The sequence below is a fragment of the Mycoplana sp. 10N416 genome (genome assembly GCF_056394765.1).
Genome location: NZ_JBFTIM010000005.1, coordinates 110464 through 168134 on the forward strand (window position 1 = coordinate 110464; position 57671 = coordinate 168134).

The window sequence follows — 57671 nt, forward strand, 5'->3', positions numbered from 1 at the left end:
AGGCTCGGCTGGTCGACGGAGAAACTGCAGGTCACGTTCCAGTCGCGCTTCGGCCCGGAGGAATGGCTGCAGCCCTACACCGACAAGACGGTCGAAAAGCTGGCGCAGGACGGCGTCAAGCGCATCGCTGTGATCAACCCGGGCTTCGTCTCGGACTGCCTGGAAACGCTCGAGGAAATCGCCGGCGAGGCGGGAGAGATTTTCCTTCACAACGGCGGCGAGAAATTCACGCACATCCCCTGCCTCAACGACGGCCCCGAGGGGATGGCGGTGCTGGAGACCGTCGTCCGCCGCGAGCTTGCCGGCTGGTTCTGACGAAGGCCACGGGGCGCAAGCCCCTTCGGCTCGACGGCTCCAAACACCTCGCAAAATGCGCTGGCCTTGTCGCACGGATTGCGTAGAGTGACGCGGAACCGAGCTTTAGGGGCGTCGCATGTCGTTGGATGGGTTGGATATTTTCGTCATTGCCGTGGTGGTTCTGGTCCTTTGGCTGCTGTTTGCCGGGATCAAGACCGTACCGCAGGGCTATCAATACACGGTAGAGCGCTTCGGCCGTTACACGCGAACGCTCCAGCCGGGGCTCAACATCATCATCCCGTTCTTCGACAAGATCGGCGCGCGGATGAACGTGATGGAACAGGTGCTGGAGGTGCCAACGCAGGAAGTCATCACCCGCGACAACGCCAGCGTTGCCTCCGATGCCATCGCCTTCTACCAGGTGCTGAACGCCGCGGAGGCCGCCTATCAGGTCGCCCATCTCGAGCACGCGATCTTGAACCTGACGATGACCAACATCCGTTCCGTCATGGGCTCGATGGATCTCGACGAACTGCTCTCCAATCGCGACAAGATCAACGACCGGCTGCTGCACGTCGTCGACGAAGCGGCCAAGCCCTGGGGCGTGAAGATCACCCGCGTCGAGATCAAGGACATCGCCCCGCCGAAGGATCTGGTCGAATCCATGGCGCGCCAGATGAAGGCGGAGCGGGACAAGCGCGCGCAGGTGCTGGAAGCGGAAGGTTCGCGCAATGCCCAGATCCTCAGGGCCGAGGGCGCCAAGCAGTCGGCGATCCTGCAGGCGGAAGGCCAGCGCGAAGCCGCCTTCCGCAATGCCGAGGCGCGCGAGCGACTGGCCGAAGCCGAGGCCAAGGCGACGAAGATGGTCTCCGAGGCGATCGCCGCCGGCAATGTGCAGGCGGTCAACTACTTCGTCGCGCAGAAATATACGGAGGCACTGGCGACCGTCGGCAGCGCACCGAACTCCAAGGTCGTGCTGATGCCGATGGAGGCGTCGTCGTTGATCGGTTCGCTCGGCGGCATCGGTGCGATCGCGAAAGAGGTTTTCGGCGACGGCCCGGCGACGGCGCCCAGCCGGCCGCGCCAGTCGACGCCCACCACAGGCGGGACCGCCCGCAATCCGTTCGACACCACGAGGGAAAGCTGAGCCATGATCGCCCGCATCGTTGCAGAACTGGGACCCTGGGCCTGGTGGGTGCTCGGCATCGTGCTGCTGATCCTCGAGGTGCTGATGCCGGGCGTGTTCCTCGTCTGGATCGGCGTTGCGGCGATCATCACCGGCGCGCTCTCGCTGCTCCTTTGGAAGGTCGGCTGGTGGATCTGGCAGGTGCAGTGGCTGCTTTTTGCGGCTCTGTCGATCGCGGCCGTCCTCGTCGGGCGACGCCTCGTGCTGTCGAATGCAAAACGCACCGACGAACCTTTCCTCAACCAGCGCGCCCAGAGCCTCGTCGGCCGCACCGCCACGCTCGAGCAGCCGATCCTGGAAGGCCGCGGGCGCATTCGCCTCGATGATACGATGTGGAGCGTGCAGGGACCGGACCTGCCGGCAGGCACGCGCGTGCGCGTGGTGGCGAGTTCGGGTCGCGACCTGACCGTCGAGCCGGCATAGGCCGAAAAACAAAAAGCCCGCCCCGGCAGATGCCATGGGCGGGCTTTTTCAAAGCAGTGTTGTTAAAGCGATCAGGCGACGCCGATCCGCAGCAGATCGTGGAAGTGGACGATCCCCACCGGTGTCGCCGCCTCGTCAGTGACGATCAGCGCCGAGATGTTGTGCTGGTTCAGAAGACCGAGCGCAGCGGTCGCGAGCGTCGTCGGGCGCACCGTCTTGGGCGTCCGCGTCATGATGTCGTCGACATCCAGCTCGGCGAGATTGCGCGACAGGTTGCGGGCGATGTCGCCATCGGTGACGATACCGATGAGCTTGCCGTTGTCATCGATCACACCGACGCAACCGTAGTGCTTCTGCGACAGCAACAGGACGGCGGCCGGCATTGATGTGCCGAGCGGCACGAGCGGCATGTTCTCGCCGCTGTGCATGATGTCGCCGACATGGGTCAGGCTGGCCCCCAGCTTGCCGCCCGGATGGAAGGTCTTGAAATCGGTGGCCGTGAAGCCACGTGCTTCCAGGAGCGCCACCGCCAGCGCATCGCCGACAGCAAGCTGCATCAGGGTCGAGGTGGTGGGAGCGAGCCCGTGCGGACAGGCTTCCTGTTCCTTGGGGAGCAACAGGACAATGTCGGACTCGCGCGCAAGGGCGGATCTTTCACCGGCCGTGATCGCGATGAGCGGGATCGAGAAGCGGCGGGTATAGGAGATGATCCCCTGCAACTCCGCGCTTTCGCCGCTCCAGGACATCGCAAGCACCACGTCGTCCGAGGAAATCATGCCGAGATCGCCGTGGTTGGCTTCGACCGGATGGACGAAGAACGCCGGCGTTCCGGTGGACGCAAAGGTTGCGGCCAGCTTCGATCCGATATGGCCGGACTTGCCGACGCCGGTGACAATCACACGTCCCTTGATGCCCGCGACCACGCGCACGGCATCGCAGAATGGCTCGTGCAACGGGCCGGAAAGTGCGCGCGACAACGCATCCAGGCCGGCGCGCTCGGTTTCGACGGTGCGGATCGCAGAAGCGATTGCGCCGCTGCTTTCTACCAGTGCTAGTTTCCTGATCATGCGTCTCGTTAGCGTTTTTGTTTTTCGATGTCCATGCATCCACGCGCATCCTCCCGGTAAAATAGCTGCCGGGTCGGAAACCAAACGTTAACTACAAGCCTTTACGTTCGGTTAGGAATTCGATGAATCCGCGAAAGCCATGCCTTATCCGCACAGCAAATCTCTACGGGCGCAACCAGCCCTGTTGCCGCGCCGCGTAGCCGGGTTGCTGCTTGCCGCCACGATTCTGGCCGCATGGCCGGCTCTGGCCCAGGAGGCCGCGACGATCGTCCCCGGTACGGACGCGGCGGCAACGACTGCGCGCCAGGACCCGCTTGGCGCGGAACCGGCCACGCTGGCAACGTCGCAGGACAGCCCCGCCGCGACCACCAGGACAACGCCGGCTACCCCGCTGGCCTTGGTCGATGGGGAGGACGTCGCCGGCTCCGCAACCGAAATTGGTCGGCAGAACCTGCCGGTCCCCTCGATCGATGGACTTCGAACCGCCACGGCTCCGTGGAGCGACGAGCCGCCCGGCATGCGCTTGGGCACGTTCATCCTCCGGCCCACGATTGCCCAGGGTATCGGCTATGAGCGCACCAAGACCGGCGACGACGTCCAGACGCGATCCTTTTCGACGACGACCTTGCGAGGCATTCTGGTTTCCGACTGGTCCCTGCACCAGTTGACGATCGGCGGGGCTGGAACCTTCGAGAAGAACTTCTCCGGCGGCAACAACACCGAGCCGGAGGCGAATATCGACGCCGACCTGAGACTCGACCTATCGGCCGACACCACGGCCAACCTCACCGCCGGCTACAGTCTCGAGCGGGAGGATGCGGCCGACCCCAATGCGATCGCGAATGCCGAGGAGCAGTCAGCCGTGCAGACTTTCCGGGGCGGGGCTAGCATCCAGCGCGATTTCGGGCTGATCCGCGGCACGCTGGGAGCAGACATCGAACGCACGACCTATGGCGACGTCGAGCTGTCCAACGGCTCGGAGCTGTCGCAGAGCGACCGCAACAACACCGAGGGAGTCTTGACCGGTCGAATCGGCTACGAGGTCTCGCCGGCCCTCATTCCCTTCATCGAAGCCGCCATCGGCCGTGTTCGCTATGACGACGCGCGTGATTCCGCAGGCTACGCACGCTCCGGCGACGTCTACGCCGCCCGCACCGGGGTGGAGCTCGACCTTGGCGAGAAGCTGCGTGGCGAGTTCGCGCTCGGCTACGACCGCGAGACCTATGACGACGAGAGGCTGAAGACCATCAACGCCTTCAGCGTCGACGGATCGATGGACTGGTCGCCCCAGCGCGGCACGAACGTCAACCTCGGCCTCAGAACATCGATCGAACCGTCTACGACACCGGGCGAAAGTGGATACATTTCCTACCTCGCGAGCGCCGACATCACGCACGAAATGCGCAGCAATGTCGTCGCGCGCCTCGCGGGTTCCTATGAGTGGCGCGACTTCCCGACCTCTTCTGCATCAAACCAGAACGTCTACATCATCGGCACGGGGTTGACCTGGGGCCTGAACCGCTATCTGGCGCTGAGTGGGGACGTATCGTACGAATTGACGGCGCCGGAGACGGGCGCGAACACCGGAGTGACCCGCGCCGGCCTTGGATTGGTGCTGCGTCGCTAGCAAGTCCGCGCCGCCAACCGCCACGCAGGCTTTTGCCAAGAACGCGCACCCCAAAGCCTATTTGAGACTTTGGGGTGCGCGGTCGAATTACCTCAGGCTCTTCAGCAAGGTCATCAACGGCTCTTCCACCGCGGGGCGAATGTCGGCGCGTGCAAGAGCGAAGGCGACGTTGGCGAGGATGAACCCATCCTTGGCACCGCAGTCATAGGTCTCGCCGCGGAAATGGTAGGCGGCGAACGGCTGCTCTTTCAGGAGTTTCACCATCGCATCCGTCAGCTGGATCTCATTGCCGGCGCCGCGTTCCTGCGTTGCGAGGATGGAGAAGATCTCCGGCTGGAGGATGTAGCGGCCGTTGATGAAGAAGTTGGAAGGTGCAGTTCCGGGCGCCGGCTTTTCCACCATCTGCGTGATCCGGTGGCCGTTGCCGACCTCGCTGCCGATGCCGATGATGCCGTACTTGTGCGTCTGGTCCGGCGCACACTCTTCCACGCCAACGACGTTACCGCCGTCATGCTCGTAGAGTTCGACCATGCTTGCCAGGCAACCCTTCGGCGCCTTCATGATCATGTCCGGCAGCAGCAGTGCGAACGGCTCGTTGCCGACGAGATCGCGCGCGCACCAGACCGCATGGCCAAGGCCGAGCGGTTCTTGTTGGCGGGTGAAGCTGGTGGAACCTGCCACCGGCAGGATACGCTCGAGCAGCGTCAGTTCGGCGGTCTTGTTGCGCTGGCGCAGCGTCTGTTCCAGCTCGACCTGGATGTCGAAATAGTCCTCGATGACGGCCTTGCTGCGCCCCGTGACGAAGATCAGGTGCTCGATTCCCGCCTCCAGTGCCTCATCGACCACATACTGGATCACCGGCTTGTCGACGACGGTCAGCATTTCCTTGGGCACGGCCTTGGTTGCAGGCAGGAACCGTGTCCCGAGCCCCGCGACCGGGAACACCGCTTTGCGCACCTTGCGTTTTTCAGCCATCATAAACCTCTTGATTGGCCTCCGTTCATCGGAGGCGCGTTTCCCGCATTAGTTTCAATTTGCTATCAATTTGCAAAGAGAGACGTAGGTGGAATTCCATGGTAAAGAATTTGTTGACTTCATGTCTGTAGGCTGAGCTTTCCACCGGAAGCTTAACGCTCCGCCCGATCGATAGTTCGAAAGACGGAACCAACGACCGATGTATCAGCTTAGCAAGTCCAGGCTCCGTCGCTCCACCCTCGCCCTGTTCGTCTCCGCGACACTTCTGGCCTCGCCGACCGCCGCCCGGGCCGACTCGGGCTTCCAGCAGTGGATCGCCGATTTCTACGCTACAGCGGCAAAGAGCGGCATAAGCAAGGCAACCTATCAGCAAGTCTTTTCCGGCGTCAGGACACCGGATCCCGAGGTGCTGGAAAAGGCAGCCTACCAGCCGGAATTCAAGCACAAGATCTGGGACTACCTCGATTCCCGCGTGAATCCGTACACCGTGAAAGTCGGCCAGGAAATGGCCCGGAAACATGCGCGCACGCTGGCCGCGGTCGAGCGGCACTATGGCGTCGACCGCAACATCCTGCTCGCCATCTGGTCGATGGAGACGAACTACGGCGCGGTCCTGTCCAAGGACGACAAGTTGCACTACGTGCCCCGGGCGTTGGCGACGCTCGCCTATGCCGATCCGAAGCGGGCGAAATTCGCGCGCACGCAGTTGATCGCCGCGCTGAAGATCGTCCAGAACGGCGACATCCCCGCCCGCGAGATGACCGGTTCCTGGGCCGGTGCCATGGGCCATACCCAGTTCATCCCGTCGAGCTACCTGCTCTATGCGGTCGATGCCGACGGCAACGGCCATCGCGACATATGGAACTCGGTGCCGGACGCGCTGGCGACGGCGGCGAACCTGTTGCACAAGAACGGCTGGCAACCGGGCAAGACCTGGGGCTACGAGACCGTCGTTCCGAACGGCGGCGGCGCCTACGAAGGTCAGACCAAAACGCTCGCGCAGTGGCAGAAGCTCGGCTTCCTCCGCCCCGGCGGCAAGGGCTTCAAGAATGGCGGCGACCGCGCGGAACTGTTGATGCCGGGCGGCGCCAATGGGCCCGCCTTCCTGATGACGCGCAACTTCTTCGTCATCAAGCGCTACAACGCCTCGAACTCCTATGCCATGGGCGTGGGCATGCTGGCCGATCAGCTTGCCGGCTACGGCGGCGTGAAACAACGCTGGCCGCGGCCTGAGGGCACGCTCGACATTGCCGAGAAGTTCGAGTTGCAATCCCGCCTCAAGGAGCTCGGCTACTATGACGGCGAAGTCGACGGCAATCTCGGATCCGGCTCGAAGGCCGCCATCCAGGCCGTCCAGAGTCGGCTTGGCCTGACGACGGACGGCCAGCCGAGCACGGCCCTGCTGAATGCCCTGCGAAAATAACCTTACCGACATCGCCAATCGGAATTCGGGCGCCCTTGTGGCGCCCGAATCATATCGCGGGCTTTCGCGAACGCGATCTATTTGCCATCATCATGCCATGACGGCGTCTGAGCATCATGCCGACCGAACAGGATCCTGACCGCGAATGCGACGATTACGCCGATTGCTATTGTTGCTGACTTGTCTGGCGATCGCCGTGCCGCCGGTGGCCGTTTATTCGGATGCCGTTGCGCAGGAGCGGGTCCAGCGCCGCACGGTGCTCGATCTTCTGTTCGGCGGATTCGGATTCGGGCGCCGGGCCCAGCAGCAGCCGAACTACCAGCAACGCCAGCAGCAGCGTCGGACACAGACGAGAACTGAGAAGCCCAAAACAAAGAAGAAGGTGCCGCCGGCCATTGCTGTTCCCGAGCCGGTCGTGGTGGAGAAACTGCCGGACGCACGCAAGGTGCTCGTCGTCGGTGATTTCATCGCCAGCGGAATCGGCGACGGCCTGACGGAGGCGTTTACGGAGATGCCCGGTGTCGCGATCGAGGCGCGCACCAACGGCTCGTCCGGCCTTGTGCGGCAGGACTACTACAACTGGCAGACCGAACTGCCGGCGTTGATCGATGAAATCAAGCCGGCCGTCGTGGTGCTGAGCCTCGGCGCTAATGACCGACAAATGATGACGATCGGCGGCAGCAAGGAGAAGTTCCGCAGCGAAGCGTGGTCCAAGGAGTACGAACAGCGCGTAGCGGCCCTCTCATCCTTCGTGCTGGAAAAGAAAGTCCCGCTAATGTGGGTTGGCATGCCGGCTTTCCAGACAACCTCGATGACAGCTGACATGTCGGCCTTCAACACGATCTATCGCGGCACCGTCGAAAAGACCGGAGGAACCTTCGTTGACATCTGGGACGGCTTCGTTGACGAGAGCGGCAAGTTCGTTGTCACCGGGTCGGACATCAACGGCCAGCAGGTGCGTTTGCGCGGCTCCGACGGCGTGTCGATGACAAAGGCCGGCAAGCGCAAGATGGCGTTCTATGTCGAAAAGGAAATCCGCCGCATCCTCGGCGACGCGATGACCATTGGTCAGCCACAGGGCGGTGAAGCCGTGTCGAACCTGGTCGTGACCACCCCGACCGATGCCGCCGACATCGTCCGCACGCAGCCGATCAGCTTGACCGATCCGGCGCTCGACGGCGGCACGGTGCTCCTCGGCGGCTCCGCACTCGACAAGGGCAGCGGCCGCAGCCCGCGCGACAAGATGATACAGAAGGGCGAGTTCGCCGCCGCTCCCGAAGGCCGGGTGGACGACTTCCGGCTGGACAAGCGGCCCCAGCCGATCGGCCCGCAAAAGGCCACCAACTGACCAGGACAGGATTTGCATGTCGAACGAAGATAACGAGCCCGCGACCGAGCGCCGGCCGATTTTCATGGCGGTCGAGCCACAGCTCTTCGTCGCGAATGTCGAGGCGTCCTGCGACTACTACGCCGACAAACTTGGCTTCACCGTCGCCTTTCTCTATGGCGACCCACCCTACTACGGCCAGATCTATCGGGACGGCGTGCAGTTGAACCTGCGGCAAGTCGACCGGCTGCCGTTCGACCGGACATTCCGGTCCGCGGAAGAGGACGCGCTGTCCGCGACCATCCTCGTCGAGGACGTCGCAGCACTGGCGGCCGAGTACGAAGCCTCGGGGGCGATCTTTCACCAGCAGCTTCGCACGGAGGAATGGGGCACCAGCACCATCATCGTCAGCGATCCGGACGGCAACCTCATCGCCTTTGCGGGTTGAGTGCGGTCACAGCGCCGACTGTAGGACAAAGAAAGAACCGTGGCGGTGCCGCCGACGAGGCCGCCATCCAGGGTGCTGGCAACACACCCTTCATCTCCTTGAGCGCCCCCCAATCTGCACCGTCATGCCGGACTCGCATCCAGCGTGCTCAAGTCCTTGAGCGCATAAACTCTTTTCGCGCCGCAGACGCGGCGCTGCCGGATCCCGGCTCAAGGCAGGGATGACGGCAGCAGTGGGTCGTCTCAGCGCGGCAGCGTCGTCGTGCCCATCAGCGCCTCGTCGATGGCGCGCGCCGCCTGGCGGCCCTCGCGGATCGCCCAGACCACCAGCGACTGGCCGCGACGGATGTCGCCGGCGGTCCACAGCTTGTCGACCGAGGTCTTGTAGTCGCGATCATTGGCGACCACGTTGGAGGAGCCGCGCCGGTCGGTGTTGATTGCCAGCTTCTCGCCAAGATCCTTCAGGACGCTGTCAGTGAAGGGGCCGCGGAAGCCGATGGCGATGAAGGCGAGATCGGCCTTGATGATGAACTCGGTGCCGGCGACCGGCTTTCGGCGCTCGTCGACCTGGCAGCACTTCACCCCCGTCAGCACGCCGTCCTCGCCGACGAATTCGAGCGTGCCGACCTGGAACTCGCGGATCGCGCCCTCGGCCTGCGAGGACGAGGTGCGCATCTTCGTCGCCCAGAACGGCCAGACGGCGAGCTTGTCTTCCTTTTCCGGCGGCTGCGGGCGGATGTCGAGCTGGGTGACCTTCACCGCACCCTGGCGGAAGGCGGTGCCGACGCAGTCGGACGCCGTATCACCGCCGCCGACGACGACGATGTGCTTGCCGCCGGCGAGGATCGGGTCGGACGGCCAGCCGACGCTGTCCATGTTCTCGCGGCCGATACGGCGGTTCTGCTGGACGAGATAGGGCATGGCATCGTGCACACCCTGAAGGTCGACGCCGGGGATGCCGGCGTCGCGCGGCGTTTCGGAGCCGCCGGCGTAGAGCACGGCGTCGAACGCGGCGAGGAGTTCGTCCATCGTCTTGTCGACGCCGACATTGACGCCGCAATGGAAGGCGACGCCCTCGCCGCGCATCTGCTCGACGCGGCGGTCGATGAAGTTCTTCTCCATCTTGAAGTCCGGAATGCCGTAACGCAGCAGGCCACCGGGCTTCGATTCGCGCTCGAAGACGTGAACTTCATGGCCGGCGCGGGCGAGTTGCTGGGCCGCCGCCATGCCGGCCGGGCCGGAGCCGATGACCGCGACCTTCTTGCCGGTGTGGACGGTCGCCGGCTGCGGCACGATATAGCCCATCTCATAGGCCTTGTCGGCGATCGCCTGCTCGACGGTCTTGATGGCGACCGGCGTGTCCTCGAGGTTCAGCGTGCAGGCCTCCTCGCACGGTGCGGGGCAGACGCGGCCGGTGAACTCCGGGAAGTTGTTGGTCGAATGCAGGTTGCGGATCGCCAGTTCCCAGTTGCCGGTGTAGACGAGATCGTTCCAGTCCGGGATCTGGTTGTGCACCGGGCATCCCGTTGGACCGTGGCAATAGGGAATGCCGCAATCCATGCAGCGCGCCGCCTGCTTCTGGACTTCCTGATCCGACATGGGAATCGTGAATTCGCGGAAGTGGCGAATGCGATCCGACGCCGGCTGGTACTTCGCGACCTGCCGATCGATTTCCATGAACCCTGTAACCTTACCCACGAGTGTATTCCTCACTTCATAGCGGGGGAACCGAAGGTCCCCAGTACCAGTAGGCAAATCCTGTTGCCGCACCCAGTACGATGAATTCCAAACCGATTTCGCCGTTCATCCAGTAGACGGCCGCCGGAACGGCGGCCGCGATGCCGACTGAAATCACCCGATGAATGATGGCCAGTCGGCCATTCACTCCGCTGCCTCGGCCATATTCATGCGCTCCATCTCCTCGAGCGCGCGCCGGTATTCGACCGGCATGACCTTGCGGAACTTCGGACGGTAGTCCGCCCAATGGTCCAGAATGTCCTTGGCGCGTTTCGAGCCGGTGTAGTGCAGGTGGTTGGAAATGAGCTGGTACAGGCGCTCCTCGTCGTGCCGCGTCATGTCGCCTGAGACGTCCACCATGCCCTTGTGCATGATGTCGCCGCCGTGATGATGCAGCTTCTCGAGCATGTCGTCCTCTTCCGGCACCGGCTGCAGCTCGACCATCGCCATGTTGCAGCGGCGGGCGAAATCGCCCTCCTCGTCAAGCACGTAGGCGACACCGCCAGACATGCCGGCCGCGAAGTTGCGGCCGGTCTGGCCGATGACGACGACGACGCCGCCGGTCATGTACTCGCAGCCGTGGTCGCCCACGCCCTCGACGACGGCGACCGCACCGGAGTTGCGCACGGCGAAGCGCTCGCCGGCTACCCCGTTGAAGTAGCACTCGCCCGCGATCGCCCCGTAGAGCACGGTGTTGCCGACGATGATCGACTCATGCGCCACGGTCTTCGAGTTCTCCGGCGGACGGACGACGACGCGGCCACCCGAAAGCCCCTTGGCGACATAGTCGTTGCCGGCACCGACAAGATCAAAGGTGATGCCGCGCGCCAGGAAGGCCGCGAACGACTGGCCGGCGGTGCCGTCGAGACGCACGGTGATCGTGTCGTCCTTCAGGCCCTTGTGGCCGTAGCGCTTGGCGACTTCGCCCGACAGCATGGCGCCGGTCGAGCGGTCGACGTTCTTGATGTCGACCTCGATTGACGTCGGCGTCTTGGCTTCCAGAGCCGGCTTCGCCTTCTCGATCAGCGTGCGGTCGAGAACGTCCTCGATCGGGTGGTTCTGCCGCTCGGTCCAGTAGGTCGCCTGCTTCGGTGCATCGACCTTGTGGAAGATGCGGCTGAAATCGAGGCCCTGTGACTTCCAGTGGCTGATCAGCCGCTCCTTTTCGAGCAGTTCGGAGGCACCGATGATCTCGTCGAGCTTGCGCACGCCGAGCGAGGCCAGGATTTCGCGCACTTCTTCGGCGACGAAGAAGAAGTAGTTGACCACATGCTCCGGCGCACCCTTGAAGCGCTTGCGCAGCACCGGATCCTGCGTCGCAACGCCGACCGGACAGGTGTTCAGGTGGCACTTGCGCATCATGATGCAGCCGGCCGCAATCAGCGGCGCGGTGGCAAAGCCGAACTCGTCGGCCCCGAGTAGCGCCCCGATGATGACGTCGCGGCCAGTTTTCAGGCCGCCGTCGACCTGCAGCGCGACGCGCGAGCGCAGGCCGTTGAGCACCAGCGTCTGGTGCGTCTCGGCCAGGCCGATTTCCCAGGGCGAGCCGGCATGCTTCAGCGACGTCAGCGGCGAGGCGCCGGTGCCGCCGTCGAAACCGGCGACGGTGATGTGGTCGGCGCGCGCCTTGGCAACGCCCGCCGCAACCGTGCCGACGCCCACTTCGGAGACCAGCTTGACCGAGATGTCGGCTTCCGGGTTGACGTTCTTCAGGTCGTAGATCAGCTGCGCCAGATCTTCGATCGAGTAGATATCATGGTGCGGCGGCGGCGAGATCAGGCCGACGCCCGGCGTCGAATGGCGGGTCTTGGCGATGGTCGCGTCGACCTTGTGGCCGGGCAACTGGCCGCCCTCGCCGGGCTTGGCGCCCTGCGCCACCTTGATCTGCAGCATGTCGGCATTGACCAGGTACTCGGTGGTGACGCCGAAGCGACCGGAGGCCACCTGCTTGATCGCCGAGCGTTCCGGATTGGCAGAGCCGTCGGCGAGCGGCATGTAGCGATCGGCTTCCTCGCCGCCCTCGCCGGTGTTCGACTTGCCGCCGATCCGGTTCATGGCGATGGCCAGCGTCGTATGCGCCTCTCTGGAGATCGAGCCGAAGGACATCGCGCCAGTGGAGAAGCGCTTGACGATCTCGGAGGCCGGCTCGACCTGATCGATCGAAATCGGCTTCTTGCCCCAGGCGCTGGCGTCCTTGACCGAGAACAGGCCGCGGATCGTGTTCATGCGCAGCGACGAGGTGTTCACCAGCTGGGAGAACTCCTTGTAGCGGTCCTGCGCATTGCCGCGCACGGCATGCTGGAGTGAGGCGACGACATCCGGCGTCCAGGCATGGTCCTCGCCGCGCATGCGGAAGGCGTACTCGCCGCCAATGTCGAGCGTGTTGGCCAGCACCGGATCGCGGCCGAAGGCGGCCTTGTGGCGGGCGACCGTTTCCTGGGCAATCTCCTCAAGACCGATTCCCTCGATCGTCGTCGCCGTGCCGAAGAAGTACTTGTCGACCAGTTCCGAGGACAGCCCGATCGCGTCAAAAATCTGCGCGCCGCAATAGGACTGGTAGGTCGAGATGCCCATCTTGGACATGACCTTCAGGATGCCCTTTCCGACCGCCTTGATGTAGCGATAGACGACTTCGCTCTCGTCGACCTCCTTCGGGAACTCGCCACGCTTGTGCATGTCGGTGAGGGTGTCGAAGGCGAGGTAGGGATTGATCGCCTCTGCGCCGTAACCGGCAAGCAGGCAGAACTGGTGGACCTCGCGCGGCTCGCCCGATTCCAGCACGAGGCCGACCGAGGTGCGCAGCCCCTTGCGGATCAGGTGATGGTGCACGGCAGCGGTCGCCAGCAGCGCCGGGATCGCGACGCGGTCCGGGCCGATCTGGCGGTCAGAGAGCACGATGATGTTGTAGCCGCCCTTGACCGCCGCTTCCGCCCGCTCGCACAGGCGGTCGAGCATTTCCAGCATGGCCTCGGCGCCGCGCGTGACGTCATAGGTGAAGTCGAGCGTCTTGGTGTCGAAGCGGTCCTCGGTGTGGCCAATCGAGCGGATCTTCTCCAGGTCGCCGTTGGTCAGGATCGGCTGGCGGACCTCCATGCGCTTGGCATGTGCCGCCCCCAGGTGATCGAGGATGTTCGGACGCGGGCCGATGAACGAGACGAGGCTCATCACCAGCTCCTCGCGGATCGGGTCGATCGGCGGGTTGGTGACCTGGGCGAAGTTCTGCTTGAAATAGGTGTAGAGCAGCTTCGTCTTGTCCGACATCGCCGAGATCGGCGTGTCGGTGCCCATCGAGCCGATCGCCTCCTGGCCTGTCGTCGCCATTGGCGACATCAGCAGCCTGGTGTCCTCCAGCGTGTAGCCGAAGGCCTGCTGGCGATCGAGCAGCGAGACGTCGCGGCGCAGCGCGCGCGGCTCGACCGGGCGCAGCTCCTCGAGGATGAGCTGGGTGTGATCCAGCCACTCGCGATAGGGATGCCTGGACGACAGTTCGTGCTTCACCTCCTCGTCGGAGATGATGCGGCCCTTCTCCATGTCGATCAAAAGCATCTTGCCCGGCTGCAAACGCCATTTCCGGACGATGCTCTCTTCCTTCACCGGCAGCGTTCCGGCTTCGGAAGCGAGGATGACGCGGTCGTCGTCGGTGACGATGTAGCGGGCCGGACGCAGGCCGTTGCGGTCGAGGGTGGCGCCGATCTGCTTGCCGTCGGTGAAGGCGACGGCGGCCGGCCCGTCCCACGGCTCCATCAGGGCGGCGTGGTATTCGTAGAAGGCCTTGCGCTCCGGCGCCATCAGCTGGTTGCCGGCCCAGGCTTCCGGGATCAGCATCATCACCGCATGCGCCATCGAGTAGCCGCCGCGGATCAAAAATTCGAGCGCATTGTCGAAGCAGGCGGTGTCCGACTGGCCCTCATAGGAGATCGGCCAGAGCTTGGAAATGTCGTCGCCGAACAGCGGCGAGGAGACCGAGGCCTGGCGGGCCGCCATCCAGTTGACGTTGCCGCGCAGCGTGTTGATCTCGCCGTTGTGGGCGACCATGCGGTAGGGATGCGCCAGCTTCCAGGACGGGAAGGTGTTGGTCGAAAAGCGCTGGTGCACGAGGGCGACGGCCGATTCGAAGCGCGGATCGGCGAGGTCCTTGTAATAGGCGCCGACCTGGTAGGCCAGGAACATGCCCTTGTAGACGATCGTCGAGGACGACAGCGAGACGGGATAGAAGCCACTCTCCTCGCCCTTGTACTCGTCATAGATGCGGTTGGAGATCACCTTGCGCAGGGTGAACAGGCGACGCTCGAATTCCGGCGTCGTCGCAGCGTTCCGTCCTGCACCGATGAACACCTGCACATGGCGCGGTTCGGTGGCGACGATGTCCGGCGCCTTCGACAGCGAGGAATTGTCGACCGGCACGTCGCGGTAGCCGAGCAGGTGCTGCCCTTCCTCGGCGACGACCTCTTTGATGACGTTCTTGAAGTGGGCGATCAACGCCTCGTCCTGCGGCATGAAGATATGACCGACGGCATATTCGCCGGCTTTGGGCAGGGTGATGCCCTGCCTGGCCATTTCCTCGCGGAAGAAGCGGTCGGGAATCTGCACGAGGATGCCCGCGCCGTCGCCCATCAGCGGGTCGGCGCCGACCGCACCGCGATGCGTCAGGTTTTCCAGCATGAACAGACCGTCCTTGACGATCTGGTGCGACTTCTTGCCCTTCAGGTGCGCGACGAAGCCGACGCCGCAGGCGTCATGCTCGTTTTTCGGATCGTAGAGGCCCTGTTTTATTGGATGACCGGCTCGTCGCGTCGTCGTCGTCGTTTTGGCGTCCGTCGCAGTCGTCTGCGCCCGGTTCAAACCAAAACTATTCGACGCGAAATCCCTCATCGTCATCCCTCCTGTGGCCCGAGCTGCGCGGGCAGGGTCTCACCCGCGCGCCAGCCGGAAGCGTCCTCGCATCCGGCCCCACGGGCGTCATCGTTGCATGAACCGGATCGGGCGGCAAATAGATGGTCCGGCCGACCAGGCATGCGTCAGCGACCGTTGCAAAGTGCAAAGCGCGTCCGTTCATTCGGTGAACGGCGATACTTGCGCCATCAGCCAGACACCTCCGAAAAGAGGTGTGGGCGTTGTTTCGGTCTCCTGACCGAAATAGGACAGCAAGACTGTCCTATTTCGGTGGATCTATGCCAGAAACGAATTTGGACCGCAAGGCCATGTTGCTAAAATAATAGCACTCCGGGACGAATAATTACCAACCAATAAGAGCTTTTGAATTTTTATTACGTGACTGCGACCAAAAATTTCCCTTCATTTCAAAACCCCCATTTTCCCGTCCGACGCTGCGAAAGCCGATTGATCAAATGGATTGCTGCATTATGGTCCGACTGACCCACGGCAATGGAGCCGGAGAACCGGGAAATCTGCATGTATTTTGCCTCTGACAACTGGGCAGGCGCCCACCCCGACATCGCCCGCAGCCTTACCGAAGCTGCCGACGGCTACGCCAAGGCCTACGGCACCAGCGACCTCGACAAGAGGGTCGAGCACACCTTCAACGAGATTTTCGAGCGCGACGTGGCCGTGTTCTTCGTCGGCACCGGCACGGCCGCCAATTCACTGGCGCTGGCCAGCTACAATCGCCCCGGCGGCCAGGTGCTCTGCCATGCCGAAGCGCACGTGAACGTCGACGAGTGCAACGCGCCGGAGTTCTTTGCCGCCGGCTCGAAGCTCGTGCCCATCGAAGGGGCGCGCGGGAAAATGCCGGCCGCGGCGCTGTCGGCGGCAATCGCACGCTTTTCGCCCGACAACGTCCACGGCGGCCAGCCGGTCGCCGTCACCCTCACCCAGGCCACGGAGGCCGGCACGGTCTACGAACTGGACGAAATTGCCGCGATCGCCGAAGTCGCCCGCCAGAGAAGGCTGCCGCTTCACATGGACGGTGCCCGCTTCGCCAACGCGCTTGTCACCCTCGGGGCAACGCCGGCGGAAATGACCTGGAAGCGCGGCGTCGACATCCTGTCGTTTGGCGGAACCAAGAACGGCTGCTGGTGCGCCGAGGCGCTGGTGCTGTTCGACCCCGGTCGTGCGCACGAGATGCACTTCCTGCGCAAGCGCTCGGCGCAGCTGTTCTCGAAGTCGCGCTTCATCGCCGCCCAGTTCGATGCCTATTTGCGGGGCGGCCTGTGGCTGGAACTTGCGCGACATTCCAATGCCATGGCCGCGAGTCTTGCCGCCGGTATCGCGCAGGCGAAATCGGCACGCCTTGCCTGGCCGACCGGTTCGAACGAGGTTTTCGCCATCCTTCGCAACGCGACGCTCAAGGCGCTGCGCGACAAGGGGGCCGCCCTCTACGACTGGCCGGCGCCGGCCGAAATCAAGGCGACGATGGCGCAGGACGAGACGATGGTTCGGCTCGTCACATCCTTCGCCACCAAGCCCGAGGACGTTGAACGCTTCCTGTCGCTCTGCGACTGAACGCAAAACGGCGCCCCAAGGGGCGCCGTTCGCAGTCCATTCAGCTAAGAATCGTCAGGCGGTCTGCGCCTCGATCTGCTTGGCCTCGCGGCCGACCGAGGCGATCTCGATCTTGCGCGGCTTGGCGGCCTCCGGGATCTCGCGGACGAGATCGATGTGGAGCAGACCGTTCTTCAACTGCGCGCCGCGGATTTCCACGTGATCGGCGAGCTGGAAGCGGCGCTCGAAGGCGCGCTTGGCGATGCCACGGTGCAGGAACTGCGCCTGATCGCCGGCTTCATCGGCCTTTTCGCCCTTGATGGTCAGCGTGTGCTCGCGGGCCTCAATGGAGAGCTCGCTTTCATCGAAACCGGCCACGGCCATGGTGATGCGATAGGCGTTCTCGCCGGTGCGCTCAATGTTGTAGGGCGGATAGGTCGGGCTCTGGTCCGGCTGGCCGAGGCTGTCGAGCATCGTGAAAAGACGATCGAAACCGACGGTGGAACGATAGAGGGGGGAGAAATCGACGTGACGCATGGTTGTCCTCCTGTGAGCGACGAATTGCTGTCTCGAGCCAAAGCCTGATTTCAAAGGCAGTTGGCCGGGCTGATCTCGGATGCGCACCCCGTTTGGCGATGCGAACCCTTCCGCGGACCCGTTTGGCGCCCGCAGACCGGAGATGGTGACGCCGTCTGACGACTTCAAGACCCAACCATCCCGAACCGCTCCATCTGACGATGAACCCGCCATGAACGCTCTCTTCGGGCTTCGTTCAGCTGCCCTCAACCATAACGCGATGGTCGGAAGCCTGGCTTCCGGGACCGGAGCGCTACGTCCCTTCCGCTCTGGTCAAATTTGGCCGGCACGCGCTGCGGCGTTCCCGCGTCCCGCGCGGCCGGCTTTTTCCTTTGACGTCCTTGGGAGGAGCACCTAGGCTTCCTATTCCCAACGCATGCTGAGCCGGCCGGATATGGACGACATCCTCTACGCAACACCCGACAATCCGGTGCCCGGCAACCATATCGCCGGCTACTTCGAGGGCAAGGGCGGAGTGAAGATCCGCTATGCCGTCTTCCGTTCGGCGATGCCGGTGGCAAAGGGCACCGTGGTGCTGCTGCAGGGACGCAACGAATCGATCGAGAAATATTTCGAGACAATCGCCGACCTGACGGCGCACGGACTGTGGGTCGCCACCTTTGACTGGCGCGGACAGGGCGGGTCTGGCCGCATGCTGAGCGATCCCCGGCGCGGTCACGTGACACGGTTCTCCGACTACGAGGCCGACCTGAAGCAATTCCTGGAACAGGTAGTGCTGCCCGACACCCGGCTTCCCTTCTTTCTCGTCGCCCACTCGATGGGGGCGCTGGTGGCGCTGTCGCAGGCACCGGAGCTCGAGAGCCGCATCGACCGCATAGTGCTCGCAGCACCGTTCCTGGCGCTTTCTGGCCAGGCGTTGAGCCAACGCTCAATTTCCGTCATCGCCAACACCGCGAGCTTCTTCCAACTCGGCGGCCGCACCTTTCGCAAGGATGGGACGCGCCCCTCGTTCGAGGGAAACGTTCTGACCAGTGACCGGCGCCGGTTCGCGCGCAACCAGGCGATCTGTGACGCCCAGCCGCAGCTGGCGATCGGCTCGCCGACTGCGCGGTGGCTGAAGGAAATGCTCGCCGCGATCACCCGCGTCTCGCGCCAGGAGCACCTGACGCGCATCCGAATTCCGACGCTCGTGCTCTGCCCGACGCTGGACCCGATCGTCCCCCGTACCGTGCTCAATGGCCTGGCGCGAAAGTTCCGGGCCGGTCGGCTGATCGAGATCGATGGCGCCCGTCACGAACTCTTCCACGAGGCCGATCGCTACCGAGCCCAGGCGATGGCGGCAATAGACGCGTTCATTCCGGGCAGCCAGGCCGAGCGCACCGCGCTGGGAGCCTGACGCCCAAGACCGGAAAGCCGAGAGCGCACAGCCTCCCCCGGCCGAGGGCGGTCTCACCCGTCAGGCCGGTTAACCCTGCAGGATCGCGATTGCCTGTTCGTAGACAGCGCGGCTGCCCGCGGCGATGATGCTTCCACCCATCTCGGCCGGACCGCCGTCCCAGGCGGTGATGATGCCGCCAGCCTGCTCGATGACGGGAATGAGCCCGCCGACGTCATAGGGCTTCAGGCCGGATTCGATCACGAGATCGACGTGACCGGCAGCCAGCAACGCGTAGGCGTAGCAATCGACGCCGTAACGGAACAGCTGCACCTTGTCCTGCACGGCCTCGTAGCGCGCCCGCCCTTCTCCGACGAACATGTGTGGCGAGGTGGTGAAGAGGGTCGCGTCGGCGAGAGTTTCACAGGCTCGCGTGGCAAGCACCCGGGAGCCCTCCGGCCCCTTGTAGTTCGACTGCCTGCCGTCGGCGAAGTAGCGCTCGCCGGTAAAGGGCTGGTCGATCAGACCCATCACCGCCTCGCCCTTGTGATAGAGGCCGATCAGCGTGCCCCAGACCGGGACGCCGGAAATGAAGGCGCGGGTGCCATCGATCGGATCGATGACCCAGACATACTCCCGATCGAGGCCGACCGAGCCATGCTCCTCGCCAAGGATCCCATGCTCGGGAAAACGCTCCGTGATCAATGCGCGAATCGCGGCCTCGGCCGCGCGATCGCCTTCAGTCACGGGATCGAACCCCTTCGTCTCCTTGTTCACCACGTCAGCGCCGACGCGAAAGCGCGGCAGCGTTTCCGCCTTGGCGGCGTCGGCAAGCTGATCGAAAAAGGCGCGGTCGGGAAGCATGGCGATCTCACAAATCAGGGAAGGTGTGGTGTCAATAAAGCAATGCGCAGGAAAACGGAACCGGATTACACCGCCTGCGGCTTTCGGCAGCTGCCGCCCGATGGATCGATCGAAAATTGCATATGCGCAATTTTTCGCACGCTCGCTTGACAATTGTGCAGTGCAATATTACCGTTTCCTCACAGTCATTTCTGACTGCGAAGACCCTTCCCGGGTGTTTCCTCCCTAGACTTGCCGCGCGCTAAGCGCGGTTTTTTTTGAGTGACGTCAGGGCAGCAGCCACGTCATTCGGCAGCAAGCGCGGTGTCGGATGCGTACTTCTCGACATAGCTTGCATATTCCGAAAGCGCCCATGAGATCCCGGCCTGCACGGTCTCGAAATCCGGCTTCTTGGCCAGTGTGGTCTCGTCCACGTAGAGCGCGCGGTTCACCTCGATCTGCAAGGCATGCAGCCCCTTTGCGGGCCGCCCGTAGTGCTCAGTGATGAAGCCGCCGGCATAGGGTTTGTTGCGCGCCACGACGAAGCCCATGTCCTCGAACAACCGCACCAGCGTGCGCGAAAGGTCGCCGGCCGCGCTCGTGCCGTAGCGATCGCCGATGATGAAGTCCGGCCGCACCCCGCCGGCGACACGAATATTGCCGGGCATGGAGTGGCAATCGATCAGGACGGAGAACCCGAATTGCAGGTGGGTCTGCACGATGAGGCTGCGCAGGCGGGCATGATAGGGTTTGTAGATGTTCTCGATTCGCGCCAGCGCCTCACCGACCGGCAAGCGCCGCTGGTAGATCTCCATGTTCTCCGCCACAACGCGCGGGATCGTGCCGAGTCCGCCGGCGACCCGCATCGAACTCACGTTTGCATAGGGCGGAAGCGATCCGTCGAACATGCGCGGGTCGAGTTCGTAGGGCTCACGGTTGACGTCGAGGAACGCTCGCGGAAAGTGCGCGAGCAACATCGGCGCGCCCAGGCCGGGCGCCGCATGGAAAAGCTCGTCGACATAGTGATCTTCGGACCGGCGCAGGGAATGGGCATCGAGCCGCGAATCAAGGACGAATCCCTGTGGATAGGCGCGACCGCTATGCGGGGAGTTAAACACCAGCGGAATGGTCTGCGAAGCCGGCTCCAGAACCTCAAAGAGGCCGTTTTCGCTGTATTCCGGAGCCATTGCGGTCCTTTACCATGTGACAAAATCGCGAGTTCTTGTATGTTGCCAGCGGCGGGCTCACGTGTCCATAGTCGTCACAACGACCAGCGAGTCGGCAGATGCCTCCATTCACGGGATATTTACCGAAATCGTTTTTCGTATCAGAACCGCCGCACAGGCAAGACAACCAGCAGTAACGGCTTCCGAGTACCATGAGTTTCAAGATCCTTCTCGCCGAAGATGACAATGATATGCGCCGCTTCCTCGTGAAGGCGCTGGAGAAGGCGGGCTATAAGGTCATGTCCTATGACAACGGCGCGAGCGCCTACGATCGGCTGCGCGAGGAGCCGTTCTCGCTGCTTTTGACCGACATCGTCATGCCGGAAATGGATGGGATCGAGCTTGCGCGCCGCGCCACCGAACTCGACCCGGACCTGAAGGTCATGTTCATCACCGGCTTTGCCGCCGTTGCGCTGAACCCGGATTCCAAGGCCCCCAAGGACGCCAAGGTTCTGTCCAAGCCGTTTCACCTCCGCGACCTCGTCGACGAGGTCAACAAGATGCTTGCCGCCTGAGCGCAGCGCCAAGCACCAGCGATACTACCGCCACGGTCACCCGTCCTGCGCGCTCTGACGCGCAGTCGACCTCTTCTGTTCTGTCGTCGTTCGACCGCCCTTTCCCGGGCAGCACCTCAAGCAATGCGCTGGAGCCGAAAGGCCAACGCCGCCTTAACGCGCTTCAACCGCGCGTGAGCAGCAGTACGACGTAGGCGACAACAGTCGTCAGCAGTCCGCGGAACGCGAAACGAACCATCCGGTACTTGTTGATCGCAAGCTGCGCCATCGCGTCCGCATTTTCCATATACTGCCTGAATAGATAGGCCATATCGCCCGTTTCGTTTGCATCGACGAGGCGAGCGCGCTGGGCTGACCACGCACCCCAGAACAGGGACGTACCGCTGTTCACCCGTCGCGGCAGAACGACGAGAATGGCACAGATGATGGTAAAAACGATCGAAACCGCGAGAAAAGCCGACAATAGACCAAACAGTGGGTTGGCGCCCGTGTAGCGGCTTGCGTTGAATACTCCCTGCCCCTCCGCCGACCACATGAGAAAGGCAAGCATGAAGGTAAAAATGTAGGCTGCCTTCTGATCCGCTGACTTTACCTGGTCGTAGAATACGTCATTCACCTTCTTCACATGGTTGAAATGCTCAAAAGAAATATTCTGTTCTCCAGAAGCTTTCTCGATGATCACTTTATCCAAGGTAGCTCCAGCGTCTGTCATGAAATGACCACCCCTCCATTGTGTTTCCGTGTTAATACAGCCGCTGCCAAAAGCAACAGCGTTTTCCGGACCTGCTTGACATTTGCGCGATGGCTGTCAGTTCTTGCGCCGATGGGGATGCAATCCGGTCTGAGGACAATCGCGACACTGCCGCTCGTTGCCGCCTGGGGTTTGACGGCCGCCCATGGCGAGCCAATCCCGCGCGCGGGGCCCGCCGCCGGGTCCGTCATCGCCCGCAAGTCCGGCGAGGAAGTCCGCTTCCATGACGTTTCCAGCTGGCACGGTGTCGACCTCAACCAGGATCTGCTGACCGGCGATGCGTTGCGCACCAATGCCATCGGCCAGCTTGCCGTGCTTTTCGCCGACAACACCCAGGTGCGCCTCGGTCGCAACTCATCGATGCTGGTCCGGCAGATGGGCGCTTCCGGCGATACCGTGCTGGATCTTCAAGCCGGCACCCTTTGGGCCCGCGCCCAGCGCGGCGGCCAGGCCCTCAAGGTGGAGACGCCGGCGGCTGCGGCCGCGATCCGCGGCACGGACTGGTCACTGACCGTCGACGGCGACAAGACCTCGCTGGTCGTGCTCGAGGGCAGCGTCGAACTGGTGAACGAGCATGGCAGCGTGCAGGTTGGCCAGGGAGAGGCGGCCGTTGCCCGCATCGGCCAGGCACCGCAGAAGGTTATCGTCGTCAGTTCCGACGATCGCGAGCAGATGCTGTTCTATCTGTCCCTGCGCGACGCCTTCACCTTCATGCCCGCTTCGCCGCTGAAGGTTCCGCAGATGCGGCAGGCGATCGACCGCATCGATGCGAAACCCGAGGCGGAGCGCAGCGCCGAGGACTGGCTGACGCTGGCCGAAACCCAGCTCTCATTGGAAGGCCGGCAGAAGGCGATCGCTTCGCTCGACCACGCACGTGCAATGAAGCTCTCGGCCGCCCAGCGCGCGCGGGTCGATTTCCTTGATGCGCTCGTCGCCGGAGCGGAACTCCGCTTTGATGACGCGGCCCGCCTCTTCGCCCGCGCGCGGCCCGGACTCGATGCGAAACGCGGTAGCGTTGCCGACTATGGCGGCTTTTTCGCCCGCGCGCTGGTTAACCCTGATCGACTGGAGAAAGCTCCGCGGCGGGTGACCGGCCCATATGGCGCCTTCACCAAGGCCTATGCCGCCGGTTTCATGGAGAATATCCGGGCGGCGCTGGACATCATCAAAGACGCGGAACGGAACTACCCCGACGACCCGACGCTCCCGGCCTACCGGGCATTCTTCGCTCTGCTCCTGAACGATCGCGAGCAGATGAAGGAGGCGATGGACCGGTCCCTATCGCTTGATCCGACGCATCCGGTCGCGCTCCAGGCCCGCGCCCGCTACCGCGCCGATATCGAGGGTAACATCGACACCGCCATCGAAGATATCGACGCCGCCCTGAAGATCGCCCCCGGCTCGACGAACCTCTGGAACGATCTCGGGTTGGTCCAGTCGGCACGGGGCGACATGCAGTCGGCCGAGGCGGCGTTGTTGCGGGCAATCGAGCTGGACCCCGAAGACGTCGCCGCCCACACCAACCTCGCCATTCTCTACCTCGACCAGGACCGCGTGCGCGAAGCCAAGCGCGAGATCGACCGGGTGATGGAGCTCGACCCCGGCTTCGACCTCGCCCTGATCGCGCGCGGCCGCTACCACCTGCAGACCGGTGACCTGGAGAAAGCGACCGAGGACCTCCTCAAGGGCACCGTCGCAAACCCCGCCTACTCGCAAGGCCAACTCCTGCTTGCCGTCGCCCATCAGGAGCAGCGCAATCGCGACGCCGCCCGGCAGGCGTTGGACAATGCCGATCGTCTGGACCCGAACGATCCGGTCATCCCATCGTTCAGGGCAAGCGTCGCAATCGACGAATACGATTCGGACGGCGCCATTGCCGCCGCTCAGGAATATCTGCGTCGGCTGCGCGCAACCGGAGGCGAGCACGCGGCCATCAGCTTCAACCATGACGCCGGTTCGACCCTCAACAACGCGTTTCGCCTGCAGGGCCTGAACGCCTGGGGACAGTTCTACGGCGACATCACCTTCGACCCGTTCACCGGGACGTCCTATATCGACCAGACGCTCCACGGCAGCGTCAACCCGTTCCTGAACGCCCACCTGTATGGCAGCGACGGAATCGAGCCGACCCAGAATAAGGCGACCTTCTCGTCCTTCATGCAGGGATTGCTGTACGACCCGCATATGCTGGCAGGACCATCGGCCCGGCCGTACTACATCCGCTATCCCTTCGCCGAAGTGGAGCTTGGCTACGGCTTTTCGAGCTTTAACGGCGACTCCCGCCCCATCTACGAAGGCAGTTGGCAGAGCTTCAGCAACCTGCCATTCCCGGTCAGCACGCTGGCCAGCCTCCAATGGGTCAATACGCCGTTTTCCGGTAGCAGCACCATTCCGCCAAGCGACTATGAGGGCGAGACGAGACTGGTCAGCGGCGTCGGCTATCTCACCGCAACTCCGACGCCGGACGACCGCTTCGTGGCCTATGGTCAGCATTTCGACAGCCGGTTCGATCTCAGCACGTTCTATCCCGCCTTCACGATCGACCGCGACGAAAGTCTGAAGACGACCGCGGCAGGGATCGGCTGGAGCCACACGTTCAGTTTCGAGAACGTGCTGAACGCCGCCTTCTTCTACGGCGACACCGAAAGCCGCGAAGATTTCACTTTGACGGGCCTGGCACCAATCGGCACGATCGACTCACGCCAGACAAGTTATGTTGGCGCCCTGAACCACACAGTCGCCGCCGGGGACCTGACCTGGCGATACGGTGTCGAGGGAGGCATCGTCGATCTGGGCTACGGCGGAACGCTCATTTCGGAGCCGATCGATACCAGGGTCGACTATGGGCGCCTTTACGTGGACGTCCTCCACGAGATCAACCCTGCGCTGAAGGCAGAGTACGGCCTGTTTGGCACGTATGCCGACAGCGATATCGTCGAAACACGCCGGGTCGATCCGCGCGCCGGCATTGCCTTTGCTCCGACGGACGGACAATGGCTGCGCGCCGCCTACATTGGCCAGAGCTACGACTTCGACGTCAACACGCTATCCCCGGTCAGCACCGTCGGCCTTCAGCCGAACCAGGCAGGACTTGCCATCGACGGAAACGTCGACACGATAGCGGCTCGCTGGGATTCCGAATGGAGCGACTGGCTCTTCACAGGCGTCGAATTCCAGCATCAGGACCTCGAAGATTTCAGTATCGGACATCCTGCAACCTGGGATTCGCTTTTCCTGCCGGACATCATTGGGCTGACGGACGGGCGCCTCGACCGAGCAAGCGTGACTTCGAACGTCCATATCGGTCACGGCTTTGGTCTCTCCGGGACCCTCGCCTACATCAATTCGGAAAACCAGGATCCCGACAGCTTGGACGAGGGCAGGTCCTTGCCCTTCGTGCCGGAATGGGCGGGACAGGTTGCCCTTACCTGGGTCAACGAAGCCAACATCAAGGCGACGGTAGCGGCAAACTATATCGGCAAGCGCTCGGGCAATGAGACGATCTTCCTGGGCGACGGCGGCACGCCAGGCGACCCGACCGACGACTTCCTCCTTCCCCAGGAGTTGGACGCCTACTGGACGCTCGACGCCGCGGTGACCTGGGAGCCGCTCGACAAGCGCTTTGAGCTCAGCCTGGCGGCGTTCAACCTGTTCGACGAGGATTTTGAGGTGGCGACCGGCATTCCCGGATGGGGCCGCAGCTTCAAGGGTGCGGTTAAAGTTCGGTTCTGATGGAAAACACGTCCCACCCACCTCCAGCCAGAAACGTCGCCGGCACGCCGAAGATCAGTCGCAGACTTCGGCTGGTGCTGCTGACCGTTGCCACCATTCTCATCGTCTCTGCGCTCACGCGCCTGCCGGGCTGGTCGCTGCAGGAGCTTCGCAGCTTCGACTACCTGTCGACGCTGGACGACCCAGCCCCACCCGCAGACAGCCCGATCGTGGTCGCGATCGACGAGCCCTCGCTTGCCGAACTGAACGTGCAGTGGCCCTGGCCGCGCGACATTCACGCGCGCCTGATCACCGCGCTGCGCGCCGCCGGCGCAAAGGCGATCGCGCTCGACATCATCTTCGCCGAACCATCGGCACCCGAACGCGACGCGGCACTCGCTGCAGCCCTTGGTCCCGATGTGGTGCTTGCCGGCGACGAGAGCGTGATCGTCACTCCGCAGGCGGAACAGCTCGTCCGGACGACGCCGTTGCCGCTTTTCAGCGAGGCCGGCGCCGTCACCGGCATGGCCTCGATCACGCTCGGCGGTGACGGCATCTTCCGCGATCTGCCGCGCTACGACGATGCGCTCTCCCGCCAGCTTGCCCGCGTCGCCGGCCAGCCGCACGAGCTGCCGCCGGGCGACTGGATGATCCAATCCTATGGCGCGGCCCGCAGCTATCCGACCGTTTCCTATTACCAGGCCCTCGATCCGGAAAACTTCCTGCCGAAGGACTTCTTCCGCGACCGGGTGGTGATCGTCGGCCTCAGCCTGCAGAATGCGCCGGAAATCGACCATGGCGGCGCCGACGCGTTTGCGACCCCCTATACCGTGCATACCGGCCGCCTCGTGGCCGGCGTCGAAATCCAGGCGACGCTCTTCGACAACATCACCAAGGGCAGCGCCATCCGGCGGGCGGAATCGCCACTGGTGCTGATCGGTATCACGCTCTCGGCGATTCTTGCGGCCTTCACCGTCTGGCGCTCGACCCGCTGGCAGACCGCCGCGGTCGCACTCGCCGTGACGCTGGCGCTTGCCACGATCAGCTTCCTGCTGATCCGCCACGCCTACCTCTTCGTCTCGCCGCTCGGGCCGGCGCTCGCCTTTGTCTCGGTCGCGGTTGGCCAGGCGGCGTTCGACTACGCCGACGAGCGGCGCAACCGAAAGCAGATCACACGCGCCTTTTCCCAGTACCTGTCGCCCGCGCTCGTCGAGCGGCTCGCCCGCGACCCGTCGCAACTGCGCCTCGGTGGCGAACGGCGCACGCTTTCCATCCTCTTTTGCGACGTGCGCGGCTTCACCACCATCGCCGAGACGATGAAGGACGACCCGGAGCAACTGACCAACTTGATCAACCGCCTGCTGACGCCCCTGTCGGAGATCGTGCTTGGCCACGGCGGGACAATCGACAAATACATCGGCGACTGCCTGATGGCCTTCTGGAACGCACCTCTGGACGATGACGATCACGCCAATCATGCCGTCGCGGCGGCGATCGACATGCTGGCCCGGATGGAGACGCTGAATGTCGAGCTGAAGCGCGAGGCAGTCGAACGCGGCTCGGCCTACCATGAACTTCGGATCGGCATCGGCATCAACACCGGCGATTGCGTCGTCGGAAATATGGGCTCCTCCCAACGGTTTGACTATTCGGTGCTGGGTGATTCCGTGAACCTCGCCTCCCGCCTCGAAGGCGCATCGAAGAACTACGGGGTGCCGCTGCTGATCGGCGAAGGCACTGCCCTTCTGGCGGACCGTTTCGTCAGCCTCGAGCTGGATCGCATCACCGTGAAGGGACGTACGGTCGCCTCCCCGGTCTTCACTGCCCTGGCCGATATTCCGGACGGGATGGCCGCCAAGCACAACCGGTTCATCACCGCCCGCTATGACGGCACATTGCAGGCCGAAGACCCGCTCTTCAATGAATTGACCGCGGCGCTGCCGGGTCTGTCGCGCTACTATGAGGGGGTGCGCGCCAAGCTGGTCGTCAACGGCATCGGAGACGGCAAGAAAGCTACCTCTTGACCGGCGATGAAAAGCGATGGCTCGCCCGTATTATCCCTGGAACAGGCCGCCAATCCGATCGTCTTGTGCAGTATCCGCTTGAATACGACCATCGGTTGACATGCCGGGCCGATGTCTCAAAAGTGCTTTGTGTCTGGCGGCGTTTGGAGGATTTGGGTCTATGCGTGCGTTTATCGGTTTTTCCGCAATCTTCCTCGCCATCGCAGCAAGCGCATTTCCGGGACAGGCTGCCGAGACAAAGCGCTCGATCGTCACCACGGAGAATGGCGACTATTTTGGCTTCGACCTGCGCACCGTCCAGAACGTCACGCTCGACCAATGCAAAACCAGCTGCATTGACGACATGTCCTGCCGCGCCTTCACCTATAACCCGAAGGTGAAGTGGTGCTTCCTCAAGTCCGACTTCAGCCAGCTGAACGGTTTCCCCGGCACGACCGCCGGCAAGATAGTGCTCACCGACGGCGAGCCCGATGTCGGTGCCGCCCCTTCGCTCGATTTCATTCCTGAGGGGATGGTAGCGGAAGCGCGGGCGCTGAAGACCAACCTCGCACTGCTCGGCACGCAGGAAGGCCAAGGGGCCGAAAGCCTCGCTTCGCTCGGCCGCATCGAAATATCGTCCGGACGCGTCTCCGAAGCCCTCGACGCCTACAAGGGGGCGTTGTCGCTTGCACCCGACGACCGTCATCTGTGGATCGAGATGGCGCAGGCCGCAGCGCTGGCAACGGACAATTCCTATCTGACCGGCCAGGGGCCGCTTGCCGCCCTGAATGCCTACTGGCTGACGCGCACCACGTCGGCCCGGGCGCAGGCGCTGGCCGTGCTCGCCGAAACGCTGGACAAATCCGCCAACTATCGCGCCGGAATAGACGCCTACAAGGCGAGCCTTGCGCTTGTCGAGGACCCGACTGTGCGCGCCGCCTATCTCGACCTGAAGGCGCGCCAGGGTTTTCGCGTCGTCCAGCATACGATCGACAACGACAGCGTCAGCCCGCGCGCCTGCGTGCAGTTCTCCGAGCCGCTGGTGAAGTTCGGCGCGGACTATGCGAGCTTCGTGACGCTCGACGGCAAGGCGCCGAAGGGCGTCGAGGCGAAGGACAACCAGATCTGCGTGGAGGGGCTGAACCACGGCCAGCGCTACAAGCTTGCCTTCCGTCAGGGCCTGCCGTCTTCGGTCGACGAAAACCTCGAATCGCCGGTCGAGCTCGACATCTACGTGCAGGACCGCAGCCCCAGCGTGCGCTTCACCGGCGACAGCTTCGTCCTGCCGAGCACCGCACGTCGCGGCATTCCGATGATCTCGGTCAACACTGAAAGCGCCGACCTGAAGCTGTACCGCGTCGGTGACCGCAACATAACCTCGCTGCTCGCCGGCTCGCAGTTTCTCACCCAACTCGACGGCTACGGCGCCAGCCGCATCGAGAGCGAGATCGGCGAACTCGTCTGGCAGGGCCAGATCGACATGCAGCGCGATCTCAACAAGGACGTCGTGACCTCGTTTCCGGTCGACGAGGCGCTGCCGCAGCGCCAGCCCGGCATCTACGTGCTGACGGCCACGGCCGCGAACGGACCGAAGCGCGACTGGGATGCCAAGGCCACCCAGTGGTTCCTTGTCTCCGACATCGGGCTTTCGACATTCGCCGGCACGGACGGCCTCCATATCTTTGCGCGGGCGCTGAGCAGCGCCAAGCCCATGGCAGGCGTCGAACTGCAGTTACTCGCCAAGAACAATGAAATCCTCGGCACGGCGATGACCGATGCCGATGGACGCGCCACCTTCACCGCCGGGCTGATCCGCGGCACGGCCGCCATGATGCCAGCCGTACTAACGGCGCGGAACGGCACGTCGGACTACGTCTTCCTCGACATGACCCGCGCCGGCTTCGATCTGTCCGACCGTGGCGTCACCGGACGCCCGGCCCCCGGCGCGATCGATATCTTCGCCTGGACCGAGCGCGGCATCTACCGCGCCGGCGAGACCGTTCACGTCGCAGCCCTTGCCCGCGACATCGAGGCAAGGGCGATCGAGAAGCTGCCGCTGACCTTCGTCTTCACCCGCCCCGACGGCGTCGAGGACCGTCGCAACATCAGCAACGACAGCAAGCTTGGCGGCTACGTCGTAGACTATGCGATCCAGCCGAATGCGATGCGCGGCAGTTGGACGATGCAGATCTACACCGATCCGAAGGCGCCGGCGCTCGCCGACAAAACCTTCCTTATCGACGACTTCGTGCCGGATCGCACCGAATTCGACCTGACGAGCGCCGCCAACGAGATTGTCAGCGGTACGCCGGTCGCGATCGATGTCGATGGCCGTTATCTCTACGGCGCTCCTGCCGCCGGCCTCGACATCGAAGGCGATGTCGCGCTCAAGCCGGCGCGCGAAAGCGAACACTTCAAGGGCTACCTCTTCGGCCTCGCCGACGAGGAGGCGATGGAGGAAAACCGCGTGCCGATCGAGGGCCTTCAACCGCTCGACGAAGATGGCAAGGCAACCTTCGATGTGGATGTCAGCGAACGCCCCGCCACGACCCAGTTGCTGAACGCCGCCGTCACGGTTCGCATGAGCGAGGCCGGCGGCCGTGCCGTCGAGCGTTCGCTGACACTGCCCGTCCGGTCCGAGGGGCCGATGATCGGCATCCGCCCGGCGGCCGCGGGCGACGTGCCGGAGAACTCCGTCGCCCGCTTCCATGTGATCGTCGCAAGTCCGGACGGAACGAAGCAGGCGATGAACGGCCTGCCGTGGAAACTGCTCAGCGTCCAGCGCGACTACCAATGGTACCGTGACGGCAGCTCCTGGCGCTACGAGCCGATCCTTTCGACGAAGCAGGTCGAGGCCGGCGTGATCGACGTCACCGCGGATGGCGCGGACATCGCGGTTCCCGTTAGCTGGGGCCGCTATCGGCTCGAAGTCGAGTCCGCCTCCGCCGACGGGCCGGCGACGAGCATCGAATTCGACGCCGGCTGGTATGTCGAGGCGACCTCGACGGAGACGCCGGATGCGCTGGAAATCGCTCTCGACAAGGAGAGCTATGCGATCGGCGAGACGGCGAAGCTGAAGGTCTCCTCGCGCTATGCCGGCGAGCTTCTCGTCACCAACGGCACGGAGAGCCTTATCTCCGCCAGCACCGCCTCGCTCAGTGAGACCGGCGGCGAGGTCGAGATCCCCGTCACCGCCGACTGGGGTGCGGGTGCCTACGTCACTGCCACGCTCTACCGTCCCGGCGACGACCGGGAGAGCCGCATGCCGATGCGCGCCATCGGCGTCAAATGGCTGAAAGTGGACCCGGCCGGGCGCAAACTCACCGTGAGCCTCGGCGCGCCGGAAAAGACGCTGCCGCGCCAGCCGCTCGATATCGCGGTCTCGGTCGCAGGCGCCGGCGCGAACGAGGACGCTTACGTGACGGTCGCCGCCGTGGACGTCGGCATCCTCAATCTCACCCGCTACGAGGCACCCGATCCGGACGGCTGGTATTTCGGCCAGCGCCGGTTGGGTCTTGAAATCCGCGACCTTTACGGCCGGCTGATCGACGGCTCGCTCGGGGCAGCAGGACGCCTTCGCACCGGCGGCGACGGCGGCCAGATGGCGCTGGAGGGCAGCCCGCCGACGCAGAAGCTCGTCGCCTTCTTCACCGGCCCCGTGAAACTCGACGCGGAGGGCAAGGCGAAGGTCTCGTTCGATATTCCGCAGTTCAACGGCACCGCCCGCGTCATGGCCGTCGCCTGGTCGAAGGACGGCATCGGCCACGGCACGGCTGACGTCATCATCCGCGATCCGGTGGTCGTAACCGCCAGCCTGCCGAAATTTTTGGCGCCCGGGGACCGAGCCAGCTTGCGCCTCGACATCGCCAATACGGATGCACCCGCCGGCGACTACCAACTCGGCGTCACCCACAACAAGGCGGTGATGGTCGAGCAGACCGGGGCTGCGCAAACCGTCCGTCTCGAAGCCGGAGGCAAGGCCGACCTGACGCTGCCGCTGATCGGCGGCGAGGTCGGCGACGGCGTCGTGACCGTCGCGCTGTCGGACAGCGCGGGCCATTCCTGGGAGCAGTCGCTCGATATCCCCGTGCGGCCTTCGACCCTACCGATTACCACCCGGCGTGTGCTGGAGCTTGCCGCCGGCGGTAGCCTGACGATCGATGACCAACTGCTCGCCGACAGCATCCTCGGCAGCGCCTCGGTGGCGCTCAACGTCTCGCGCTCCAGTGCCTTCGACATCCCCGCTCTGCTGATGACGCTCGATCGCTACCCCTATGGCTGCGCCGAGCAGATCACCAGCCGCGCCCTGCCGCTGCTCTATCTTAGCGAACTCTCGAAGGACACTGGCCTTCCCGACGACGACGAGACGAAGAAGCGGGTGCAGGAAGCGATCTATCGGGTGCTCTCCAACCAGTCCTCCTCCGGTAGCTTCGGCCTGTGGGGACCGGGCTATGGCGACCTCTGGCTCGATGCCTACATAAGCGATTTCCTGACCCGAGCCCGCGAGCAGAAGTTCGAGGTTCCGGAACAGGCGATGGTGCAGGCGCTGGACAATCTCCAGAACGCACTCTCCTACGACAACAACGTGCAGGAGCGCGGCAACGAGATCGCCTATGCGCTCTATGTGTTGGCGCGCAACCGCAAGGCCGCGATCAGCGACCTGCGCTACTACGCCGACACGCGCCTCTCCGAGTTTCCGACCCCACTCGCCAAGGCGCATATCGCCGCCGCCCTCGGGCTCTATGGCGACGCGCAACGCTCCGCGCAGATCTTCCGGGAATCGCTGCGCATGTCGAGCAATGTCACCAATGTCAGTCTGGAACGGTCCGACTACGGCTCGGCGCTGCGTGACGGCGCGGCGGTGCTGGCGCTCGCGGCCGAAAGCAATCCGGCCCCGACGATCATTCCGGAAATGGCGAAAATCGTTGCCGGCGAATGGCAGCGCAAGGCCTATACCAGCACCCAGGAGCAGACCTGGATGCTGCTCGCCGCCCGCGCGATCCTGAACGAGGACAAATCGCTTCGCCTCGAGGTCAACGGCGCCGAGCACGACGGCCGCTATGCCGCCCGCATGAGCGGCGAGGACCTGCTGCATGAGCCGGTCACCATCGTCAACCGCGGCAAGGAGCCTGTCTCCACCGTATTGACGACGGTCGCGGCGCCTGTCCAGCCGCTGCCGGCCGGCGGCGACGGCTACGCCATCGAGCGCAGCTACTACACGCTCGACGGTGAACCGGCGACGATCTCCGAGGCCCGCCAGAACGAGCGCTATGTCGTCGTGCTGAAGGTCACTGAGAACAATCCCTGGCGGTCTCGCGTGCTGATCACCGACCTCTTGCCGGCCGGGCTGGAGATCGACAATCCGAGCCTCGTCAGCAGCGCCGACCTCTCCAATTTCGAGTGGATCGGCGAGGTCGAGGCGGCGCACACCGAGTTCCGCAGCGACCGCTTCGTCGCCGCCTTCGACCGCCAGGGCGGCAGCGGCGACGACATCACGCTCGCCTATGTGGTGCGAGCCGTGACGCCCGGCACCTACGACCATCCGGCGGCAACCGTCGAGGACATGTACCGGCCGCAATTCTCCGCCCGCACGGCAACGGGGCGGATGCAGGTGCTGGCCGAGTAGGGAGAAGACCGTGTCCCTGCTGCGCAAGGGTCTGATTGCCCTTTTTGGCGGTGCAGTCCTCTGCACCGCCCTCCTGCACGGCCTCGACTGGGCCGACCGGACCTATCCACCGCCGATTGAAAAGGCGAAGGAGGTATCGCGCGAGGTGGTCGACGCGGACGGACGGCTATTGCGCGCCTTTGCGACCTCGGAGGGCCTCTGGCGGCTGCAGACGACGGCAGCGAATGTCGACCCGCAATTCGTCCGCATGCTGATCGCCTATGAGGACCAGCGCTTCTATGAGCACAGGGGCATCGATCCGCTGGCGCTCTTGCGCGCCGCCGCCCAGTTCCTTGGCAACGGCCGGATCGTCTCCGGCGCCTCGACGCTGTCGATGCAGGTCGCCCGGCTGATCGAGCCGCGCGAAAACCGTTCGGTGCTCGCGAAGATGAGACAGATCGCCCGCGCGATCCAGATCGAGCGGCGGCTTACCAAGGCGGAAATCCTCGACCTTTACCTCACCCACGCCCCCTATGGCGGTAATCTCGAAGGCGTGCGGGCGGCGAGCCTTTCCTATTTCGGCAAGGAGCCGAGGCGACTGTCGGTCACCGAATCAGCTCTTCTCGTCGCCCTGCCGCAACTGCCCGAGCGCCGCCGCCCGGATCGTTTTCCGAAAGAAGCCGAGGCGGCACGCGCGCGTGTGCTGACCCGCATGGCCGTTTCGACCGTCATTGGCGAAGGCGAGGCGGAACGCGCCTCGGCTGAGACGGTCCCCGCGCGCCGGCTGCAGCTTCCGGCGCTAGCGCCGCATCTCTCCGAACTCGCCCTGCGCAAAAGCCCCGGGCGTCAGCGCCACGAGACGACGATTCGCCGTGACATCCAGCAGGCGCTGGAGACGATCGCCCGCGACGCCGCCGCGCGGCTCGGCCCGAAACTCTCCGTCGCGATGGTAATGGCGGATGCGAGGACCGGCGCGATCGTCGGCGAGGTCGGCTCGGCCGACTACTTCGACGCTTCCCGATCCGGCTGGATCGACATGACGCGCCAGATCCGCTCGCCCGGCTCGGCGCTGAAACCCTTCATTTACGGGCTCGCCTTCGAGGAAGGCCTCGTCGCCCAGGAAACGATCGTCGAGGACCGCCCGGCCGATTTCTTCGGCTACCGGCCACGCAATTTCGACATGAGCTACCAGGGCGACGTCAGCGTGCGCCAGGCGCTGCAGCTGTCCCTGAACGTTCCGGCCGTACGACTGCTCGACGCCGTCGGTCCGACGCGGCTGACAGTGCGGCTGCGCCGCGCCGATGTCCGGCTCGCGCTGCCCGCCGGTGAGGCACCGGGCCTGGCGATCGGCCTTGGCGGCGCCGGCATCAAGCTGCGCGACCTCGTCCAGCTCTATGCCGCGCTTGCCAACGAGGGCAAGGTCGTGCGGCTCGGCGACGGCGTCGACCGCTCTCAGGAAGTGGTTGTCGGCGATCCATTGCTCGACCCCGCCGCCGTCTGGAACGTCACCGACACGCTGTCCGCCGTGCTGCCGCCGCGCGGCAGTCGAAGGCTCGGCATCGCCTACAAGACCGGCACCAGCTACGGCTACCGCGACGCCTGGTCGGTCGGCTACGACGGCCGCCACGTACTCGGCGTCTGGGTCGGCCGCGCCGACAACGCCGCCGTCCCTGGCCTGACCGGCTACGAGGCCGCCGCCCCGATCCTGTTCGAGGCATTCTCCAAATCCGGCGTCGCGATCACGCCGCTTCCGAAGGCGCCGGCCGGCGCAGTCAGGATCGCCCAGTCCGAACTGCCGGTCGGCCTGCGCCGTTTCGCCCGCACCGACAGCGGCCTCGTCTCGGCCACCGCGCGCGAACCAGCGCCGCAGATCGTCTATCCGCCGGAAGGCGCGCATGTGGAGCTGGGCGCCAGATCCGGCAGCGCGATCGCGCCGTTGGCGCTAAAACTGCAGGGTGGCCGCGCCCCGTTCCGCTGGCTCGCCAACGGGAAGATGCTGCCGGAAAGCTCGCGCCGGCGCACCGCCGAATGGGTGCCCGACGGCGCCGGCTATTCGACGCTGACGGTGATCGACGCCGCCGGCCGGGCGGCGAGCGTGCGGGTGTTCGTGGAGTAATTAGCCGGCCGAATTGGAGTGGGTGAGCGCCGCGACCTTCTTTACGTGCGCCACCGCTGCCGTACCGCCGGCGGTCTTGGTGAACAGATCGCGCGTTTCCTCTTCGTCGGCTCCGACCGGCATCAGCGCCTGATCCATGTAGCCCTTTGAAGCCGGATCGCGGGAGATCCGGTAGGCGGCAGCCGTCAATCGGATGATGGTGCCCGCGAGCGCCACATGCTTGCGCAGCGTCTCCCAGACAAATTGCGGCCAGAAGATCAGCGGATGGACCGGCTCCAGGCCTGGCCGCCGCTCAGACGGTTGCTTCAGGCGCAGAAGTCCGCTCTGCAGTGGATGCACGTTTTCAAGCGGCACCGTCGTTGCGAAGGAAACGAGCAGCTTGACGAGGCTCCCGATCGGCACGCCTGTCGCGGCCGCGCGGCGCAGCAGCGTCCGCATGTGCTCGGGCGAGTAATAGAGCTGCCATGCCTCGCGGTATATTCCCTCCCACGCTTCCCGGCTCATCTTCGGATGCGCCGTGCACACATGCTCGACATCATACACGTTGAGATCGGCCCGCATCTCGATACCGCTTTGCCAGAGCTTCTGGTGATCCTCCGAACCGGGCAATGGTGTGAGGATGAAGAACTCGACGATGTCGATCGGCAGTTCGTGTTGAATGATGGCGATGTCGCGCCGGATGGTCTCGGGCGTATCGGCCGGAAAGCCGAGGATATAGCCTGCGAGCGTGATGATGCCCTGCGCCTTCCAGGCAAGCAGCATTTTCCTGTATTCGGTGATCTTGTTCTGGTTCTTCTTTGCCGAGGTGAGGTTGTCGGGGTTGACGTTTTCGAGGCCGATGAAAACGCGGGTAACGCCGGCACGCTTTGCCTTTTCGATGAAATTCGGGATCTTGTGGCAGAGCGTGTCTACCTGGATCATCAGGCCGAGCGGAATACGGTCCTTCTCTCGCAGTTCGATCAGCCGGTCAAAGATCGGCTCCCATTCCTTGTTGCGGGCGAAATTATCGTCGGTGATGAAGAATTTGTGGACGCCCTGTGCCCAGTTCATCCGCACGAGCTTCTCGACGTCATCGGCCGAGCGGAAGCGCGACTTGCGCCCCTGCACGTTGATGATCGTGCAGAAGGAACATTGGTAGGGACAGCCGCGCCCGGCATCGAAGCTCGTGCTCAAGCCGAGCGTGCGTCCGACATTTTCCTTCGGCAGGAACGGGACGGGCGTGCCGCCAATGCCGGGCAGATCGTCCATGAAGTTGTAGATCGGCTCCAGCCGGCCCCTGGCCGCGTCGCACAGCACGGTATCAAGTCGACCCTCCGCCTCGCCTGCGAACATGGCAATGCCCATCTTCCGGCATGAGTCGAGGTCCACCGCCGTGCCTTCAAGCATGGCAATGCAGCCCGACACGTGAAAGCCGCCCATGGCAACCGGTATGCCGGCCTCACGGAATGGCAGCGCAATATCGAGGGCACGCGGATACTGGTTGGATTGGACACCCACAAGCGCCACCAGGCCAAAATTGTCGTGTCCGCCAAGCCGGCGCAGAAGGGCCGGAAAATCGATATGCGTATTCGTCTCGTCGATCGCTGTGATGTCGATCGCAACGTCCGGGCCGAGCACCTCACGCTCGGCGCAGTCAGCGGCAAGGCCATAGAGGGCGGCGAGTGAGTTCGAAGGGATCATCGGCCGCCACCAGCGGATCACGTAGCCATCGTCGTCATAGTGCGAGGGCTTGATCAGAATGAGTTGGAAGCGTCTCTTCTTGGCTTGCGAAACATGTGCCATGCTATCACTTTCGCGTTAGAGACGATGTCCCAGTTTAGCAGAGCCCCTTGGGCGCATCCAGACGTGCATTACGCCTGACCTGTCGCGGATGAACGGCCTCTCCTCCCTTCGAGGAGGCCCGCGGAGCGCGGACCGTCAACATGGTCCGACCACTTCTCTACTCCGGCTCCTCTGCCGCCAGCCGCAGCAACACCGCCCCCTCGCTCACCTGATCGCCCGGTGCGACCGGCACCGCCTCGACGAGGCCATCGCGCGGCGCGTTCAGCACCAGTTCCATCTTCATCGCCTCCATGGTGACGAGCGGATCGCCCTTGGCCACAGCGGTACCGGCGGCTACCGAGACGAGGCGCACGAGCCCGGGCATCGGGGCGGTCAGCACGTCGCCGCCGGCCTCCTCCTCGCCGTGCAGGCCGGCCGTCTCTTCCGTGTGGAAGAGATGGCTCGCCCCTTCCGCAAACAGCGTGATGGCGCGGCCGTCCCGGACCACGACGGCATCGACGACCCGGTCGCCGAAGTCGGCCAGAACGGTCCCGTCGCCATCGGAGCGAAGGAACGTCAGCGCGAGCAGCTCCCCGCTGCTTTCGACCTCGAAGTGGCGCCGGCCCGAGGGCGCGACCCGGATTTCCAGCGTTTCGCCCTCGTGTTCGACGAACACCGTTTGCCAGGCCGGTCCCCACAGGCGAAAGCCGCCGAGGCGGCTCCAGGGGTCGGTGTCCGTGGCAGGCTCCAGCAGGTCGAGGGCGGCGATCCCGGCAAGCGCACGCACCCGCGGATCGGCCGGCGGGTTCGGCAGGAGTGCTGCGGACTCGCGGCCGATCAGGCCGGTATCGATGTCGCCGGCCGCAAAATGCGGCTCCCGGCACAGCCGGTCGAGGAAGCCGGTATTGGTGGTCACGCCAGCGATCCGACACTGCGCCAGCGCCGCCGCGAGCCGGCCAAGTGCGGCGGCGCGGTCCGGGCCATGGGTGATCACCTTGGCGATCATCGGATCGTAGAAGGCGGTGATCTCGTCGCCGGCGCGCACGCCGGAATCGACACGAATGCCCTCGGGCGTATCGAAGCGCGCGAGCCGGCCGGTCGCGGGCAGGAACTCGCGGGCCGGGTTCTCGGCGTAGATCCGCGCCTCGAAGGCCCAGCCGTCGATGGCGAGGTCCTCCTGCCGCTTCGGTAGCGGCTCGCCGGCGGCGACGCGCAACTGCCACTCGACGAGATCGAGGCCGGTGATCGCCTCCGTCACCGGGTGCTCGACCTGGAGCCGCGTATTCATCTCCATGAAGAAGAACCGGTCGGCCCGGAGGCCGTCGGAGACGTCAGCGATGAATTCGACGGTGCCGGCGCCGCTGTAGCCGATCGCCTGGGCGGCGCGCACCGCGGCCGACCCCATCGCCTCGCGCATTTCCGTCGACATGCCGGGCGCCGGCGCCTCCTCGATCACCTTCTGATGGCGGCGCTGGGCCGAGCAGTCGCGCTCGAACAGGTGTACGACGTTGCCGTGGCTGTCGCCGAACACCTGCACCTCGATGTGCCGCGGCTTGGCCATGTATTTCTCCACCAGCACGCGGCCGTCACCGAACGACGCCTCGGCCTCGCGCTGCGCGCTGGCAAGGGCTGCGGCAAAATCCTTTGGCCACTCGACCTTGCGCATCCCCTTGCCGCCACCGCCGGCACGGGCCTTGATCAGCACCGGATAGCCGATCGCCTCGGCCCGGTCCGAAAGAAACGCCGGGTCCTGCTCCTCGCCGTGATAGCCCGGCACCACCGGCACGCCGGCCTCCTCCATCAACGCCTTGGCCGCGTCCTTCAGCCCCATGGCACGGATCGCCTTCGCCGAGGGACCGATGAACACCAGCCCCGCCGCCGCGACGGCTTCGACGAAGGCGGGGTTCTCGGACAGAAAGCCGTAACCCGGATGCACCGCCTCCGCGCCGCTCGCCCGGCAGGCGGCGATGACCGCCTCGATGTCGAGATAGCTCCGCGCCGCCTCCGCCGGGCCGATCCGGTAGGCCTCGTCCGCAAGTTCGACATGCAGGGCCCGGCGATCCGCATCCGAATAGACCGCAACGGTGGCGATGCCGAGCCTGCGGGCGGTGCGGATGATCCGGCAGGCGATTTCGCCGCGATTGGCGATCAGGATCTTCTTGAACATCATCTCTCCCGGCTATTGCGCAGCCACCGCCTCGACCTCGAGCAGCCAGCGGTCGTCGAAGATGCCGCTGATCACGACCGTCAGCGCCGGCGCGACGGCGCCGAGAAATTCGCTACGAATTTCCCGGTTCTGTGTCGCATATTGCCGGTCGGCGAGGTAGGTCGTGACCTTGACCAGGTCGGACTTCTCCATTCCCGCCGCCTTGAGCTGCGCATCGACATTGCGCCACACCAGCCGCTTGACCGCCTCGAGCACGACCGCCTGCGAGTAGCCGCCATGCGGGTCAGGTGCGTTCCTGGCGTTGACATTTTCCCGTTTCATGATCGTCCTCCAGGTGTTGGATCTAGGATCAGGACCTACATGCGGAACAGGCCGAACCGGGTCGGTTCGATCGGGGCGTTGAGGGCGGCCGAGAGCGATAGCCCGAGCACGTCGCGGCTCTTACGCGGATCGACGATGCCGTCGTCCCAGAGCCGCGCCGAGGCATAGAGCGGATGGCTCTGGCGCTCGAACATCTCGATCGTCGGCCGTTTGAACTCGGCCTCGTCGGCCGCCGACCAGCTCTTGCCGCTGCGCTCGATGCCCTCGCGCCGCACCGTCGCCAGCACGCCGGCCGCCTGCTCGCCGCCCATCACGGCGATGCGGCTGTTCGGCCAGGTCCAGAGGAAGCGCGGCGAATAGGCCCGCCCGCACATGCCGTAGTTGCCGGCGCCGTAGGAGCCGCCGATCAGCATGGTGATCTTCGGCACGTTCGTCGTCGCCACCGCCGTCACCAGCTTGGCGCCGTGCTTGGCAATGCCGTCGGCCTCGTATTTGCGCCCGACCATGAAGCCGGTGATGTTCTGCAGGAAGACCAGCGGCACCGAACGCTGCGTGCACAGTTCGATGAAATGCGCCCCCTTCAACGCCGCTTCCGAGAACAGCACGCCGTTGTTCGCGAGGATGCCGACCGGCAGGCCGTGGATCGCGGCAAAGCCGCAGACAAGCGTCGTGCCGAAGCGCGCCTTGAACTCGTCGAAGCGCGAGCCGTCGACGAGGCGGGCGATCACCTCGCGCACGTCGTAGGGGATTTTTGTGTCGGCCGGCACGATGCCCAGGATCTCCTCGGGATCGTAGAGCGGCGGCTCGCCTTTGCCCTTTTCCGGCAGAACCGGCTTGCGGGCGTTGAGGTTGGCGGCGATCCGCCGGGCGATCGCCAGCGCCTGCCGGTCGTCGCGCGCCAGATGGTCGGCGACGCCGGAAAGCCTCGTGTGGACGTCGCCGCCGCCGAGGTCCTCGGCTGTCACGACCTCGCCGGTCGCCGCCTTCACCAGCGGCGGCCCGGCGAGGAAGATCGTGCCCTGGTTCTGGACGATCACCGTCTCGTCGCTCATCGCCGGCACATAGGCGCCGCCCGCCGTGCAACTGCCCATGACGACGGCGATCTGGGCAATACCCTTCGCCGACATCTGCGCCTGGTTGTAAAAGATGCGGCCGAAGTGGTCGCGGTCGGGAAACACCTCGTCCTGGTTCGGCAGGTTGGCGCCACCCGAATCGACCAGATAGAGGCAGGGTAGCCGGTTCGCTTCCGCGATCTCCTGCGCCCGCAGGTGCTTCTTCACGGTGATCGGATAATAGGTGCCGCCCTTCACCGTCGCGTCGTTGCAGACGATCATGCACGCCTGGCCGGCGACGCGGCCGATGCCGGCGATCAGGCCGCCGCCCGGCGAGGCGCCGTCATAGAGGCCATGGCCGGCCGCGATGCCGATCTCCAGGAAGGGCGAACCGGGGTCGAGCAGTTGCGCCACCCGGTCGCGCGGCAAGAGCTTGCCCCGCCCAAGATGCCGCTCGCGCGCCTTTGCCCCGCCGCCCTCGAAGGCGATGTCTGCCGCCGCTTCCGCGGTGGCGATCGCCGAAAGCATCGCCTGCCGGTTGGCCTCGAAGGTTTCGCCGCGCGGGACAACGTTCGACTTCAGCACCGCCATCACGCGGTCTCCTGGAAGATTTCACGGCCGATCAGCATGCGCCGGATCTCCGAGGTGCCGGCGCCGATCTCGTAGAGCTTGGCGTCGCGTAGCAGCCGCCCGGTCGGGTAGTCGTTGATGTAGCCGTTGCCGCCGAGCGCCTGGATCGCCTGCAAGGCAGCTTGCGTCGCCTGTTCGGCGGCGTAGAGGATGCAGCCGGCGGCGTCCTTGCGGGTGGTCTCGCCGCGGTCGCAGGCGGCGGCCACCGCATAGACATAGGCGCGCGCGGAATTGAGCGCCACATACATATCGGCCACCTTGCCCTGCAGGAACTGGAACTCGCCGATCGGCCGCTCGAACTGGCGACGCTCGTGCACATAGGGCACGACAACGTCGAGGCAGGCGGCCATGATGCCGAGCGATCCGCCGGACAGCACCACGCGCTCGTAGTCGAGCCCCGACATCAGCACGTTGACCCCGCGCCCCTCCCCGCCCAGCACGTTCTCGGCCGGTACTTCGCAGTCAGCAAACACCAGTTCGCAGGTGTTGGAGCCGCGCATGCCGAGCTTGTCGAGTTTTTGCGCCGTGGAGAAGCCGGCAAAGCCCTTCTCGACCAGAAACGCGGTGATGCCGCGCGGACCGGCGTCCGGATCGGTCTTGGCATAGACGACCAGCACGTCGGCATCGGGACCGTTGGTGATCCACATTTTGTTGCCGTTCAAGACGTAGCGGTCACCCTTCTTCTCGGCGCGCAGCTTCATCGACACGACGTCGGAGCCCGCGCCCGGCTCCGACATGGCGAGCGCGCCGACATGCTCGCCGGCAATCAGCTTCGGCAGGTATTTTGCCCGCTGCGCGTCCGTGCCGTTGCGCATGATCTGGTTGACACAAAGGTTGGAGTGGGCGCCGTAGCTGAGCCCCACCGAGGCCGAGGCGCGGCTGATCTCCTCCATCGCGACGCAATGGGCGACATAGCCCATGCCCGCGCCGCCATACTCCTCCGACGCGGTGATGCCGAGCAGGCCGAGATCGCCCATTTGCCGCCAGAGCGCGAGCGGAAAGGCGTTGCTGCGGTCGATGTCGGCCGCGATCGGCGCGATCCGTTCGGTGGCGAAGCGGCGCACGGTCTCCCGTAGCGCCTCGATGTCCTCGCCGAGACCGAAGCTCATTCCGGCTGTATACATGGTCAGGTCCTCCACCTGAGGACGCCCTGGGATGGACGCACGGTACTGCCGGATGGAAAGAGGAACGCAAACGACGGCGGCGCCCCACCAGTGCTATTTCTGCGAATCCGGCAACGCCCCTCCCAAAGCGTCAACATGGGAACAGGGTGCCATTTTCCGGCAAAGAGTGCGATCCCCATTTTATCCACCCGGCATTTTGGAGCCGCGAGCCGCGGAAATCCGGAGCTTGCGGGAAATCTCCAGATGACAATGAAAAAAGCCTCACAAATGCTATTGACGCCGCGCAGCTTTTTTGGTCTATGCGCCCACATCGGATGGGCGTGTAGCTCAGCGGGAGAGCACTACGTTGACATCGTAGGGGTCACAGGTTCAATCCCTGTCACGCCCACCATCCAATTCTCTGAAAACGTTGAGAAATCCGCTTCGGCGGATTTTTCCGTTTCAGGGGCATTTCGGCTGACTGACGGCTCCGCTGAACCGGGTTTTTCTGTTCACGCTTCCGACGCGTCCAACCATTCGCCCCCACTCTGCTTCGGCCTGCTCGTCAGCGATATCGCTGCGGCCGACACCCCAACAAAAGCCGGCGATCACCTCTAGCGGATCGAAGATTAGCCGCGAGGCTAGCACAGATCACTGTCCGACCCGGGCGCTGCAACCCCCTGCCGGCGTTGTGTCAAGACGGGTTATACCTTGACTTGCCATCGTGTAGTTTCCGCCACTTCACCGACTTTGGCGGATTTCCCAAGAATGACAACGCCATTAATTCAGAGTGAAAACCATACTGCCCGATCAATCAATGTCGATTGATCAAACTGCATTACCAATGACTCTTTAATATTGAAAAAAACTAAGTATAATAAACATTCTTTTACTGCACGAATGCTCCCTACATCGCACACGCCTACAGATGAGGCGAAAATTTGGAGGAATGCAGTTATGGCTTTGAAAGGAATCGGTGCAAATCTGATCGGCAGCGGCACTCAAGTTAATCTTGGCACGACCGATGACGCCTATATTGCCGAAAATGTGCTTGTTTCTTCAAGCGATTCAACGGCCGTTTATGGTACCGGTAGCGGACACAGTGTTTACGTCGACGGCACAATTGCTAGCCTCGTGACTGCCATAACTCTCGGCAGCCTCTCTTCGAGCGACCAGCTCTTAATCATCGGGCAAGCAGGTAAAATCAGAAATTTTGCATACACTGCCGTAACTATCTACGGCTTCGACAGCACAGTCGAAAACTACGGAAGCATCTGGTCTGCCGGCGATGGTGTCTACATGAGAGGGCCATCGACCTCGACCACGTCAAAGCTTTTCAATTCCGGAACGATAGAAGCAGGAGACGCGGCGATCTGGCGTGCCTTGGACTCCACCGAGACGCTGGAAGTCATCAACTCGGGTACCATCAAAGGCGGACAATACGCAATCTACAGCAACGTCTTCAATGCGCCCGCAATCGAAAAAATTACGAACACCGGCAAGATCATCGGCAACATCAACCTCAACTCGGGCAACGACGTTTATGACGGCACCAGCGGCCGGCTGACCGGAACGATTTTCGGCGGCACGGGCAACGATACGCTGCGCGGCGGTATCGACAACGATAGGTTCGATGGTGAGGACGGCCACGACAAGCTCTATGGCGGAAAAGGCAATGACACGCTGAATGGTGGCGCCGGCGACGATATTCTCGCCGGGGGCGACGGTATGGACACCCTCTACGGCGGCCTTGGGAAGGACACGCTCACCGGCGGAACCGGCAAAGACACCTTCGTCTTCAAGAGCCTTCAGGAAAGTACGGTCAGCGCCGCCGGCCGCGACTTGATCAAGGACTTTTCCCGTGCCGAGGGCGACAAGATCCACCTGAAATCGATTGATGCCAGTACGAAAGCGAGCGGCGATCAGGCTTTCAAGTTCATCGGCACGGAGAAATTCCACAAGGCGGCCGGTGAACTTCGCTACGAGATCAAGTCCGGTGACACCTACATCCAGGGCGACGTCAACGGCGACGGCAAGGCGGACTTCTCCATCGCACTCGACCTCAGCCTCGCCATGAAAGCGTCCGACTTCATCCTCTGACGAACGGTGGTCGAGAGGCTTCAATGTCATGCCTGCGCTGCCTGTGAAAACGGTGGCGCAGGCTGCTATATTCAACGCTCGCCTTCTCCGACCGGCTTATCGTAGAGCAGATGCCGCCTAAGCCGTGTTACCGGGCGCGTGACCGGCGGCGGCAAGGCCGGCTTCTCGATCAGCGCGACCTCAGCCTGACCATGCGCAGGGCAGGCTTCGCTCTCTGGGGCCGAAGCCTGCGGTCGTCTCTGGAGAAGGACCAGCGCCGGCATCGATGTGCACACGGTCGGTTGACGAAAGGTTGTCGGTCGCGTTCAAGGTTTCGCGGACAACTGTTGCCCTTTGTCTTTTTCGCGCAAGGTCGCCAGAAAATGAGATCCATGAAACGAGGCTCGACCGGCAGCCGCCCCGAAGATCAGTTTCACCAGGCGATGCTGGCGCTCTACGACGCCTGCGCCGCGCTCGGCTTCCGGCCGGTGCTGTTCCGGCGCTACGTGATTTTGAACGGGGGCGTCGCCGCAGCCAAGGAATTGGTCTTCAAGCCGGGCACGACCGGACTGGAGCGCCTCATCGACCTCGGCAGGACGGAGCTTTCGATGGAGGCAACGATGTTGCAGCCGGACTTTCAGGCACTCTTTTCCCCCGACGAGTTGAAGGAAGCGCGCCAACGGCTGGCGAATGCCAACCGCTCGCGTTCGCGCGGCCGCCTGACCGCGCAACCCACTGAACGACAAACGAAGCCGGATTGAGCGCTTTTTTCACGAAAGGCTCGGCACCAAGGCTTCGACGGGGTAACGCGATACTCATTCCCGCACGTCGAGCGCCTTGGGCCGATCTCGTGAAATCTTTTGTGACGCCCCATCCTGCCGGACAAACTGGCGCCTGGCCGCCACCGATCAGGCGCAGAGACGATCGTTTGCGGCGATCGGGCGTGACCGGCCGCGCAAGGCGTCGTCGCGCCCCTGCGAGCGAGCCTCGGCGATGATGACGGCGATCGTGTCGGTGATGATGCGGCAGCAGTCCGGCGACATGGCCGGCAACAGAAAGTTCGGATCGGTAGCCTGCATCTTCGCCAGGGTACTGCCAAGCAGCGCCCCCCATTCCTCCGGCGTTCGAGCCATGGAATTCCCCTTTGCGCGTGACTTTGTCGGCTGCTTTATGTGTTTATGATATACACAACTTCACACACATTGCCACAAAAATGTGGGAACTTGGCGTTAATGCAACCGATTGTCGGCCCTTGTCAGCGCTCAAGGTCGAATCGAAACGCAGCGCCGATAGCTGGACCCCGCAGGCTTCGTTCACGCCCCAACCCGATCGCGTAAAAGCGGATCCGCGCGCTCTGCTTCGAGTCTCTGTTCGCTTCGCGTCTAAATCCCGAAACCGCTGCAAACTCTTGGGCGTCGGGGTTGTGCACAAATCCAACCGGTAGGTGATGGAACGAACGGCGCCGGCGAACTAACGCCTCGGCGCGTCCCCGCACGGCGCGGAAATCCCAAATGGGAGTGTCTCATGGCTTTTCGGCTGGCAATCTCCGCAATGCCGGAGCGATTTACTGCGCCGGCGCGGCCGGCTGCTCCGCCTGGTCGAAGACCAGCCCGCGGTCCGGACCGCCGCCGATCCGTTGCTGCTGCGGCGTCAGCGTCAGCAGGTCGATGGGCGTTGCAACCGTCGTCGCCGCGATCCTGCCGATCCCGCCCGTGGTGCCGGCGACCACGGCGGTGATGCCCTCGCCGAGCGATATGTTCGAATCCGTCAGCGTCTGGCCGTTGACGAGCCGCTCGCCGATCAACTGAACGATCTGCGGGCTCTCGGCGAATTTGCCGTGCGCGAGGCGATCGCCGGACTTCACCTTGGTCAGGTCGACGACCGTGATGCCGGCCTTTTCGAACTGCGCGCGGTAGGGCTCATCGGCCGGGTTGATCTGACCGAGCCGCTGTATGTCGCCCGAGATGAACCGCGACAGGGCGAGCGCCTTGTCGTCCTGGGCGACGAAGATGGTGAAGTTCGGTTTCTTGCCGCCGAGTTCCGACCATTGCCGCGCGAAGACGTCGATGTCGATGTCGGGCGAGGCGAGAACGACATTCTCGATTTTCGGCGCGACCCGGCCGTCGCGGATCGACATCTGCCGCAGGGATTCCATCGCCAGCCACGTGCCCATCGAATGGGCGAGGATTGTAATGTCCTTGACGCCCTTGTCGTCCTGGAGAACGTGCAGCAGCCGCTCCAGGCCGCTGCGGGAGTAGTTCGTGCTCTCCTTGTCGTAGTTATAGTCGAACACCCTGGCACGCGAGGGCCAGGTGAACAGGACCGGCGTCACGTCCGCTTTCGAATCGTGGACGATCTGGGCAAAGCGGAAGACGGCGTCCTCGTAGCGGTTGTTGAAGCCATGCACGAAGACCATCACATGGCCGTTCCGGTTGTGCGCGCGGAACCACCCCTCGCCGGCTTCGATCGACGACAGCTGCTCCACCCGCAAGACCGCGAAATCCGTCGCCGGATCGGGCGGCATCTTTGTCGGCCACTGGACGGAGCCGACCTTGCGCTTGCTGGCGGGCGGGATCGAGACGGCGATATCGGTCAGGTAGGGATGGGCGCTGCGTTCGCCGGAAAAGAGCGTGTTCGGGTCGCCGGAGGGCAGGCGGGTGGTCGCGACCAGCATGTCGACGGTCGAGGTGCCCGGCACGGGGGCGGTCTCGGTGATCGGCGTCATGTAGCCCTTCTTGCCGCCACAAGCCGCCAGAGCCACCGAAAGAGACAGGACGACTGCTACATGCCACGCACAACGCATTCCGGCACTCCCCCTGATCTTGCCGCACGATGGCGACCTCCTCGACCCCCGCTTGCCGGCGGAACGGCCGCATCCCCATACAAGAATTAACGGGCGTTACCCCGGCAGGCAATCAGATATCGCGGCCCGGGCATCACTCGGCACCATTGGCGCGGCACACCGCTGCGTTTCAGACACAGGTGAAGCGCGGGGCAAGCGCGCTCGCCCCGTTAGTGTCGCCGCGCGCTCGCCTCACCACTCGGCGACGCTGCCGTCGGCATGCCGCCAGACCGGATTGCGCCAGCGATGGCCTTCCTTGGCGCGCTCGATCACATAGGCCTCGTCCACCTCGATGCCGAGGCCGGGGCCTTGCGGGATCGACACGAAGCCGTCGGCGTAGTGGAACACCTCCTTGTTGGCGATGTAGTCGAGGATGTCGTTGCCCTGGTTGTAGTGGATGCCGAGGCTCTGTTCCTGGATGAAGGCGTTGTAGGCGACGGCGTCGACCTGCAGGCAGGCGGCAAGCGCGATTGGCCCGAGCGGGCAATGCGGCGCCAGCGCCACGTCGTAGGCCTCGGCCATCGCCGCGATCTTGCGGCATTCGGTGATGCCGCCGGCGTGCGACAGGTCCGGCTGGATGATGTCGACATAGCCGTCCGAGAGCACCGACTTGAAGTCCCAGCGCGAATAGAGCCGTTCACCCAGGGCGATCGGCGTCGAGCAGTGGTTGGCGATCTCCTTCAGCGTCTCCCTGTTTTCGGAGAGCACCGGCTCCTCGATGAACATCAGCTTGTAGGGCTCAAGCTCCTTCGCCAGCACCTTTGCCATCGGCTTGTGGACGCGGCCATGGAAATCGACGCCGATGCCGATATGCGGGCCGATCGCCTCGCGAATGGTGGCGATGGTCTCGACCGCCTTTTCCACCTTGTCCCAGGTATCGACGATCTGCATTTCCTCGCAGCCGTTGAGCTTGATCGCCTTGAAGCCGCGGGCGACGACCTCCCTGGCGTTGTTGGCGACGTCGGAAGGCCGGTCGCCGCCGATCCAGGAATACACCTTGATGCGGTCGCGGCACTGGCCGCCGAGCAGCGCATGGATCGGCTGGCCGTAGGCCTTGCCCTTGATGTCCCACAGCGCCTGGTCAATGCCGGCGAGCGCCGACATGTGCACGGCGCCGCCGCGATAGAAGCCGCCGCGATACATCACCTGCCAATGGTCCTCGATCAGCATCGGGTCCTTGCCGACGAGATAGTCGGCAAGTTCGTGCACGGCCGCCTCGACCGTCAGCGCCCTCCCCTCGACGACCGGCTCGCCCCAGCCGGTGATGCCCTCGTCGGTCTCGATCTTCAGGAACAGCCAGCGCGGCGGGACGATGTAGGTGGTCAGCTTGGTGATCTTCATGGTCGCGAGGTCCGTTCGAAGGAGGATTGGAGTGCTTGGGCTGTCGGCATGGCCGCCAGTTCACGGGCTTATGTTCACGGAGGTTCGGGCGCCTGGCCGCGCTGGCGCATCGCCGGTGCCAGGTCGCGGGCGGCCAGGTCGAGCATCCGGTGCGAGCAGGCGCGGGCCGCCTCCTTGTCGCGCAGGCGCAGCGCCTCGACCAGTTGGCGATGGACGTCCAGCGCCTCGTCGCGGCGATCGACGACCTCGTTGGAGCGAAGCAGCGAATACCTCAGCGCCGCATGGATGATGGCGGCGAGCTGATGGAACACCAGGTTGTGGCTGGCCTTCAGCAGGATCTCGTGGAACTGCACGTCGGCGCGGGTAAAGGCCTCGGTGTCGTCGTCGGCATCAGCATCACGCATGCGCACCCAGGCGGCTTCCAGGTCGGCGATCTCCTGGGCGGTGGCGCGCTCGGCCGCGAATTCGGCAGCGACCGGCTCGACGGTGCGGCGCGTCTCGAGGATGCAGCCGAGAAGATCAAGCTCCTGGATGCGCGGCCCCATCCATTCGAGGACCTGCGCGTCGAGAATGTTCCATTCCGCTTTCGCACAGACCACCGTGCCGACGCGCGGGCGGCTATGGACCAGCCCCTTGGTGGCGAGAACCTTCAGTGTTTCGCGGATCACCGTGCGGCTGACGCCATACAGGTCACACAGATCGTTTTCCTTGGGCATCACGCTGCCGACGGGGTAGCGCTCGGAACAAATGTCGAGGCCGATGGCGGCGGTGACGTTCTTCTGCACGCGCGGCCGCCTGACCTGCTGCGCCTCGCCAGCCGCCCTGCCGTCAATCTCGAACTGTCCGCTCTTCCTAGCCACCCTACCCCGCTCCAGATTACCGCCCGATTACTCCGGCCGCATTCTGCCGCATCCTGCCGCATCCTGCCGCATCCTGCCGCAACGTATTTCATCATACAATACTCGTCTAGTGTATGATGAATTGCGGCCTGACTGCGGGGCGCCTGCAACGCTGTCGATTTTGCCGGCATTGTGCATAATGCGCCGATCCATGCTGCAGGAGTGTGCGATGCCAGCCGAAATGCCCGCCGTCCTCGTCCTCAACCCCAAAGACAATGTCGGCGTGGTACCGGCCAATCTCGATGCCGGGCGTCCACTGTTGAATGGTGTGGTCGCCGCCGAGCGGATACCGCGCGGGCACAAGGTGGCCCTTGCGCCAATCGCAGAAGGCGCGCCGGTGCTGAAGTACGGGCAGATCATCGGCCATGCGACGCGGCCGATCCGACCGGGTGAGCATGTCCATCTGCAGAACCTTGCGATCCACGACGTCGCGCTGAAGCACGAATTCTGCGTCGACAATGCCCCGCCGCAGATGGTGGCGGAACTCGAGCGCCGCAGCTTCGACGGCTACGACCGCGGCAACGGCCGCATCGGCACGCGCAACTATATCGGCATTCTGTCGACGGTGAACTGTTCCGCCACGGTCTCGCGCTACGTCGCCGAGCACTATGCGCGAAAATTCCGCGAGATCGGCCGCGACAATATCGACGGCGTGGTGGCGCTGACCTACGGTGGCGGCTGCGCGCTGAACCTGAAATCCGAGGGCGGCCGCATCCTCACCCGCACCTTCAAGGGCTACGCGAAGAATCCGAACTTCGGCGGCATTCTGATGATCGGGCTTGGCTGCGAGACGTTCCAGTACGGCCCGCTGGTCGAGGAGGCGGGCTTGGAGGAAGGCAAAACCTTTCGCACCATGATGATCCAGAACCAGGGCGGCACGCGCAAGACGATCGAGGCCGCCTGCGAAATGATCGACGACATGCTGCCCGACGTGAGCGCGATCCGCCGCACGCCGCAGCCGCTGTCCGGCATCAAGCTGGCGCTCGAATGCGGCGGCTCGGACGGCTATTCCGGCATCTCCGCCAACCCCGCACTCGGCATCGCCTCCGATCTTCTGGTCAAGGAAGGGGCGACCACCGTCCTTTCGGAAACGCCGGAGATCTACGGCGCCGAGCACCTGCTCACCCGCCGCGCCGCCCGGCCAGAGGTGGCCGAGAAACTTCTGTCGCGCATCGACTGGTGGCGTGAGTACACGGCGAGGAACGATGCCGAACTGAACAACAATCCCTCGCACGGCAACAAGGCCGGGGGACTGACGACGATCCTGGAAAAGTCGCTCGGCGCCGTCGCCAAGGGCGGCTCGATGCCGCTCAACGCCGTCTATGAATATGCGGAAGAGGTGAAGGAAAGCGGCTTCGTCTTCATGGACACGCCCGGTTATGACCCCGCCGCCGTCACCGGCCAGATCGCCGGCGGCTGCAACCTTGTCGCGTTCACCACCGGCCGCGGCTCGGTCTCCGGCTACAAACCCGCTCCCTGCATCAAGATCGCCACCAACACGCCCATGTACGAGCACATCAAGGAGGACATGGACATCAACTGCGGCACGATCGTCGACGGCACCGAGACGATCGAACAGGCCGGTCGCCGCATCTTCGAATTCGTCATCGACACAGCCTCGGGCAAAAAGACCGCCAGCGAAGCCTTCGACTACGGTGACAACGAGTTCGTGCCCTGGCAGGTCGGCGCGATCACATGACGGCCCTTTGGGAGGGGAGTTAGGCCTCAAATCGTTGCACGGCAATGCTTGACACGGCGGCTGTCAGGGCGTTCCGTGGTCAACGCGAAAGGCTCTCAGCACCAGCGGTTGACTGAGAACGTCCACGATACTGGAGGGACGATTCAATGCCGACGATTATTGCCCACCACAACATCACCAAAGGCGCGCAACACTGGCTCAACTCACCGAAGCGCACGGAGTTTTTTGGCCAACTTGGCATAAAGAGCGTTCGGACTTTCGTCGACCCGCGGGATCCAACCCGCGTGGCCATACTGATGGACGTCCCGGACATGGACGCCCTCGAAAAGGCCATGCAGAGCAACGCCGCTGCCGAGGCGATGGCCTTTGACGGCGTGGTGCCGGAATCCCTGGTGATCCTCGTCGAGTCGTAATTTTTCAGCAGTGTGCCGCGACCTTCGCGTTCTCACGTCCATCCGCAACAGGATCGGACGGCGGGTAAGGCTTTGGGCCGCGTCGGTTTCTGGCTCGAATGATCCCCCGGAAATTGGGAGTATGCGGGTGGCTGAACGGCCACCCGCATCGACGCTCCGCTAATTCCCCGGCTTGTTCTTGATCGCGTCGTCGATCTGCTTCTTGACGGCATCGAGGTTGAAGGAGGCCGGGTCCTGCATCGGCGGGTAATCGACCGCCGTAAGCGCCAGTTTCTTGACCTCATCCTGCACCGAGACGAACCGCCAGAACTCGCGAGCATAGAAGTCGTTCATGTAGCCGCCACCCAGATCATTGAGGCTCTGGCCGCCGATCGACGGCGTTCTTTCGAAGGGATCCTGGCGAATATTGACCATGGTGGGCATGTCGGTCGTCACCTTCGCTCCGGGCCACCCTTCCGGCTGCTGATAGAACTGGAACTTGAAGTCACCGATCCGAATGGCACCGAGCTGCGGGCCTCCGAAGTAGAAGAACTCCTGGCGCGCCGACGGCCCTTTCCCGGTCAGCAGGTCAATCTGGTTGTAGCCGTCGAGGTGGTTCTTGTAGGTACGATCGCCGAGTTGCACGCCCTTCAGCAACTGGTCGGTGATGTCCGGGTTTCCTGCCGCTGCAAGCAGCGTCGGGAACCAGTCCAGCGCCGAGAATATACCGTTCTCGACCGTGCCGGCCTTGACCTTACCCGGCCACCGGATGATCGCCGGAGCGCGGAAGCCACCTTCCATCACGGTTCCCTTTGTTCCCTTGAACGGCGTCATGCCGCCGTCGGGCCAGGTGAACACTTCCGCGCCGTTGTCGGTGGTGAAGATGACGATGGTGTTGTCGGCTTCACCCGAATCCGCAATGCACTTCATGAGGGCGCCGACGCTATCGTCGAGCTGGGCAATGCCGGCTTCCTCAAGCCCGTAGTTGGTGTCGCTGTTCATGAGCGCCTGGTATTTGGGTGACAGGAAGGTCCAGACGTGCATGCGCGTCGTGTTGTGCCAGAGGAAGAATGGTTTGCCGTCCGTCTTGGCCTTGTCCATGAAGTCGCAGGAAGCCTTGACCAGCACCTCGTCGAAGGTGGTCATGTCGTATTTGGCCTTGGGCATGATGTCGTGCATGTTGGGCACATTGGTCATGTCCGGGTATGGCGCCAGCGGACCTTCGTCAACGATCCGCTGCTTGCCGATCTTGCCCCAACGCGGCATCTCGGAGGTGTCGTCAGTATCCGACGCGAAGCTATGCACCAGGTTTCTGGGGCCGACCTTGTCGCGGTAGGACTGGTCGTTCGGGAACGAATACCAGTACGGGTCCGACATCGCATCGAGGTGATACAGATATCCAAAAAATTCATCGAAGCCATGCAGCGTCGGCAGATACTTGTTGAGGTCGCCGAGGTGGTTCTTGCCGAACTGGCCGGTCGCGTAGCCCTGCACCTTCAGGGCAGAGGCGATGGTGGCCGCCTTGTCGGGCATGCCGACGTCCGCACCCGCCTGGCCGACCGTCGTCAATCCGGTGCGCAGCGGGATCTCGCCGGTGATGAAGCTCGCCCGCCCGGCGGTGCAGCTCGCTTCGGCATAGTAGTCGGTGAACATCATGCCCTCTGAGGCCAGCTTGTCGAGGTTCGGCGTCTTTCCGGACATGATCCCGCGGTGATAGGCCCCGAGATTGAACCAGCCGACATCGTCGCCCATGATCACGACGATGTTGGGTTTCGCCGGCTCCTGCGCTACGGCAGGCGCCGCGACAATTGTGGCGAGTGCTGATGATAGCAGTCCAACATATAGCTTCTGCATGACATTCATGGTTCACGCTCCTCTTGAGGCTGCTAAGTCAAAGGAAAGCGCACGTCGTCCATTACCCCGGAGCCATAGGTCCGGAGTGGAGAACGACCGACATTATGCTATGTATGCTCTCGCAAGTACCAAAGGACGCTTTCGTTATGCGCCCGTGGTGCTCACTGCCAAAGATTTTCCCCTCAGGGACAAACAAGACCTCGTCTCTAACAGCCTGTATATCATACCCGGTCATTCCCGTCAGCATTGTTTCATCGAAGCCCTCGCGGTGCGGCTGTCCTGGCTTTCCACCTCGCTCCCGATGACGCGCCAGTTCGAAGGCGCACATCCGACGAATTCCCCGCCGACAACGATCGTTAACGCGCCGCCTGCGACAGGAAATTCCGCGTTGCGGCGCAAATAATGTCATTCCTTTCGTGACGCGGCGGGGGATTTGCGGTAGGGAACCCCTGACCCGGCAGGAATGGCGGCGCGCACGCCGCGGATCCGTGCCCGACTGTCAATCCCTGCCCGACTGGAAGTGAGGAACCATCGATGCCAGCCTATCGCTCCCGAACCACCACCCACGGCCGCAACATGGCCGGCGCCCGCGGCCTGTGGCGCGCCACAGGCATGAAGGATTCGGATTTCGGTAAGCCGATTATCGCGGTGGTGAATTCCTTCACCCAGTTCGTGCCCGGCCACGTGCACCTGAAGGACCTCGGCCAGCTCGTCGCCCGCGAGATCGAAGCGGCCGGCGGCGTCGCCAAGGAATTCAACACGATCGCCGTCGACGACGGTATCGCCATGGGCCACGACGGCATGCTCTATTCGCTGCCTTCGCGCGAGATCATTGCCGACAGCGTCGAGTACATGGTCAACGCGCATTGCGCCGACGCCATGGTCTGCATCTCCAACTGCGACAAGATCACCCCCGGCATGCTGAATGCCGCCATGCGCCTGAACATCCCGTCCGTCTTCGTCTCCGGCGGCCCGATGGAGGCTGGCAAGGTCGTGCTGCACGGCAAGACCCAGGCGCTCGACCTCGTCGACGCCATGGTCGCCGCTGCCGACGACAGCGTCTCCGATGAGGACGTCAAGGCGATCGAGCGCTCCGCCTGCCCGACCTGTGGCTCGTGCTCGGGCATGTTCACCGCCAATTCGATGAACTGTCTGACCGAGGCGCTCGGCCTGTCGCTGCCAGGCAACGGCTCGACGCTCGCCACCCACGCCGACCGCAAGCGCCTGTTCGTCGAGGCCGGGCACCTGATCGTCGACCTCGCCCGCCGCTACTACGAGCAGGAAGACGAGAGCGTGCTGCCGCGCAACATCGCCAACAAGAAGGCTTTCGAGAACGCCATGTCGCTCGATATCGCCATGGGCGGTTCGACCAACACCGTGCTGCACATCCTAGCGGCGGCCTACGAGGGCGGGATCGAGTTCACGCTCGACGACATCGACCAGCTGTCGCGCAAAGTCCCTTGCCTCTCCAAGGTCGCCCCGGCCAAGGCCGACGTGCACATGGAGGACGTCCACCGTGCCGGCGGCATCATGCGCATCCTCGGCGAACTCGAGCGCGGCGGCCTGATCCACCGCGACAGCCCGACCGTGCATGCCGCGACCCTTGGCGACGCCATCGACCGCTGGGACATCAGCCGCACCAGCAGCGAGACGGTCCGCACCTTCTTCCGGGCGGCGCCGGGCGGCATCCCGACCCAGGTTGCCTTCAGCCAGGAAGCCCGCTGGGACGAGCTCGACGCCGACGGCGAGAACGGCGTCATCCGCTCGGTCGAGCACCCCTTCTCCAAGGACGGGGGCCTTGCGGTCCTGAAGGGCAATATCGCGCTCGACGGCTGCATCGTGAAGACGGCCGGCGTCGATGAATCGATCCTGAAGTTCACCGGCCCGGCGGTCGTCTTCGAAAGCCAGGACGCGGCGGTGAAGGGCATCCTCGGCGGCGAGGTCAAGGCCGGCGACGTCGTCGTCATCCGCTACGAAGGCCCGAAGGGCGGCCCCGGCATGCAGGAAATGCTCTATCCGACGAGCTACCTGAAGTCGAAGGGCCTCGGCAAGGCCTGCGCGCTGGTCACCGACGGCCGCTTCTCCGGCGGCACCTCGGGGCTGTCGATCGGCCACGCCTCGCCGGAAGCGGCGCAAGGCGGCGCGATCGGCCTTGTGCGCCAGGGCGATATCATCGAGATCGACATCCCGAACCGCACGATCAACCTGGCGGTGTCGGAAACCGAACTCGCCGCCCGCCGCGCCGAACAGGACAAGCTCGGCTGGAAGCCGGCGCAGCCGCGCAAGCGCAACGTCACGACGGCGCTGAAGGCCTACGCCGCCTTCGCCAGCTCCGCCGACCTCGGCGCCGTGCGCATCCTGCCGGAATAATCGTCCCGCGCGATATCAGACACGTTTGAAGGGCCGCTGAGCAAAACCAGCGGCCCTTTTGCCACTCGCAAAGGGCTCACGCCTCTCCGCCCCTCATTGAGCAGTCTCCAACGTCTTCGTCATGCCGGACTTGATCCGGCATCCAGTCAGCGCAAGTCCTTGCGCACGAAAGACTTTTTTGCCGTGGGCGCAGCATTGCTCGATCCCGGCTCAAGGCCGGGATGACGGAAGGAGGGCGTTCGCGACTCTGTAAGGACGCAGAGGGAAGATGGTGAAACCGAAACAGCCGAACCTTGCGCCGGCTGTGTCAGCTTTCAGTCCACGCCTCCCTCAAGCATAATGCCGCGACGCTCGACGAAATCCGCCATGGCGCGGTCCTCGACCTGGGACAGCTGGATATTGCGGATGGTCGTGGTCATTCGATCGGCAATCAGCTTGCTGGTCAGCGTGTAGATCGCGCCGCGCGCCAGCTTCGCCGCGAACTCCTCTTCCGACTTGCTGTAGTAGTGGTTCAGTTGCAGGAAGGCATTGGAGTAGAAGCCCGGCTGTTCGCGCTCCTTGCCCGCAGCCCGCTTGCCGGCGTCATTGCAGGCGATGTTGCCGTATGAGCGCGTCTTGAAACTGTGAACACTGGCCTGGACCACCTCACTCGGATCGACAATGCATTTGAAATTGCTCGCGTGCTTCAGCCGGCTCATCGGGTCCGCGCTGCGCATCGTGTAGCTGACCGTCACCGGGGCGTCCGGTTTCGTCTTGTGGCCGCTCGTGCCGAACATGTGCCAGGGCAGGGCAACATTCGGAAAGCCGCCGGTCGCGGCAAGCGCTTCGTCGACGGTCGATCCCTGCTTCGGCAAGAGGAACTCATCGGCATCGATGAACGCCATGTGTCGATATTCGCCGCCAAAGTTCTGGATGGCGTGGGCGAAGGCCACGACCTGCCAGTCGATCAGCCGGTCCAGCTTCGGTGCGACAGCGCCACCGTTCCAAGGCAGCAGCGTGAAGGCCTCGGGTGGCAGCGTGCGGCGGATCTCGTCGGCCGTTTCATCGGTCGATCCATGATCGTAGAGAATGAAATGGCGGATGCCGACCGCCCTGTGGAAACGCAGCCATTCGGTGATATACGCCGCCTCGTTCTTGACGCAGGCCACGATCGCGACGCCGTGCCGGCCCGGTTTCGGCGCCGGCGGTGCAAATGAGAGGGCGATGATGCCCTTCTTCTTCCATCGAAACCAACTCATGCCCTGCCCCCGGCGAAAGCGTTGTCGATGGCGGCGGAACACCGTGGATGGCTGCTTCCGGAAGTCATGGCTGAGTCGGAGATCCTGTCATTCGGCCGCATTGATGCCAGCGGGGTGCCGACCAAGTTCGCCCCTGAAATATTGCGCCGTCTTCACAAGACCGTCCCGCAATGCGGTTTCCGGCTGCCAGTCCAGCAGCCGGGTCGCCTTGCCGATATCCGGCCTGCGTCGTCTGGGATCATCGGTCGGCAGCGGCAGGCGAATGATCGGGGAGTTGGAGCCCGTGATGTC

40 protein-coding genes and 1 tRNA gene (2 of these 41 only partly in view) are annotated in these 57671 nt (G+C 64.0%); 20 read left to right on the forward strand and 21 right to left on the reverse strand.

The window, feature by feature from the left end:
- The 3 genes from hemH to AC1DDS_RS12055 form a co-directional block, all read left to right on the forward strand.
- A protein-coding gene (gene hemH, locus AC1DDS_RS12045; RefSeq protein ID WP_477479108.1) for a ferrochelatase crosses the window boundary here: on the forward strand, window positions 1-315 show its 3' portion. 717 nt of this gene lie to the left of the window's left edge; the window shows 315 of its 1032 coding nt (coding positions 718-1032); its start codon lies beyond the left edge, outside the window; it ends in the stop codon at window positions 313-315.
- Window positions 316-439: 124 nt separating this feature from the next.
- A complete protein-coding gene (locus AC1DDS_RS12050; RefSeq protein ID WP_477479339.1) occupies window positions 440-1444 on the forward strand; it encodes an SPFH domain-containing protein in 1005 nt (334 codons plus the stop codon).
- A gap of 3 nt (window positions 1445-1447) precedes the next feature.
- Window positions 1448-1906 carry an NfeD family protein gene (locus AC1DDS_RS12055; protein WP_477479109.1) on the forward strand — a complete coding sequence of 153 codons (459 nt, stop codon included), beginning with the start codon at window positions 1448-1450 and terminating at the stop codon, window positions 1904-1906.
- 71 nt (window positions 1907-1977) lie between these two features.
- Here the strand turns inward: AC1DDS_RS12055 and AC1DDS_RS12060 are convergent, their stop codons facing one another.
- Complete coding sequence (locus AC1DDS_RS12060) at window positions 1978-2973, reverse strand: KpsF/GutQ family sugar-phosphate isomerase (protein WP_477479110.1); 996 nt, start codon at window positions 2971-2973, stop codon at window positions 1978-1980.
- Window positions 2974-3157: 184 nt separating this feature from the next.
- On the opposite strand from AC1DDS_RS12060, the gene AC1DDS_RS12065 reads away from it, so the two are divergent.
- A complete protein-coding gene (locus tag AC1DDS_RS12065; protein ID WP_477479111.1) occupies window positions 3158-4600 on the forward strand; it encodes an outer membrane beta-barrel protein in 1443 nt (480 codons plus the stop codon).
- An 87-nt stretch (window positions 4601-4687) separates the two neighbouring features.
- On the opposite strand, the gene galU is transcribed toward AC1DDS_RS12065, so the two are convergent.
- On the reverse strand, window positions 4688-5575 hold the full coding sequence (gene galU / locus AC1DDS_RS12070) for a UTP--glucose-1-phosphate uridylyltransferase GalU (protein WP_477479112.1): 888 nt from the start codon (window positions 5573-5575) through the stop codon (window positions 4688-4690).
- 199 nt (window positions 5576-5774) lie between these two features.
- Here galU and AC1DDS_RS12075 point away from each other — a divergent pair, with 199 nt between their 5' ends.
- The 3 genes from AC1DDS_RS12075 (at window position 5775) to AC1DDS_RS12085 (ending at window position 8773) form a co-directional block, all read left to right on the forward strand.
- Entirely contained in the window at window positions 5775-6998 is a 1224-nt protein-coding gene (locus AC1DDS_RS12075) for a lytic murein transglycosylase (RefSeq protein WP_477479113.1), read from the forward strand.
- Window positions 6999-7143: 145 nt separating this feature from the next.
- Window positions 7144-8346 carry an SGNH/GDSL hydrolase family protein gene (locus AC1DDS_RS12080; protein WP_477479114.1) on the forward strand — a complete coding sequence of 401 codons (1203 nt, stop codon included), beginning with the start codon at window positions 7144-7146 and terminating at the stop codon, window positions 8344-8346.
- 16 nt (window positions 8347-8362) lie between these two features.
- On the forward strand, window positions 8363-8773 hold the full coding sequence (locus AC1DDS_RS12085) for a VOC family protein (protein ID WP_477479115.1): 411 nt from the start codon (window positions 8363-8365) through the stop codon (window positions 8771-8773).
- Window positions 8774-9015: 242 nt separating this feature from the next.
- Here the strand turns inward: AC1DDS_RS12085 and AC1DDS_RS12090 are convergent, their stop codons facing one another.
- Genes AC1DDS_RS12090 through gltB form a run of 3 tightly spaced genes read right to left on the reverse strand, consistent with a single transcriptional unit; the run spans window position 9016 to window position 15381 of the window.
- Window positions 9016-10470, reverse strand: coding sequence for a glutamate synthase subunit beta (locus AC1DDS_RS12090; RefSeq protein WP_477479116.1), 1455 nt, complete (start codon window positions 10468-10470; stop codon window positions 9016-9018).
- Window positions 10471-10486: 16 nt separating this feature from the next.
- On the reverse strand, window positions 10487-10657 hold the full coding sequence (locus AC1DDS_RS12095) for a hypothetical protein (protein WP_477479117.1): 171 nt from the start codon (window positions 10655-10657) through the stop codon (window positions 10487-10489).
- Complete coding sequence (gene gltB, locus AC1DDS_RS12100; RefSeq protein ID WP_477479118.1) at window positions 10654-15381, reverse strand: glutamate synthase large subunit; 4728 nt, start codon at window positions 15379-15381, stop codon at window positions 10654-10656. Before gltB ends, AC1DDS_RS12095 begins: the two co-directional genes overlap by 4 nt.
- Before the next feature lie 540 nt (window positions 15382-15921).
- On the opposite strand from gltB, the gene AC1DDS_RS12105 reads away from it, so the two are divergent.
- Window positions 15922-16971 (forward strand): threonine aldolase family protein, encoded by a 1050-nt coding sequence (locus tag AC1DDS_RS12105; RefSeq protein ID WP_477479119.1) that lies wholly within the window; start codon window positions 15922-15924, stop codon window positions 16969-16971.
- A gap of 54 nt (window positions 16972-17025) precedes the next feature.
- Here AC1DDS_RS12105 and AC1DDS_RS12110 read toward each other — a convergent pair whose 3' ends face one another.
- Window positions 17026-17487, reverse strand: a complete 462-nt coding sequence (locus AC1DDS_RS12110) for an Hsp20 family protein (protein ID WP_477479120.1) — start codon at window positions 17485-17487, stop codon at window positions 17026-17028.
- Window positions 17488-17920: 433 nt separating this feature from the next.
- On the opposite strand from AC1DDS_RS12110, the gene AC1DDS_RS12115 reads away from it, so the two are divergent.
- On the forward strand, window positions 17921-18883 hold the full coding sequence (locus AC1DDS_RS12115; RefSeq protein WP_477479121.1) for an alpha/beta fold hydrolase: 963 nt from the start codon (window positions 17921-17923) through the stop codon (window positions 18881-18883).
- A gap of 69 nt (window positions 18884-18952) precedes the next feature.
- Here AC1DDS_RS12115 and hisN read toward each other — a convergent pair whose 3' ends face one another.
- On the reverse strand, window positions 18953-19726 hold the full coding sequence (gene hisN / locus AC1DDS_RS12120) for a histidinol-phosphatase (protein ID WP_477479122.1): 774 nt from the start codon (window positions 19724-19726) through the stop codon (window positions 18953-18955).
- Between the two features lie 284 nt (window positions 19727-20010).
- Window positions 20011-20892 (reverse strand): N-formylglutamate amidohydrolase, encoded by an 882-nt coding sequence (locus tag AC1DDS_RS12125; protein ID WP_477479123.1) that lies wholly within the window; start codon window positions 20890-20892, stop codon window positions 20011-20013.
- A 191-nt stretch (window positions 20893-21083) separates the two neighbouring features.
- Here AC1DDS_RS12125 and cpdR1 point away from each other — a divergent pair, with 191 nt between their 5' ends.
- The gene (gene cpdR1, locus AC1DDS_RS12130) at window positions 21084-21446 is read left to right on the forward strand and encodes a response regulator CpdR1 (protein ID WP_192246785.1); all 363 of its coding nucleotides are present in this window, start codon (window positions 21084-21086) and stop codon (window positions 21444-21446) included.
- 163 nt (window positions 21447-21609) lie between these two features.
- On the opposite strand, the gene AC1DDS_RS12135 is transcribed toward cpdR1, so the two are convergent.
- A complete protein-coding gene (locus AC1DDS_RS12135; protein ID WP_477479124.1) occupies window positions 21610-22158 on the reverse strand; it encodes a Pycsar system effector family protein in 549 nt (182 codons plus the stop codon).
- A 117-nt stretch (window positions 22159-22275) separates the two neighbouring features.
- Here AC1DDS_RS12135 and AC1DDS_RS12140 point away from each other — a divergent pair, with 117 nt between their 5' ends.
- The 4 genes from AC1DDS_RS12140 to pbpC all read left to right on the forward strand — a co-directional run bounded on the left by AC1DDS_RS12140 (window position 22276) and on the right by pbpC (window position 35632).
- Window positions 22276-25929, forward strand: a complete 3654-nt coding sequence (locus AC1DDS_RS12140) for a tetratricopeptide repeat protein (RefSeq protein ID WP_477479125.1) — start codon at window positions 22276-22278, stop codon at window positions 25927-25929.
- Window positions 25929-27932, forward strand: a complete 2004-nt coding sequence (locus tag AC1DDS_RS12145) for a CHASE2 domain-containing protein (protein WP_477479126.1) — start codon at window positions 25929-25931, stop codon at window positions 27930-27932. The genes AC1DDS_RS12140 and AC1DDS_RS12145 overlap by 1 nt, the downstream gene beginning before the upstream one ends.
- 160 nt (window positions 27933-28092) lie before the next feature.
- Window positions 28093-33537, forward strand: a complete 5445-nt coding sequence (locus AC1DDS_RS12150; RefSeq protein ID WP_477479127.1) for an alpha-2-macroglobulin family protein — start codon at window positions 28093-28095, stop codon at window positions 33535-33537.
- Between the two features lie 10 nt (window positions 33538-33547).
- Window positions 33548-35632 carry a penicillin-binding protein 1C gene (gene pbpC / locus AC1DDS_RS12155; RefSeq protein ID WP_477479128.1) on the forward strand — a complete coding sequence of 695 codons (2085 nt, stop codon included), beginning with the start codon at window positions 33548-33550 and terminating at the stop codon, window positions 35630-35632.
- Here pbpC and AC1DDS_RS12160 read toward each other — a convergent pair whose 3' ends face one another.
- The 5 genes from AC1DDS_RS12160 to AC1DDS_RS12180 all read right to left on the reverse strand — a co-directional run bounded on the left by AC1DDS_RS12160 (window position 35633) and on the right by AC1DDS_RS12180 (window position 42672).
- Window positions 35633-37414 carry a B12-binding domain-containing radical SAM protein gene (locus tag AC1DDS_RS12160; RefSeq protein WP_477479129.1) on the reverse strand — a complete coding sequence of 594 codons (1782 nt, stop codon included), beginning with the start codon at window positions 37412-37414 and terminating at the stop codon, window positions 35633-35635. It lies immediately after the preceding gene.
- A gap of 157 nt (window positions 37415-37571) precedes the next feature.
- A complete protein-coding gene (locus AC1DDS_RS12165; RefSeq protein ID WP_477479130.1) occupies window positions 37572-39560 on the reverse strand; it encodes an acetyl/propionyl/methylcrotonyl-CoA carboxylase subunit alpha in 1989 nt (662 codons plus the stop codon).
- A 12-nt stretch (window positions 39561-39572) separates the two neighbouring features.
- Window positions 39573-39881: a RidA family protein gene (locus tag AC1DDS_RS12170; RefSeq protein WP_477479131.1), complete on the reverse strand. Its 309-nt coding sequence runs from the start codon at window positions 39879-39881 to the stop codon at window positions 39573-39575.
- Window positions 39882-39916: 35 nt separating this feature from the next.
- Window positions 39917-41524 (reverse strand): carboxyl transferase domain-containing protein, encoded by a 1608-nt coding sequence (locus tag AC1DDS_RS12175; protein WP_477479132.1) that lies wholly within the window; start codon window positions 41522-41524, stop codon window positions 39917-39919.
- Complete coding sequence (locus AC1DDS_RS12180; protein ID WP_477479340.1) at window positions 41524-42672, reverse strand: isovaleryl-CoA dehydrogenase; 1149 nt, start codon at window positions 42670-42672, stop codon at window positions 41524-41526. Before AC1DDS_RS12180 ends, AC1DDS_RS12175 begins: the two co-directional genes overlap by 1 nt.
- A gap of 331 nt (window positions 42673-43003) precedes the next feature.
- Here AC1DDS_RS12180 and AC1DDS_RS12185 point away from each other — a divergent pair.
- From AC1DDS_RS12185 to AC1DDS_RS12195, 3 genes are all read left to right on the forward strand, one after another.
- Window positions 43004-43078, forward strand: a tRNA-Val gene (locus tag AC1DDS_RS12185).
- 545 nt (window positions 43079-43623) lie between these two features.
- Complete coding sequence (locus AC1DDS_RS12190; RefSeq protein ID WP_477479133.1) at window positions 43624-44766, forward strand: calcium-binding protein; 1143 nt, start codon at window positions 43624-43626, stop codon at window positions 44764-44766.
- 371 nt (window positions 44767-45137) lie between these two features.
- A complete protein-coding gene (locus tag AC1DDS_RS12195; protein WP_477479134.1) occupies window positions 45138-45506 on the forward strand; it encodes a hypothetical protein in 369 nt (122 codons plus the stop codon).
- Window positions 45507-45653: 147 nt separating this feature from the next.
- Here the strand turns inward: AC1DDS_RS12195 and AC1DDS_RS12200 are convergent, their stop codons facing one another.
- The 4 genes from AC1DDS_RS12200 to AC1DDS_RS12215 all read right to left on the reverse strand — a co-directional run bounded on the left by AC1DDS_RS12200 (window position 45654) and on the right by AC1DDS_RS12215 (window position 49761).
- The gene (locus tag AC1DDS_RS12200; RefSeq protein WP_310419838.1) at window positions 45654-45878 is read right to left on the reverse strand and encodes a hypothetical protein; all 225 of its coding nucleotides are present in this window, start codon (window positions 45876-45878) and stop codon (window positions 45654-45656) included.
- A 431-nt stretch (window positions 45879-46309) separates the two neighbouring features.
- Entirely contained in the window at window positions 46310-47548 is a 1239-nt protein-coding gene (locus AC1DDS_RS12205; RefSeq protein WP_477479135.1) for an alpha/beta hydrolase, read from the reverse strand.
- Window positions 47549-47779: 231 nt separating this feature from the next.
- Entirely contained in the window at window positions 47780-48928 is a 1149-nt protein-coding gene (gene dgoD / locus AC1DDS_RS12210; RefSeq protein WP_477479136.1) for a galactonate dehydratase, read from the reverse strand.
- 74 nt (window positions 48929-49002) lie between these two features.
- Window positions 49003-49761, reverse strand: a complete 759-nt coding sequence (locus AC1DDS_RS12215; RefSeq protein WP_477479341.1) for a FadR/GntR family transcriptional regulator — start codon at window positions 49759-49761, stop codon at window positions 49003-49005.
- A 235-nt stretch (window positions 49762-49996) separates the two neighbouring features.
- On the opposite strand from AC1DDS_RS12215, the gene AC1DDS_RS12220 reads away from it, so the two are divergent.
- Both AC1DDS_RS12220 and AC1DDS_RS12225 read left to right on the forward strand, forming a co-directional pair.
- Entirely contained in the window at window positions 49997-51526 is a 1530-nt protein-coding gene (locus tag AC1DDS_RS12220; RefSeq protein ID WP_477479137.1) for a UxaA family hydrolase, read from the forward strand.
- A 146-nt stretch (window positions 51527-51672) separates the two neighbouring features.
- Window positions 51673-51939 carry a hypothetical protein gene (locus AC1DDS_RS12225; protein WP_310419846.1) on the forward strand — a complete coding sequence of 89 codons (267 nt, stop codon included), beginning with the start codon at window positions 51673-51675 and terminating at the stop codon, window positions 51937-51939.
- Window positions 51940-52098: 159 nt separating this feature from the next.
- Here AC1DDS_RS12225 and AC1DDS_RS12230 read toward each other — a convergent pair whose 3' ends face one another.
- Complete coding sequence (locus tag AC1DDS_RS12230) at window positions 52099-53781, reverse strand: arylsulfatase (protein ID WP_477479138.1); 1683 nt, start codon at window positions 53779-53781, stop codon at window positions 52099-52101.
- Window positions 53782-54306: 525 nt separating this feature from the next.
- On the opposite strand from AC1DDS_RS12230, the gene ilvD reads away from it, so the two are divergent.
- On the forward strand, window positions 54307-56142 hold the full coding sequence (ilvD, locus tag AC1DDS_RS12235; protein ID WP_477479139.1) for a dihydroxy-acid dehydratase: 1836 nt from the start codon (window positions 54307-54309) through the stop codon (window positions 56140-56142).
- A gap of 314 nt (window positions 56143-56456) precedes the next feature.
- Here the strand turns inward: ilvD and AC1DDS_RS12240 are convergent, their stop codons facing one another.
- Together AC1DDS_RS12240 and AC1DDS_RS12245 are read right to left on the reverse strand one after the other, a co-directional pair.
- Window positions 56457-57380 carry a glycosyltransferase family 92 protein gene (locus tag AC1DDS_RS12240; protein WP_477479140.1) on the reverse strand — a complete coding sequence of 308 codons (924 nt, stop codon included), beginning with the start codon at window positions 57378-57380 and terminating at the stop codon, window positions 56457-56459.
- Between the two features lie 87 nt (window positions 57381-57467).
- Window positions 57468-57671, reverse strand: partial view of a UDP-glucuronic acid decarboxylase family protein gene (locus tag AC1DDS_RS12245; protein WP_477479342.1) — the final stretch only. It continues 792 nt past the right edge of the window; only the last 204 of its 996 coding nucleotides appear in the window; the start codon falls outside the window, past its right edge — the gene reads right to left on this strand; the stop codon is at window positions 57468-57470.

Coding starts and splice junctions, on each gene's coding strand:
- AC1DDS_RS12170 (WP_477479131.1), bottom strand. CDS start 39,881: ATGAAACGGGAAAATGTCAACGCCAGGAACGCACCTGACCCGCATGGC.
- AC1DDS_RS12165 (WP_477479130.1), bottom strand. CDS start 39,560: ATGTTCAAGAAGATCCTGATCGCCAATCGCGGCGAAATCGCCTGCCGG.
- AC1DDS_RS12220 (WP_477479137.1), top strand. CDS start 49,997: ATGCCAGCCGAAATGCCCGCCGTCCTCGTCCTCAACCCCAAAGACAAT.
- AC1DDS_RS12055 (WP_477479109.1), top strand. CDS start 1,448: ATGATCGCCCGCATCGTTGCAGAACTGGGACCCTGGGCCTGGTGGGTG.
- gltB (WP_477479118.1), bottom strand. CDS start 15,381: ATGAGGGATTTCGCGTCGAATAGTTTTGGTTTGAACCGGGCGCAGACG.
- AC1DDS_RS12190 (WP_477479133.1), top strand. CDS start 43,624: ATGGCTTTGAAAGGAATCGGTGCAAATCTGATCGGCAGCGGCACTCAA.
- AC1DDS_RS12140 (WP_477479125.1), top strand. CDS start 22,276: ATGCAATCCGGTCTGAGGACAATCGCGACACTGCCGCTCGTTGCCGCC.
- AC1DDS_RS12110 (WP_477479120.1), bottom strand. CDS start 17,487: ATGCGTCACGTCGATTTCTCCCCCCTCTATCGTTCCACCGTCGGTTTC.
- AC1DDS_RS12240 (WP_477479140.1), bottom strand. CDS start 57,380: ATGAGTTGGTTTCGATGGAAGAAGAAGGGCATCATCGCCCTCTCATTT.
- AC1DDS_RS12080 (WP_477479114.1), top strand. CDS start 7,144: ATGCGACGATTACGCCGATTGCTATTGTTGCTGACTTGTCTGGCGATC.
- galU (WP_477479112.1), bottom strand. CDS start 5,575: ATGGCTGAAAAACGCAAGGTGCGCAAAGCGGTGTTCCCGGTCGCGGGG.
- AC1DDS_RS12200 (WP_310419838.1), bottom strand. CDS start 45,878: ATGGCTCGAACGCCGGAGGAATGGGGGGCGCTGCTTGGCAGTACCCTG.
- AC1DDS_RS12205 (WP_477479135.1), bottom strand. CDS start 47,548: ATGCGTTGTGCGTGGCATGTAGCAGTCGTCCTGTCTCTTTCGGTGGCT.
- cpdR1 (WP_192246785.1), top strand. CDS start 21,084: ATGAGTTTCAAGATCCTTCTCGCCGAAGATGACAATGATATGCGCCGC.
- AC1DDS_RS12230 (WP_477479138.1), bottom strand. CDS start 53,781: ATGAATGTCATGCAGAAGCTATATGTTGGACTGCTATCATCAGCACTC.
- AC1DDS_RS12225 (WP_310419846.1), top strand. CDS start 51,673: ATGCCGACGATTATTGCCCACCACAACATCACCAAAGGCGCGCAACAC.
- AC1DDS_RS12075 (WP_477479113.1), top strand. CDS start 5,775: ATGTATCAGCTTAGCAAGTCCAGGCTCCGTCGCTCCACCCTCGCCCTG.
- AC1DDS_RS12105 (WP_477479119.1), top strand. CDS start 15,922: ATGTATTTTGCCTCTGACAACTGGGCAGGCGCCCACCCCGACATCGCC.
- AC1DDS_RS12175 (WP_477479132.1), bottom strand. CDS start 41,524: ATGGCGGTGCTGAAGTCGAACGTTGTCCCGCGCGGCGAAACCTTCGAG.
- AC1DDS_RS12195 (WP_477479134.1), top strand. CDS start 45,138: ATGAAACGAGGCTCGACCGGCAGCCGCCCCGAAGATCAGTTTCACCAG.
- AC1DDS_RS12150 (WP_477479127.1), top strand. CDS start 28,093: ATGCGTGCGTTTATCGGTTTTTCCGCAATCTTCCTCGCCATCGCAGCA.
- ilvD (WP_477479139.1), top strand. CDS start 54,307: ATGCCAGCCTATCGCTCCCGAACCACCACCCACGGCCGCAACATGGCC.
- AC1DDS_RS12180 (WP_477479340.1), bottom strand. CDS start 42,672: ATGAGCTTCGGTCTCGGCGAGGACATCGAGGCGCTACGGGAGACCGTG.
- AC1DDS_RS12135 (WP_477479124.1), bottom strand. CDS start 22,158: ATGACAGACGCTGGAGCTACCTTGGATAAAGTGATCATCGAGAAAGCT.
- AC1DDS_RS12085 (WP_477479115.1), top strand. CDS start 8,363: ATGTCGAACGAAGATAACGAGCCCGCGACCGAGCGCCGGCCGATTTTC.
- AC1DDS_RS12160 (WP_477479129.1), bottom strand. CDS start 37,414: ATGGCACATGTTTCGCAAGCCAAGAAGAGACGCTTCCAACTCATTCTG.
- AC1DDS_RS12115 (WP_477479121.1), top strand. CDS start 17,921: ATGGACGACATCCTCTACGCAACACCCGACAATCCGGTGCCCGGCAAC.
- dgoD (WP_477479136.1), bottom strand. CDS start 48,928: ATGAAGATCACCAAGCTGACCACCTACATCGTCCCGCCGCGCTGGCTG.
- AC1DDS_RS12145 (WP_477479126.1), top strand. CDS start 25,929: ATGGAAAACACGTCCCACCCACCTCCAGCCAGAAACGTCGCCGGCACG.
- AC1DDS_RS12125 (WP_477479123.1), bottom strand. CDS start 20,892: ATGGCTCCGGAATACAGCGAAAACGGCCTCTTTGAGGTTCTGGAGCCG.
- hisN (WP_477479122.1), bottom strand. CDS start 19,726: ATGCTTCCCGACCGCGCCTTTTTCGATCAGCTTGCCGACGCCGCCAAG.
- AC1DDS_RS12060 (WP_477479110.1), bottom strand. CDS start 2,973: ATGATCAGGAAACTAGCACTGGTAGAAAGCAGCGGCGCAATCGCTTCT.